Below are 54,297 nucleotides of genomic sequence, written 5' to 3'. Positions count from 1 at the left end.
CCGCTGCCAGAACGCGCTCATCCGGACGACGGCGTCGCGCACCGGTCCTTCGCGGCCGTCGAACTCGGCCGCCGCGGCGGTGAAGAAGCAGCCGCCGGGCAGCAGGTCGCGTTCCAGGTAGGAGATCCAGGCCTCCCCCGCCGCCCGGAGGTAGGGCAGGCCGCGCGGGACGCCGCGGGCGCGTTCAGGCACCTCGCGGACGAACAGCTCGGCGGCGGCGTCGATCACGGCCAGCTGCAGGCTCTCTTTGGTGCCGAAATGCCCGATCACGCCCGCCTTGCTCATCCCCAGCTCGGCGGCGAGCCGCCCGATGGTCAGCCCCTCCAGGCCTTCGGCGGAGGCGAGCACCAGGCCGAGGTCGAGGATGCGCTGCCGGGTGTGGCGGGTCTCGGCGGCGGTCTTCCGGGGACTCATGAAACCACTATAGATTACGAACGATCGGTCGCTATATTGAGCCGGACCCCGTGAGGAGACCCAGATGCCCGCTTCCCGCATCACCGCGCTCGGCCACCACCAGCCCGCCCGCGTGCTGACCAACGCCGACCTCGAAGACATGGTCGACACGACCGACGAATGGATCCGCCGCCGCACCGGCATCGCCACCCGGCACATCGCGGACGGCTCGGTCGCCGACCTGGCCGCCGAAGCCGCCGCGAAGGCGCTCGCCGGGGCCGGGCTCGAACCCGGCGAGATCGGCCTGGTCGTGGTCGCCACCTGCAGCGCGATCGACCGCTGCCCGTCGATCGCCGCCCAGGTCGCGGGCCGTCTCGGCATCCCGGCCGCGGTCTGTTTCGACCTCAACAACGGCTGCGCCGGCTTCTGCACCGCGCTCGCCACCGCGGACCACGCCGTCCAAGCCGGCGCGGCCCGGCACGCGCTGGTCATCGGCGCGGAGAAGATGTCGGACATCACCGACTGGACCGACCGCAGCACCTGCGTCCTCCTCGGTGACGGAGCGGGTGCCGCAATCCTCAGCACGGCCGACGCTCCGGCGGTCGGCCCGGTCGTCTGGGGCTCCGACCCGACGCGCCGGCAGCTGGTCCGGCTCGTGGACGAATGGCAGCCCGCGTTCGCCCAGGACGGCCAGTCGGTGTTTCGCTGGGCGACCCAGGAACTGCCCGCCGTCGCGGCGGAAGCCTGCGCTCGCGCGGGCATCGCCACCACCGACCTCGCCGGAGTCGTCACCCATCAGGCGAATCTGCGGATCATCGAGGCACTGACCGCCCGGCTCGAACTGCGCGAGGACGTGGTGATCGGCCGTGACGTGGTGGATTCCGGCAACACGTCGGCGGCGTCCGTCCCACTCGCACTGTCCAAAATGGTCTCGCGCGGCGAGCTGCCGTCCGGCGGGCCGGTGCTGCTGTTCGCCTTCGGCGGCGGGCTCTCCTGGGCCGGACAGGTCGTGACGTGTCCGTGAAGGACCTGGGCCCGGCGAAAACGGTCCAGGTCAGCGTCCGGCACCGCATTCATTCGCGGGCGCCGGACCGCAGCCTGGCCGCCGTCGAGGGCTGGCTCTGATACCCGCGCTGAATCGCCACGTGATCCGCCACGAACTTCGCGTCGTGCCAGACGCCCCAGATGAAACTCGACCCGCGCCGCGCCAGCCACGGCAAGCCGATGAAGTACACGCCCGGCTCCACCGACACTCCGCGACGGTGCTTCGGCCGCCCGTTCTCGTCGAAGGCGTCCACCTGCAGCCAGCTGTAGTCGACGGCGAACCCCGTGGCCCAGACGATCGAGGTCACCCCGGCCGCGGCCAGATCCAGTTCCAGCAGCGGATCGGTGACGCACGCCGGGTCCGGGCCCAGGTCGCGGGCGGACGGTTCCTCGGGCAGGTCGAGCCCGTTGCGAGCCACGTAGGCGTCGGCTTCGTCAAGCAGGGCAAGGTAATTCTCGTCTCCCGCCGCGATGTTCTTCGCCAGGTCGGTCGCGAAGCTGAGCTTGCCGCCGACGTACGCGCCGGTCATCCCGACGAGCGTGATGCCGAGCCCGGCCAGCGCGCGGAAGTCCACGGTGTGCCCGCCGCGCGCGCCGCTCACCGCGATGGTGACGTGTTCCGCTCCGGCGGGCGGCGTCTCGGCGTCCCACTTGCCCAGAACGCCCAGCCACCAGCAGAAGTCGCGGTCGCGGTAGCTGCGCGGCGGCCGGTCGTGCGGGCCGACCGACAGGTACACCTCGCGTCCGGACCGGCGAAGTTCCTCGGCGATCTGCACGCCTGACGAACCCGCGCCGACCACCAAGACCGCGCCTTCGGGAAGCTGCCCGGGGTTCCGGTACCCGCTGGAATGCAGCTGCACCGGCCCGGCGTCGGCGGGGACGATCGGCGGGATCACCGGACGCTGGAACGGGCCCGTCGCGGCGATGACGTACCGGGCGTCGAGGGCGCCGTCCGAGGTTTCGACGCGGAATCCGGGCCTGCCCTCGTGCCGCCGCACGGACGTCACCTCGACCCCGGTGCGGACCGGAGCGGCGATTTTTTCCGCGTACGCCTCGAAATAGTTCGCGACCTGCTCCTTCGACGCGAACTCGCCGGGGGCCACGTCGGGGAATTCCAGGCCGGGGAACCGGTCGTGCCACGCCGGGCCGTTCGCGACGAGCGAGTCCCACCGTTCCGAGCGCCAGCGTTCGGCGATCCGGTTCCGTTCCAGGACGACGTGCGGCACGCCGCACTCGCTCAGGTGCTCGCTCATCGCCAGGCCGGCCTGTCCCCCGCCCACGACGAGGGCCTCCACCTGTTCGCTCGACATCCCAGACCTCCGCTCCGGCTCCGGCGCGGTTCAGCGCCGTCTCCCCGGATCCTCACGGCCCGCACTGCCCGTGTCCAACAGATGTTTCCGGCACTCAAGATCTGTTTTCCCGATGCAGAGTGCATCGATCCAACCGATGCATTGGTCCGGAAACATCTACTGGACAGAACCTCGGCGGCGCGGTCAGGCTGAGGCGTCCGACGACCGCCGCACGGAAGGCCCCGCAGTGACTGTCCACCGTCGCATCCGCCCGTTCAACACGCGGGACACCTACCCGGAGCAGAACCTCGACAACGACCTGTGCCAGGCCGTCGTCGCCAACGGCACGGTCTACGTGCGCGGCCAGATCGGGCAGGACCTCGACACGAGCGAATCGGTCGGGATCGGCGACGTCGCCGCGCAGGCCGAACAGGCGATGGCGAACATCAAGATGCTGCTCGAAGAAGCGGGCAGCCGGATGGAGCATCTGGTCAAGCTCACCATCTACCTGGTCGACCCGCGCTACCGCGAGGCGGTCTACCGCACCGTCGGCCGCTGGACCAAGGGCGTGCACCCGATCTCGACCGGCGTGGTCGTGTCCGCGCTCGCCCGGCCGGAGTGGCTGTGCGAGATCGACGCCATCGCGGTGATCCCGGAGGAGGAGAAGTGACCTTTTCGATCGTCGCCCGCGACACGTCCGGCGGCACCGTCCGGTTCGGCATCGCGGCCAGCTCGTCCAGTCCGGCGGTCGTCGCCCGGGTCGCGCACTTGCGCCCGGGCCTCGGCGCGGCGGCCTCGCAGAACATCACCGACCCGCGGCTCGGCGGACGCCTGCTGGACCGGCTCGCCGAGCACGGCGACCCGGAGAAGGCGCTGGCCGAGGTCACGACGGCGGCGGAGCACATCGAGTACCGGCAGTTGACCGTGCTCGGCCAGACCGGGCCCGGTTTCGCCTACAGCGGCTCGGAAACCCTCGGCACGCACGCGTCGGCGACAGCGGACGGCGTGGTGGTGGCGGGCAACATGCTGGCGGGCGACGACATTCCGCAGTCCATGGTGGACGCTTTCGCCGACGCCACGGGCGAGCTGGAACAGCGGCTCGTCGCCGCGATGCGGGCCGGGCTCGCGGCGGGCGGCGAGGAAGGCCCGGTTCGGTCGGCCGGGCTGGTCGTGGTGTCCGCGGCGGACTGGCCGGTCACCGATCTGCGCGTGGACTGGGCGGACGAGCCGATCGAGCAGCTCGCCGAACTCCTCGACGTCTGGCTCCCTCAGCGCGACGACTACGTCACCCGCGGCCTGAACCCCGCGGCCGCGCCGTCTTACGGCGTGCCGGGAGACGAGTGATGGCCACGCCCAAAGCGGCCGCCCGCACCGTGGTCGAGCGGCACGCCGACGAGCTGATCCAGCTGTCCGAGCGTCTGCACGCGGACCCGGAAACCGCGTGGGAAGAGCATCGCGCGGCCGCCGCGGTGCCGGAACTGCTCGACCGGGCCGGGTTCGCGGTCACGGCGAAGTACCTCGGTCTGGACACCGCGTTCCACGCCAGCTTCGGCTCCGGGCCCAAGCGGATCGCGCTGTGCGCCGAGTACGACGCCCTGCCCGGCCTGGGCCACGCGTGCGGGCACAACCTCATCGCGGCCAGCTCAATCGGGGCCGCGCTGGGGCTCGCCCAAGTCGCCGACGACCTCGGGATCACCGTCGAGGTCTACGGAACCCCGGCTGAGGAGGGCGGTGGCGGGAAGATCGAGCTGCTGGAGCGCGGCGCTTTCGCGGGGGTCGACCTCGCGATGATGGTGCACCCGGCACCGGTCGACGTCGCCGAAGCGCGGCCGTTCGCCGTCAGCCACTCGAAGATTTCCTACACCGGCAAGTCCGCGCACGCGGCCGCGTATCCCGAAGCCGGGGTCAACGCCGCCGACGCGTTCACCGTCGCCCAGGTCGCGATCGGGCTTCTGCGGCAACAACTTCCCGCCTCGGCACGCGTGCACGGGATCGTGACGCACGCCGGGGACGCCCCCAACGCGATCCCCGAGCACGCGTCCGGCCGGTGGTACGTGCGAGCCGAGACGCTGGCGGAACTGTCCGAATTGGAGCCACGCGTCATGCGGGCTTTCGAAGCCGGGGCACTCGCCACCGGTTGCGAGCTGAGCGTCGAGCCGGAAAGCAAGCCGTACGCCGAATTCCGCGCCGATGAACCGGCTTTGGCCGCCTACCGCGCCAACGCCCTCGAACTCGGCCGCGAGTTCGCGCCGGACGGCACGGCGTCGCGGATGAACCGCGCGTCCACCGACATGGGCAACGTCTCGCAGGTCGTGCCCGCGATTCATCCCTACATCGGCATCGGGTCGCTGCCCGCGATCAACCACCAGCGCGAATTCGCCGCGCACTGCGTCGGCGGCACCGCGGAGCGCGCCCTGCTCGACGGTGCTATCGCGCTGGCGTGGACCGGCGTCGACCGCACCCTCTGAACCTCCTGCACCGGGAAGGACACCGATGTCCAGCACCCGCTCCGAGCACGACATGCTCGGCGAAATCAGCGTGCCCGGCGACGTCTACTACGGCGCGCACACCGCCCGTGCGCTGGTCAACTTCCCCATCACCGGCGAAACCCTCGCCGACCGGCCGCATCTCGTCGCCGCGCTCGCCACCGTCAAGGAGGCCGCCGCGCGCGCCAACGCGGAGGTCGGCGCCCTCTCGCCGGAGCGCGCCGCGGCGATCGGGCAGGCGTGCGCGGAAATCCGGGGCGGTCGGCTGCACGACCAGTTCGTCGTCGACCTCATCCAGGGCGGCGCCGGGACGTCGACGAACATGAACGCCAACGAGGTCATCGCCAACCGCGCCCTGGAACTGCTCGGCCACGCCCGCGGCGAGTACACCGAGCTGCATCCGCTCGACCACGTCAACCTCGGCCAGAGCACCAACGACGTCTACCCCACCGCGGTCAAACTCGCCCTCGACCGGCATCTCGCCGAACTGCTCGCCGCGCTCGCCGGGCTGCGGGAAGCGTTCGCGGACAAGGCGATCGAGTTCGCCGACGTCCTCAAGATGGGCCGCACCCAGCTGCAGGACGCCGTACCGATGACGCTCGGCCAGGAGTTCGGCGCGTTCGCCGCCACGCTCGGCGAGGACGAACAGCGGCTCGCCGAAGCCCGGTTGCTGCTGCACGAGCTGAACCTCGGCGGCACCGCGATCGGCACCGGCCTCAACGCGCGTCCCGGGTACCGCGAGCGGGCTGTCGCGCATCTGCGCGAGCTGACCGGCATCGCGACGCTCGTCTCCGCGCCCGACCTGATCGAGGCGACCCAGGACGTCGGCGTGTTCGTGCAGCTGTCCGGCGTGCTGAAACGCGTGGCGGTCAAAATGTCCAAGATCTGCAACGATCTCCGGTTGCTCTCGTCCGGGCCGCAGGCCGGGTTCGGCGAGATCGCACTGCCCGCCCGGCAGGCCGGGTCCTCGATCATGCCGGGCAAGGTCAACCCCGTCGTCCCGGAGACGGTCAACCAGATCGCCTTCGAAATCATCGGCCACGACGTGACGATCACGCTCGCTGCCGAAGGCGGGCAGCTCCAGCTCAACGCCTTCGAACCGGTCATCGCGCGAGCGCTGACCGCCGGGCTCGACCACCTCACTGCCGGTGCCCGGGTGCTCGCCGAACACTGCGTACGCGGCATCACCGCGCGCCGAGAGCACCTCGCCGACCTCGTCGCCACCTCGACCGGATTGGTTACCGCGCTGAGCCCGGCGCTCGGCTACGAAACCGCGTGCGGGCTCGCCCTGGAAGCGCACCAAACCGGGCGTCCGGCTTTGGAACTGGTGCGGGAACGGCGGTTGCTGACCGACGACCAGGTGGGCGCGCTGATCACCCCGCAGGCGCTCACCGGCGGGCCGTCCCGCACGTGAACACGGTGTTTCGCCGCCGTCAGACCCTCGTATCGGCACAGCTCAGCGCTTCTGCATAACTCGAACCGATGCATTGCTTTGCTTATTACTTCTTGTTAGATGCCGTGGGCCGCTCTTAGCGTCCTCCCGGAGAACCGGTCCAAGGAGGCCATTCATGACCGCATCCGACGCCTCTCCGGCGCCCGACCTCGCCGAACAGAGCGCCGATCCCGCGACGCTGCGCCGCAGTGTCGCGGCCGGTGCCGTCGGCGTCTTCGTGCACTGGTTCGACTGGGCCGCCTACGCCTACCTCGCCGGCACCATCGCCTCGGTGTTCTTCCCGGCGGGCAACTCGACCGCGGGCCTGCTCGCGGTGTTCGGCGTCTTCGCGGTGTCGTTCGGCATCCGGCCGGTCGGCGCGCTGATCTTCGGGCCGCTGGGCGACAAGATCGGCCGCAAGCGCACGCTGTCCGTGGTCATCTTCGTGATGTCCGGGGCCACGCTCGTGATCGGCCTGCTGCCGGGCTACTCGACGATCGGCATCGCGGCCCCGATCCTGCTGGTGCTGCTGCGCCTGCTGCAGGGCCTCGCCGCGGGCGGCGAATTCGGCAGCGCGGCCAGCTTCCTGGCCGAGTACGCGCCGCGGCGGCGTCGCGGTTTCGGCGTCAGCTGGCTCGAAGTCGGTTCGCTGCTGGGCTTCCTCGCCGGTTCGTTCGTGTTCCTGCTGCTGTCGATCGGACTGACGAACGCGCAGCTGGCGTCGTGGGGCTGGCGCGTCCCGTTCCTGATCGCCGCGCCGCTGGGCATCATCGGGTTCGTCATCCGCAGCAAGATCGAGGACACGCCCGAGTACCGCGCCCTCGAAGCGACCGACAACGTGCCCCGCAGCCCGGTCCGGGAACTGTTCCGCCACAACAAGAAGCAGCTGCTCCAGGCGGCCGGGCTGATGACGATGATGCACGTGCCGTTCTACGCCGTGCTCACCTACCTGGTCACCTACGAGACCGACTACCTCGGCCATTCGTCCGGCAGCGCGGCGGCACTGTCCACGGTGATCTCGCTCGTCGGGCTGGTCCTCGTGCCGTTCTTCGGCCGCCTTTCCGACCGGGTCGGGCGACGGCCGGTCCTGATCGGCGCGGGCTCGGCGCTGTTCGTCTTCGCGATCCCCGCGTACCTGCTGATGCGCACCGGCCTCGTCGGCACCTGGATCGGCGGGCTCGCCCTCGGCGCGATCCTGGCGGCGATCCTCGGCACCTACGCGGTGTGGTCGGCGGAGATCTTCCCGACCCGCACCCGGCAAAGCGGACTGTCCATCGCGTACAACATCACCGCCGCGCTGTTCGCCGGCACCGTGCCGTACCTGATGACCGTCCTGATTTCCGCGACCGGCAGCACGCTCGTGCCCGGCCCGTACCTGATGGCCGCCGCGGCGGTCGGTCTCGTCGCCGCGTTCTCGATGCGCGAGACCGCCGGAACCCCGTTGCTGCACAAGGAAGACCTGGAGAACACCGAAGCCTGACTCCCCCTCGATTCACCAAAGGCGGTGAAGCGTGTCCGAACCCACCTTCGTCAACAGCGAATCCGGAAACCTGCGCCGGAATCTGCGCCGGATCGACTCGATCTTCCTCGCGATCGCGGCCATCATCTCGGTGGACACCATCGGCCAGATCGCGACCTCGGGGGCGGAGGCGGTCACCTGGACCGCCGTGCTCCTCGTGCTGTTCCTGTTCCCGTACGGCCTGGTCATGGCCGAACTCGGGAGCGCGTTCCCGGCGGAGGGCGGGCCGTTCGTCTGGCTGCGCCTCGCGTTCGGGAAGCTGCCCGCCGCGCTCGGCACGCTGCTGTACTGGATCACCAACCCGGTGTGGCTCGGCGGATCGATCACCTTCCTCGCGGCGGCGACCTGGCAGCAGTACCTCGTCCCGGCCTCGCCGGGCGGGTTCGCGGACTACGCGTTCAAGCTGGTTTTCATCTGGCTGGCGATCCTCGGCGCGGTGGTCAGCCTGCGGTACGGCAAGTGGTTCATCGCCGCTGGGGCCTTGCTGAAGGTCGGACTCGTGGTGCTTTTCGCCGTCACCGCGGCGATCTACGCGGCGCGCAACGGCGTCCACGGCTCGCTGGCCTTCTCCCCCACCATCGGCGGATTCCTCGCCGTGGTCCCGGTTCTGATGTTCGCCCTCGTCGGCTTCGAAGCGCCCAACGGCGCCGCGGAGGAGATGCACAACCCACGGCGCGATGTCCCGATCACGGTCGGCGTTTCCGGTCTCGTGTCGGCGTTGTGCTACCTGGTGCCGGTTTTCGGGATCGTGCTGGTGATGCCGCCGGACAAGATCAACGGGCTCGGCGGGTTCCTCGACGCGGTGCGCCAGGTGTTCTCCGTCTACGGCGGCGCTGCGGACGGGATGCTGACGCTCGCCGCCGTCGTGTTCATTTTCGTCCTGCTCAACCAGGGCTGCTCGTGGATGATCGCCTCGGACCGCATCCAGGCGATGGCCGCCGTCGACGGCGCGTTCCCGCGGTGGTTCGGGGCGTTCCATCCGAAGCTCAACACACCGTTGCGGGTCAACCTGCTCTCCGGCGTGGTCGCGACCGCGTTCACGGTGGTGGCGACGATCGTGCAGAGCAGTTCGGCCTCGGCGGTGTTCGCGGTGGTGCTCAACATCGCGGTGAGCACGCTGCTGCTGTCGTACCTGCTGATCTTCCCGACGATCCTGGTGCTGCGGCGGAAATACCCCGCGGCGGACCGCCCGTTCCGGGTTCCCGGCGGACGGATCGGGCTGTGGGTCAGCTCGGTGCTGATCTACGCGTGGATCCTGCTGGGCGCGTGGCAGACGGTGGTGCCCGGGGTGCTGGACCGCGCGCTCGGGGTCCCCTACGACTTCGAGGGCACCTGGGGCGTGTCGCGGCTGACCTTCGAGCTGTTCACCGCCGGAACGCTGGCGGTGCTGATCGGGTTCGGATTCGTCGGCTACCTCGTCGCCCGCAGGCAACCCGCGCCGGTCGCGGAAGTCCCGCAACCGGCGTAGGAGTCAGACCTTCCGGCCCACCACACCGGCCACGCACCGGGCGGCGTCGCTCAGCGGCTTCAGCCTCGGACCGTCCTGCCACCACTCGTCCGCGACGGACAAGCCGGGCCCGTCCGTCCGGCTCGGCGGGAGCAGTTCGAGACCGGGCAGCATCGCCTCGATCTCGGCGCGGGTCCGGAACCGCCCAGCGCCCAGCGGTCCGGACACGAGGATCTCCTCGATCCGCTTCGCGACCGCGGTCAGCTCCGGCACCTCGGGGTCGTAGAAGTGCGCCATGGCGACGTACGAACCGGGCGCGAGAGCGTCGATGTACTCGCGCATCACCTCGACCGCGCCGTCGCCCTCGTAGTGGTGCATGGTGCCGATGTGCAGGAGCGCGACCGGCTCGGAGAAGTCGATGTACTCGCGCACGGTTTCGTGCTGGAGGACGGCCCGCGGCTCGAAGATGTCGGCCTCGACCATGTGCGTGAAGTCGTTGTCTTCCAGCAGCGCGCGGCCGTGCGCGAGCACCACCGGGTCGTTGTCGACGTACACCACGTGCGCGTCGCGGTGGTAGCGCTGGACGATCTGGTGGGTGTTCTCGGCGGTCGGCAGGCCGGAACCGCAGTCGAGGAACTGGCGGATGTCGGTCTGGCTCGCCAGCATGCGCAGCACGCGGTTGTGGAAACCGCGGTTGCCGCGGGCGATGTGCACCGCCTCCGGAACCGCCGTGCTGATCTTCTCCATCACCGCGCGGTCCACCTCGTAGTGGTGGCTCCCGCCGAGGAACCCGTCGTAGATCCGCGCGATGCTCGGGCGGTTCGGGTCCACCCCCACCGGCACCTGGCTGGGCGACAACGGGGACGACGAGCCGGTCATGGACACCTCGCGGAGCGGTCGGTCGGCAGTGACCTACTCAGAGTAGTACTGCCGCTCAGCCGTGCCAGCGGCGCGGCCCGTCGCCGTTGCCCCACTGCTCCATGTACGAGCTGACCGCCGAGCGGAACGCGTCCTCCATCGAGTCGTGGGACTGGTCCCGGCTGTCCTGCTGCGGGTTCTGCGTCGGCTGGACGCGCGGCGGCGCGGTCGTCGCGGGACGGCTGCTGGCCCGGATCACCGTGTCGCGCACCTGGTCGCTCGCCGGCGCCGGGGACGCGCTGAGCGTGCTCACCGCGGGCGGCGCGGACGACGTGGTTCGGACCGGAGCGGGCGGCGGCTGCACCGGAGCCGGGCCCGTCCCGCCGGACGCCGACGGCCACAACGCCCACGAGCCCAGCCCCGCGCACACCACCACCGCGGCACCGGCGAAGAGGCCGTAGCGCGGCTTTCGCTGGGCGGGCGGCGCGGTCTCGGCGGCCGGCGCGGGCGGATCGGCGGCGGGCGCCGGGCCGCGTTTGGCGAGCTGTTCGGCCGGGGAGCCGGTCGAAACGTCGAGGACCCCGCCGAACGCCGAGGTCGGTTCGTCGGCGCTGTCCGCCCGGCGGCGCACCAGCGGCGGGGGTTCGCTGCCGTCGATCCGGGGCATCGGCGCCGTCTCGGACAGCCGCACGAGATTCGCGACCGACTCGAGGTCGCTGCCGGACTCCGGGTTCCCCATCCAGACCTCCACCCCTCCGGGGCCGCGCGTCCGCGGCGCTTCCGGCGCGCCAGATCCTAGGGACCCCCGGTCCGCGCTGTAAACCCGGCTCGGGCGTGATCCAGTACGCTCGACGGGTTTCCGGCCCGGGGAGGAGGCCCGCGATGCGGCCGTTTTCGGTCGAACCCGACGCGACCGGCATGCTCGACGCCGGCGACGGACAGCAGATCTACTGGGACGCCAGCGGCTCCGGCAAGCCGGTGCTGTGCGTGCACGGCGGCCCCGGCGGAGGCGGCGGCAGCTTCGGCCGCAGCGGCTTCGACCCGGAGAAGTTCCGCGTCGTGGTGTTCGACCAGCGCGGCTGCGGACGGAGCACGCCGAGCGTCGCGGACCCGGCGGTGAGCCTGGAGCACCAGACCCTCGACCGCCTGATCGCCGACATGGAGCGGCTGCGCGTCCACCTCGGCTTCGAGAACTGGCTGCTCTACGCCGGTTCCTGGGGCGCGACGCTCGCGCTGGCCTACGCGCAGCGGCATCCGGAACGCGTCAGCGGCATCGTGCTGGTCGCCGCGTTCACCTCGTCGCCGGACGAGATCGACTGGCTCTACCGCGGCGTCCGGCGGCTGCTGCCCGCGCAATGGGAAGCGTTCCGGGCAGGCGCGCCCGACCCGGACGGAGACCTCCTCGCCGGGTACTCGCAGCTCCTCGCCAGCCCGGACCGCGCGGTGCAGCTCCGCGCCGCCCGCGATTGGTGCGCCTGGGAAGACGCGGTGATCTCGCACGAATGGGTCGGCGGACGAACCGGCCAGTTCAGCGCGGGCCCGGACGACGAACTGATCACCCTCGCCCGCCTCTGCGCGCACTACTACCGCCACCACGCCTGGCTCGAGGACGATCAGCTGCTGCGCGACATCCACCTGCTGCACGGCATTCCGGCGGTGCTGATCCACGGACGCGCCGACCTGAGCGCACCGCTGCGGAAGGCGTGGCAGCTCGCCCAGGCCTGGCCAGACGCCGAACTCGTCGTCATCGACGACGCCGGGCACACCGGAAGCCCCTCGATGGGGACGGCGGTGCTGAAGGCGATCGCCCGGTTCGAGGACCGCTAAGCCAGCACGCGATACCGCAGCCTCGTCCCCCGCTGCGCCAGCAACTCCAACCGCACCGGCGGGCCCGGCCGTTCGAACAGCCGCAGCCCGCCGCCGAGCAGCACTGGCATCACCACCACCACGACCTCGTCCAGCAGGCCAGCCTCCAGGCAAGCCCGCCCGACCGAAGCGCCCAGCACGTTCACCGTCTTCTCCCCCGCCGCCGCCCGCGCCGTCGCGACGCTTTCCTCCAGCGAGGAGCAGAACGTCACCCCGGGCACCGCGGGCGGGTCACCCCGGGTCAAGACCACCTGCGGCCCTTCCCATCCGCCGCCGAAAGCCTTGCCCTCGCCCTCGGTGCCGCGATACGGGTCGTCGCCGGAGAAAGTCCGGCGGCCGACCAGCAGCGCGCCGACCTCCGCGGCCAGGTCGTCGGCGGCCTCCCCGGTGTACGGCGCGAGCCATCCCATGTCCCCGCCGGGCCCGGCGATGAACCCGTCCAGCGACATCGCGGCGGAGTACAGCAGCTTTCCCATCTCAGCCCCTTCCGTTTTCCGTACCGACTCCCGGAAGGGCCGAAACTCATCGGTCAGCCGGACAGCGCGCGCCAAGCCTCCCGGCGTTCCCGCTGCCGTTCCGGATCCGCCACCGGGGCCGCGGCGACCAGGCGGCGCGTGTAGTCCTCCTGCGGCGAGCCCAGCACCGACGCCACCGGGCCCTCCTCGACCACCTTGCCGTGGTGCAGCACGACGACCCGGTCCGCGACCCGCTCCACCACCGCCAGGTCGTGGCTGATGAACAGGCACGCGAAGGCGAGTTCCCGCTGCAAGTCCGCCAGCAGGTCCAGCACCGAGGCCTGCACCGAGACGTCCAGCGCGCTCGTCGGCTCGTCCGCGATCAGCAGCCGCGGCCGCAGCGCCAGCGCCCGCGCGATCCCGACCCGCTGCCGCTGCCCGCCGGACAGTTCGTGCGGGTACCGGTTGCTCCAGCCCGGGTCCAGGCGCACGGCGGCGAGCAGTTCCGCGACCCGCTCCCGGTGCTCGCCGCGTTCGCCGTGCACCACCAGGGGTTCGGCGATGCTCGCGCCGATCGTCGCACGCGGGTTGAGCGCGGAGGCCGGGTTCTGGAACACGATCCCGATCTGCCGCCGGATCTCCCGCCGCTGCCGGGCCGACGCCCGCGCGACGTCCACGCCGTCGATCCGCACGGAGCCCGCCGAAGGAGCGACCAAACCGGTCAGCACGGACGAGATCGTGCTCTTGCCGGAACCGGATTCGCCGACGAGACCGAGCACCTCGTCGGTCCCGATGGTCAGCGACACGCCGTCGACCGCGCGCACCGGCGGGGCGCCGCCGCCGACCCGGTAGGTCACCGCGAGATCCTCCACCGACACCAGCGGAGCCGACGCCGGCCGCACCGCGCCGCCGGGCGCGGAACCCAGCGACAGCACCGAATCCAGCAGTTCCCGCGTGTAGTCGGCTTGCGGCGAGGCGAACAGCCCGGCCGCGGTGTTCTGCTCGACGACCCGGCCCTCGCGCAGCACCACGACCCGGTCCGCGACGTCCGCGACCACGCCCATGTCGTGCGTCACCAGCAGGATCGCCGTGCCGAGCCGGTCCCGCAGCGACCGCAGCAGCTGCAGGATCCCGGCTTGCACGGTGACGTCCAGCGCGGTCGTCGGCTCGTCCGCGACCAGCAGTTTCGGGTCGTGGATCAGCGCGATCGCGATGACCACCCGCTGCAGCTGCCCGCCGGACAGCTCGTGCGGGTACGCCCGCAGCACGCGCCGCGCGTCCAGTTCCACGAGCTCCAGCAGTTCCCGGGCCCGCTCGCGCGCCGCGGCCCGCGACACCTTCCGGTGCGCCCGGACCGCGTCCACGAGCTGCGTGCCGATCCGGAACACCGGGTTCAGCGCGCTCATCGGCTCCTGGAACACCATGCCGATCTCGCCGCCGCGCACCGCGCGCAGCGCCGGACCGTCCACTGTGTACAGATCGCGGCCGTCGAGCACCGCGGAGCCGGTCACCGTCGCGGTGTCCGGCAGCAGGCCGAGCAGCGACAGCGCGGTGACCGACTTGCCGGAACCGGATTCCCCGACGAGGGCGACGACCTCGCCGGGGCGCACGTCGAACGTCACCTCCCGCACCGCTTCGGCGGAACCGAACCGGACGGAGACGTCGCGCAGGGAAAGCAGCTGCTCGGACACGGGATTACTTCGCCAGGCCCATCTGGAGGTAGTTCGGGTACGCGGGGAACGCGCCGATCGCGAAATTGCCGACCTTCGCGCCGTGCAGGAACGAGTTGCGCGTGTAGATCAGCGGGACCACCGGCGAGTCCTGCATGATCCGCTTGTCGGCCTTGGCCCACAGCTTCCCGGCCGCGGCCGGGTCCACCGTGCCCTGCGCCTGCGTGATCAGCGCGTCCACCTCGGGCACCGAATAGCGCGACTCGTTGTACCCGCCGTTGCCGATCTCCGACGTGCCGAACAGCGGCTCGATGTTCGCGTTGGCGCTCGGGAAGTCCGGCTGCCACGAACCCAGCGTCAGGTCGTAGTTGCCGTCGTTGCCGGTGACCAGCGTGGTCCACGCCTCGTCGTCGAGCGGGCGCAGCTTCGCGCGGATGCCCGCCCGTTGCAGCGCGGCCTGGATCGCCTGCGCCTTGTCCGCCTCGTTGTTGGCCGTCGACACCGGGAAGTCCAGGTTGTCGATGCCGTTCGGGAAACCCGCTTCGGCCAGCAGCTGCTTCGCCTTCGCCACATCGCCGTTCGGCGGGGCCGGGTAGAGGTCGTACACCTCGCGCCCGGCGATGCCCTCGGTGATCAGCGTCGTCGCGATCGGACCGGCCAGGTCCGCGCTGCCCGCGGCGGCGACCTGGTAGGCGGTCTTGTCCACGGCGTACTGGAACGCCTGGCGCACCTTGGGATTCGCCAGCGGGCCGCGCTTGGTGTTCAGCGCGAGATAGGCCAGCGCGCCGGACTTCGACGTGACCAGCTGGTTCTTCGCCGCCGGGTTCGTGCGGATCTGCGCCAGCTGCGCCGGGTTCACGAACGACGAGCCGAACGCGAACGCGTCGTTGCCCTGGCTGGCCAGCAGCCGCTTCGCGACGACGCCGGTGTCCTGGCCCATCTGGATCACGACCGAGTCCGGCAGGCCGGTGCGCGCGAGGTCGGTCTTGGCGTCCCAGTTCGGGTTCCGGACGAACTTGACCTGCACGCCCTTCTGGTACGTCTCGACCTGGTACGGGCCGGACGCGACCGGCTTCGTGTCGTAGGTCGCGTCGGTGCCCTTGCCCTTCGGCACCGGCGCGAACGCGGGCATGCTCGCGATCCACGGCCAGTCGCCGTACGGGCGGGCCAGGCGGAACACGATCGTCTTCGGGTCCGGCGTCTCGATCGACGCCAGTTCGCCGCCCTTGAACGGGCCCTTGTAGCCGGGGCCGCCGGCGAGCAGGTTCTTGTGGTAGCCCAGTCCGCCGGAGAACGCCGAGTCGAACGACCGCTCGATGCCGTACTTGATCTCGGCGCTGGTGATCGGCGTGCCGTCGGCCATCTTCAGGCCGTCCTTGAGCGTGTAGGTCCAGGTCTTGCCGTCCGCGCTCGCCCGGCCGGTGTCGGTGGCGAGGTCCGGGACCACGGTCGCCGGGCCGTCCCCGGCGGTCTTCCACGCGGTGAGCCTGCGGTGCACCAGGCTGATGGTGGTGATCGCCAGGTTCTGGCTCTTCGCCGGGTCGAGGTGCTGCGAGGTGGTGTCGCTGAGGATGTACAGCGTGCCGCCGGACGAAACCGCGACCGCTCCCCCGCCGCCGGACTGCTCGTTCGCGTTGCACGCGGCGAGGAACGCCCCTGCCCCGGTGACCGTGGCGGTGATGCCGAGCGCCTTCAGGAAGTCCCTGCGATCCATGGTTTTTCCGTTCCCTTTCTCACGAACCGAGCCGAGCGCGGGGGTCGAGGACCCCGTAGAGCACGTCCACCGCGAAGTTCGCGAGGACGACGAAGAAGGCGGCGAACAGGCTGACGCCCATCAGCACCGGCAGGTCCACCTGGTGCACGGCGTCGACGAGCAGCCCGCCGAGACCGGGCAGCGCGAACACCCGCTCGGTGATCACCGCGCCGCCGAGCAGCGCGCCGAGGTCGACCGCGAACACCGTCACCACCGGCAGCAACACGTTGCGCAGCGCGTATTTCCCGACGACCGTCCGCTCCGGCAGGCCGACCGCCCGCGCGGTGCGGATGAAGTCCTCGCCCATGATTTCGAGCATCTGCCCGCGCGAGAGCCGGGCGTACACCGCGGCGTTGATGAACGCCAGCACCAGCCACGGCAGCACCAGGTGCCACGCCCAGTCGACCGGGCTCTGCGCGAACGTCACGTAGCCGCTCACCGGCACCACGTCGAGCGTGAAACCGAACAGCAGAATTCCCAGCAGCCCCACCAGGTACGCGGGCGCGGACACCCCGGCGAGCGTCACCGTCATCGCGGCCCGGTCGGCGAACTTCCCGCGCCGCAGTGCGGAGAACACTCCGGTCGCGACCCCGGCGATCAGCCAGATCACCGATGCGCCGATGGCCAGCGAGACGGTGATCGGCAGCCGGTCGCCGATCAGCGTCAGCACCGGTTCGCTCTGCTGGAACGAGTAACCGAAGCAGGGCGCGGAGCAGACGATCGCCGTCACGCCGGCGCCGAAGGTGCGGCCGGTGAAGATGCCGCCGAGGAAGTCGAAGTACTGCTGGATCCACGGCTTGTCGAAGCCCATGAACTCCCGCGCCAGCGCCAGGTTCTCCGGCGTGCACGGCTTGCCGCAGGACATGTACGCCGGGTCGGTGGGCAGCAGGTAGAACACCGCGAAGGTGCCGAAGCTGACCACGAGCAGCACGCCGAGCATGCCCAGCAGGCGGATGCCCACGAAACGCAGGGTGCGGTTCACCGGCGCACCGCCGTCTTCGGGTCGAGGGCGTCGCGCAGCCCGTCGCCGAGCATGTTGAACGCGAGCGTCGCGACGAACAGCGCGGCGCCGGGGAAAATGAGGAACATCGGATCGGTCTGCACCCAGTTGATCGCGTCGCTGATGGAACGGCCCCAGCTCGGCGTGGGCGGCGGGATGCCGACGCCGAGGAACGACAGCGCGGCTTCCAGCCCGATGTTGGCCGGGATGCTCACCGTCGCCAGCACGATGATCGGCGCCCACAGGTTCGGCAGCAGTTCGCGGCGGAAGACGTGCACGCCGCCCGCGCCGAGCGCCCGGGCCGCCTTGACGAAGTCGCGGTTGCGCAGGCTCAGCGTCTGCGCGCGGACCACCCGGGCCACCCGCGGCCAGCCGAACAGGCCGATCACCGCGATCAGCAGCAGCGGCCGCGGGATCGACTGCGGGGCGACCGCGCCGAGCGCGATCATGAAGATCAGCTGCGGGAACCCGAGCAGCACGTCGGTCACCCGGCTCACCGCGGTGTCCCACCAGCCGCCGAGGTACCCGGCGCTCGCCCCGAGCAGCACGCCCAGCAGCATCGACACCGCGGTCGCGGCGAGCCCGATCAGGAACGACGTGCGCGCGCCGTACGCGACGACCGCGAAGAGGTCCCGTCCGGTCAGCGGTTCGACGCCGAACCAGTGGCTGCCGCTGATGCCGCCGAGGAATCCCGCGCCGGTGCCGTCGGCCGGATTGAGCAGGTCGGTGTGGTACGTGTACGGATCCTGGCCCTCGATCAGGGCGAGCAGAGGAGCCGCGAGAGCGGTGACGATCACCAGCACGATGACGACCGCGCTGGCTTGCGCCCATCGGTCGTGCCGCAACGCGCGCCACAGGTTCCGGGAGGCCGGAGCGGCCGCCGGGACCCCAGCGCCGCCCGGCGACAGGATGTCGGACAACGGTTCCCTATGCAGATCAGCGTTACTTGACGACGTGACAGTAAAGAACCCGAAGGAAATTCACCACGGCGGCGGTGCCCTTCCCGGATCGTGAGACGCCGACAAGGTCTCGCCTCCCCCGGGAATACGCGGTGTTCGCGCAGGTCACCGGCGGTCGCGCGGCCCGGTCCAGTGGGCCGTGCGGACAGCTGTCCGGCCAGCCTTGTTGTCACTCGTTCGGACGCAGTCCCGGGACGGTCGGCTGACGCCGTTTGTGCCGCCGCCCGCCCGGCACTGGACTGGGCGCACGTAACCAGTCTCCTGTGGACGGAAGGACCCGCCGATGTTTCGCTGCTCGCGCAAGCTGGCCGGAGTGCTCGTTTTCACGGCCGTCTCGCTGGTCAGCCCGCCCGCTTCGGCGGCCAGTGCGGCGGTGAATGGCGGCGACGCGATGTACACCGTCTCGCCGGGCCCTGGGCGCGAGCCCTACTACTGCTCGGCCGGGTTCGCGATCCTGGTCAAGGACGTCCGGTACCTCCTGACCGCGGGGCACTGCACCGAGCACGGGCTCGACTGGAAAGACATCGGGCGCAATGTGGACAGCCACTTCCCGGTGACCGACTACGGCCGCGTCGAGGACCGCTCCGGTTCCGGGCACAGCCAGGTCGATCTGTACGACGGCAGCACCCAGCGGATCCTGCGCGCGGGCACCCCGCAGGTGGGGCAACTGGTCTGCAAGAGCGGCATGACGACCAAGAAGACCTGCGGAAAGGTCCTGGGCCTCAACCAGACCGTGAACTTCGGCGACGGCAAGCAGGTCGTCGGCACGATCGCCACGGACATCCCGGTCGGAGCCGGCGACAGCGGCGGCCCGTTGTTCTACGCCGGGGTCGGGTACGGGGTGCTGTCCGGCGGGAACAACCAGGTCAGCTTCTTCCAGCCGTTGCCGCCGGTGCTCGCCGCCTACGGAGCGACGCTCGCCTGAGCGCGCTGTGCGTCACGCGCTCGGAGCCTCCCCTGGGATCCCCGCGCGGACCTGCCGGTACAGCCGCGGGACCGTCGGCGCGGGCAGTGCCGACAGCCTCCGCGGGCTGGCGGATCCGGTCGCGGCCAGATCGCACAAGACGTGGTAAAGGTGGCTCAGCGCGCGCAAAGCCGGGTCTTTCGCCCGCTCTCCGGCGGCAGCCGGGGTATACGCGAACAGGGCGACGTCGGCGCGCGCCAGCGGGCCCTCCGCGGCCGGTCGACCCGTGCCCGGCGGAGCGGCGGTCAATTCCTCGACCGCCTCGGCGAGTGCGGCGCACGCCGCCACCGGGCCTTCGGGATGCCGGGTGCACGAACCGGGCGACCGCATCGCGACCGCGAGCGCCCTGCCGTGCGTGGTCAGCGCGGCGTAGAGCGACAACCGGTGCCGCAACCGGGGCGAGGTCGTGCCGCCGAGGACCGGGCGGGTGAGCGGGCGCGCGACCAGTGCGAGCTGGTACAGCCGGTGGTCGAGATCGCGGGCGAGGGCGTCGAAGTCCGCCTCTGCGCCGGGTTTCCGCTCGAGCCGGGCCGCGGCGGCGGTCAGCACCTCGTGCAGTGCGCCGAGGAGGTTGTTCCGTACCGTGCGCACAGTGTCCCGAGTGGACAATGGGGTGACGAGCAGCGCGACCAGCAGGCCGACCGCCGCGCCGATCGCGGTTTCCTCCAGCCGCAGCAGGAGCAGGCCGGGCGAGAACTCGTGCAGCACGCTGTAGAGCTGGCCGACCATGATGGTCACGAAGAAGATCATGTACGCGTACGACAGCCGGATCAGGTAGAAGCCGAAGAACATGCTCGCGCAGATGGTCGCCAGCACGGCCGCGGCGTTGCCCGCGGTCAGCGCCGCCAGGCCGATCGACGCGGCGAGTCCCACGAACGTGCCGAGCACCCGGTTGAAGCCCTTGAGGAAGGTTTCGGTGCGGGTGGCGGTGCCGGTGAACATGACGAACGCGGCCAGCACCGCCCAGTAGTAGCGGGCGTCGGACAACTGCTTGCCGGCCAGGATCGCCAGCGCGCCGGCGATCGCGCCCTGCACCGCCTGCCTGCTCACGAAATCCAGGCGGGACAACGGGTTCCACCCGGCGTGCCGCGCCGGGACCTCGCCCGCGGCCGCCGCCGAACCCGGCAGCGCGCCGAAGACCAGGCCCACCGCCGGCTGGAAATCGTCGACGGGTTCGGCCCCGGCCGCACCGGGCCGCCGCGCCCGTTCGAGCACCGGGGCCAGTTCGAGCGCGGCCGCCGCGAAGTGCCGGGCGGGCCACCACCCGCCCGCCGTGCCGCCCGTCCTCTCCGCCAGCGCGGCCAGCCGGTACGCGACCTGCGCCGCGCCCCGGTCGTCGTGCCGGGCCAGCCGGTCGGACACCTCCGCGGCCAGCACGGTCAGCCCGGAACCGCTGTCGACGAGCGCGCACGCGGAGGTCGCCAGCTGGTCGAGCAGATGGTGCGCGTCGACCATCGCGCGCCGCAGCGCGGCCGCCGAGAATCCATCCGGCACCGCACCGGGTTGTGCCGACCACGCCTCGATCATCAGCGCCGCTTCGGCGATCCGCGCCTGCCGCCGCTGCACTCGCCGCCGCAGCCGCGCGTCCTGATGTGGGTCGGGGCTGCTCAGCAGATCCGCGCAGGACCGGGCGAGCGCCCGGCCCCGTGCGTCGAACGCGCGCACCACCTGGCCGAGCGTGCGTTTCGGGCTGGTGCGCAACACCGTCAGCGACAACAGCAGCACCCACGCCGACGCCACCACCACGGCGAGCAGCAGGGAAGGCAGCGTCGCGACGCTCGCGTGCAGGAACGACGCGAAGAAATACCCCATCCAGGCCATGAAGCCGTAAAAGAAGAAAACCGGCCCGAACCGGCGGACGAACACCGCCAGGAACATCACCACGACGAACACGACGAGCATCAGGTCCGGATGCGCGCCGACCGCGGCTCCCGGCGCCATCCCGGCCCCGAACGCGACCGGGAAGAACACCGCGGTCTTCACCTTGGTCCACGCGGGCGAGTCGCCGAGGGCCATCGACCCCATCATCGCGACCACCGCACCGAGCAGCATCCCGACCAGCGCGCCCTTGGGATCCGCGCCGGTGAAATGCGCCAGCAGGTACTCCACCCCCAGCGCGGTGCCCATCGACACGGTCGCCGCGAGCGCCGAGCGCAACCGGCTCAGCCCCGGATCCGAGGCGGCCACCCGGTCCCGGATCTCCGTTGCCCTGGGCAGCATCCACCCCGCCTTCCCGTCCTCGTGCGCGATCACCGGTATGATACCGATATTTCCGCGACGCCTCTTCGGCTCATCGGAGGACCCGGGCCATGGACCAGCCCCCCGAACCGCTCGACGTGCTGGAACGCGCCACCGCGGTGCTGGTGCGCAATTTCGAGATGCTGCGCCGCCGCACCGACGTCTACGCCGAGCTGGACCAGGCCGAGTACCTGATCCTGCGCACGCTCGACGACCTGGGCCCCGCCGACATCGGCACCCTGGCCGGCGCGCTGGGCCTCGACCCGTCCACCGCCGGACGGCAGGTCTCGGCCCTGCTCCGGAAGGAACTGGCCGAACGCAACCCCGCCAGCGACGACCGCAGACGCTGCGTCATCACCCCGACCGACCACGGCCGCGACCTCATGCACCGCACCCGGGCCCGGCGACGATCCACCGTCGGGGAACTGTTGGGCGACTGGACCCCTGGCGAACTCGACACCTTCGCCGAACTGCTGACCCGCTACAACAACGCCGTCACCCGCCGCTACCTCAGCGACTGACCTCGTCGGACGGCTGCGCGACACCGAGATCGATCCAGAACCGGTCCTCGCCCCGCTTGCGACCGTCCGGCACGCCGCCGTTCGAGAGGATCACCCGTCGCGAGGGTTCGTTGTCCTCGGCGCAGGTCAGCAGGACGCGGTCCAGACCGAGGCCGCGGCATTCCGCGAGCCCGGCGGCCAGCATCCGCGTGGCATGGCCCTGCCGCCGCCACGGGGGCACTACGTGATACCCGATGTGCCCGCCCGCTTCGGCGAGTTCGGCGGTGAGTTCGTGCCGGACCACCAAGGTGCCCAGGTAGTACTCGCCGGAGACGTACCAGAAGATCGTGGACGGCACTCCCCACCGCTGCCGCACTCCGCGCCGGGCGGCGACGAACCCGGCGAAGTCGTCGCTCGCCTCGTCCAGCCATTCGGTCGGGCGGCCTTCGAGCAAGCAGTCAGCCTGCTCGCCGACGAGGTACGACGTCCGCACCGCAGTCGTGGGCAAGACGAGACGGGGCGGTTCGACGAGACGGATCATCGGGCCAGTCTTCCTGCCGAAAGCCCGCCGCACAGCTCATTTTCGCGTCCGGGCGTCACGCCTGCGCGAGGTCCGCGTGCCCCTCCCGCAGCGCGCGTTTCACGATCTTCCCGCTCGGGTTCTTCGGCAGCGCGTCCACGAACACCACGTACTTCGGGCACTTGTACCCGGCGAGGTGCTGCCGGGCGTGCGCGAGCACCTCGTCCTCGGTGAGCGTGACGCCCTCGCGCGGCACAATCGCCGCGGTGACCGCTTCGATCCAGTGCGGGTGCGCGACGCCGAACACCGCGACCTCGGCGATCCCGTCGAGCAGGTACAGGGCTTCCTCGACCTCGCGGCTCGCAACGTTCTCGCCGCCGGTCTTGATCATGTCCTTCTTCCGGTCCACCACCGAGAGATAGCCCTCCTCGTCCAGCACGCCGAGGTCGCCCGAGTGGAACCAGCCGCCCTCGAAGGCCGCCGCGGTTTTCTCCTCGTCCTCGTAGTAGCCGAGCGTCGCGTGCGGGCTGCGGTGCACGATCTCGCCGACCTCGCCGGGCGGCAGTTCGCGGCCGTCCTCGCCGACGATCCGGGTTTCGACGTTGATGGACGCCCGGCCCGCCGAACCGGCCTTCGCGAGTTGTTCGTGCGGGCGCAGGATCGTGGCGAGCGGGGCCATTTCGGTCTGGCCGTAGAAGTTCCACAGCTGCACGTCCGGCAGGCGGCGCGCGAGTTCGCGCAGCACCTCGGCGGGCATCGGCGACGCGCCGTAATAGCCCTTCCGCAGGCTCGACAGGTCGGTCGTGTCGAACGCCGGGTGGCGCAGCAGCGAGATCCACACCGTCGGCGGCGCGAACAGCTTCGTCGCGCGCTCCCGTTCCACCGCGGCCAGCAGCGCCGCCGGGTCCGGGCCGGGCAGGATCACGCTCGTCGCGCCGAGGTAGACGTCGACCGACAGGAAACAGTCCAGCTGCGCGCAGTGGTAGAGCGGCAGCGAATGCACCTCGATGTCGTCGCCGGTCATGCTGCCGTCGATCGCGCACGAGACATATTGGGCGATCAGCGAACGGCTCGACAGCAGCACGCCCTTCGGCCGCGATTCGGTGCCCGAGGTGTACATCAGCCGCAGCGGGTCGTCGTCCGCCACCAGCACCGCGGGCGCCGTTTCGTCGCCGGGCTCGTCGATCCAGTCCGCGACGCTCTCCCATTCGCCGCCGCTGCCGCCGATCCGGGCCCGCAGCGCGTCGGTGCGGCCGGAGCGCTTCAACGCCTCCGCGGCGGTGTCGAGCAAGGCGTCCTCGGCGATCAGCCCGGACACTCCGGCGTGGCCGAGGATGAACGCGACCTCCTCCGCGCCGAGCATGAAGTTCACCGGCACCAGCACCACGCCCAGTTTGGCCGTGGAGAACACGAGCACCGCGTACTCCCAGCAGTTGCGGCTGAGCAGCGCGAGCCGGTCGCCCTTCGCGAGGCCGCGCTCGGCGAGCCGGTGCGCGCAGCGGTTGACCGCCGCGTCGAACTCGCGGTAGGTCGCACGGCGCTCGCCGGAGACGATCGCGAGCTTGTCCGGCAGGCGCAACGCGGTGCGCCGCAGGAGATCCCCGACGGAATGCTGGCGGGCGTGCTGGATCGCTTCCGCCGTTTCGGCGCTGAACGGGCTCGGCATAGCGGGAGTCTCATCCACCGGCGCGGCGCGCGCAAGCAGGACCGGCGGCGACGCTCGGCGGACTTTCCTGTCCGTGCGAGGAAACCTGAGCGAGCCGGCTTCCTATTCCAGGGACTCAAGGCGACACTGCGGGGGCAGCCGGGGCGCGGGCGCCCGCATCGACGGGCTGGCCGCGGGACGCTCGCGAAAGCCTCTGACGGAACGCTGAATCCCCATGCCCGACAGCGTCAGCCGCGTCGGGTTCTTAAGGCACGTGAGGGCCGCCCTGAGGGAATCTGATTCCCTCAGGGTGGCCCTCACTGACTGCAAGCCAGCGGTATGGGCGCTTGCCGGGATTGGCTGCCGCTCGGGAAATCCGCTCAGCCGTCTTTCGCCCATACCCGCACGGCCACCGCGACCGCAATCCCGGCGACGCCGAGCACGATCCCCGCGACCAGCAGTCCGGACGCGATCAGCCCGAGCGCCGCGGCCGCGAACAGCGCGACCTCCAGGAAGAACCGGGTCGGCTCCGGGCTGCGCCGCTTCGCCTTCGGCGCGATCACGAGCCCCCAGATCGCCGCCGCCAGCGCGGGCCACAGCACCGCGGACAGGATGTTCAGGAACACGTTCCCGCCCAGCCGTGCGCCGGCGACCGCGAGACCGGCGAGCAGCGCCAGTTCGGTCAGGAAGCGGATAGCGAGCACCGCGCCGGGGAAACCGCGCAATGCGGGTCGAGTGGTGGTCACGCCGGGAAGCCTAACGGCCGGGCCCGCGTTCCGTGCGCGGAGTGCGGACCCGGCCGGGATCAGCGCCGGGCCACCATCCGGGACAACGTCATCAGGATCGCCCCGAACACCAGCAACGCCGCACCGAACACCGCGAGCCGCGGCGTGCTCACCCCGGTCTTCGCGAGCGCCTGCTGCTTGGGCTGGCTGGCTTCCGGCGCGGAGGTCTGCGTCGGCTGGCTGCTCGTGACCTTCTGCGGAGCCGAAGCCTTCGGCGTCACCTTGGCGACCTCGTGGACGCGGGCGGTGAGCGAGTCGGCGTGCTTGGCGTCCGACAGCGACCCCGGCGGGTTCGCCTGCTTGCCGCCCGCCCAGACGAGACCGCTGATGTCCTTCTTCGCCGCGGTCGACGAGGTGGACGCGGGCGGCTTCGTCGCCGAGGACGTCGGGCTGCTGGACGTCGTCGGGCTCGCCTTCGTCGTGGTGCTCGGCGAAGGCGACGCGGTGGCCGAACTGGTCGGCGTCTTCGTCGGAGTCTTGGTCGCCGAGGACGTCGGCGGCGCGCTCGTCGTCGGCTTGGCCGACGTCGGCGGCTTCGTCGAGGTGCTCGGCTTCGGCGGCACCGGGGCCTCGCTCTTCGGGGCTTCGCCGCCGGCGAGCTTGATCAGCTGCTCCATCGAGCCGTTGAACGAGTCCTGGTCGCCGGGCTTGTTGCCGGAGTCGGAGTACTGCCAGATCGTGTAGTAGCGCCAGCCCGAGGGCAGCGGGCCCGCGCTTTGCGCGTACCGGGCGATGAACAGCGGATGCGTGTCGCCGAACGCCGCCGAGTTCCCGGTGCAGGTCTTCCACCAGTCGGTCGTGGTGTAGAGCATCGGCCAGCGCGACGTTTTCGCGTGGAGCCGCTCGGAGAACGACTTCACCCACGACACCATCGCCGGCTTGGACAGGCCGAAGCAGGTCGAGCCGTAGGGGTTGTATTCGATGTCCAGCATCGGCGGCATGGTGCGGCCGTCCGCGGACCAGCCGCCGCCGTGCGCGACGAAATAGTCCGCCTGGGTCGCGCCGTCGGACACGTCCGGACGCGCGAAGTGGTACGCGCCGCGGATCATCCCGACGTCGTAAGAACCGTTGTACTGCTGCGCGAAGTACGGGTTGCGATACCCGGTGCCCTCGGTCGCCTTGACGTACGCGAAACGCGCGCCCGCGTTCCAGGCCGCTTTCCAGTCCACATTGCCCTGGTGCCCGGACACGTCCATGCCCGGCACCTCGGCAGGCGCTGCCACCGCCTGGGGCGCGTGCAGCAGCCCCAGCGCACCGACGGCAGCCACCGCTGCCGCCGCGACGACCGCACCCGCCCGAGCCGCTATCCGCCCGGAGCCCGTCATCCTCTACTCCCTCTTCTTTTCCCGCCCTGGGAGCGCTCCGGCCGTCCGCCTCTCTTCCCCAAGAGCGGCACCGGATCACCTGGGCGAGCCCCAGTGTGTGTGACACGCGGGACGCCTGTAAACCACTGGGAGTGATGTGACGCGTGGTACACAAGAGGTTTTCCGAGGTCACCAGGGGTGCGCCCGGTCCGCGCCGGAATGAAACTCACCCACCCCGGGTCACTGTCGGCGGCGATTCCGCCACTCGTAGCAGCGGGTGATCACGCTCGCCCGCGCCGGAGCGGCCGGACCGCCCGGACCGGACAGCAGCTGTCCCGGATCCGAAGTCTTGTCGTCGCGCAAGGGCCGAAGGTCGCTCGCCCGGAACTGTTCGAGACCCGCCCGCGGCGCGCGACACGCCCGGCCCGGCGAGCCGTTCACGAACAACTCCCCCGCGCCGGAAACCCTTGCCCGCACTGCGGAAATCGCGTTCTACCAGCACTTTTCGCGCCAGCGCCGGTAATCGACCGGACACGCAGCGTCAACCAGGCGGACGTCTTCGCAACATCTTGGCAACCGGCTTGACACCGGCTGTGGTCCGGACCACCCTGCAGGACATTGGTCTACACCATTTGTCATACCGCCCCGGTCGCCGACGACCGGGCACCGAAAGGACGAGACACGTGAAGCGCTGGCTCATGCTGGCGGCGGGAGCCGCCGCCATCACGCTCGCCACGGCCGGCTGTGCCGGTTCGGGCGGGAGTGAGAACGCCTCGAGCGCTGGGGGCGCGCAGGACGGCAAGCTGACGGTCTGGCTCATGACCGGCTCCGCGCCGGACAGCCTGACCGCCGCCCTGAACAAGGAATTCGAAGCCGCCCACCCCGGCGTCAAGGTCGACTACCAGATCCAGCAGTGGAACGGCATCCAGCAGAAGCTGACCACCGCGCTGGCGAGCGACACCCCGCCGGACGTCATCGAGGTCGGCAACACCCAGACGCCCGCGTTCGCCGCGCAGGGCGTGCTGGCCGACCTCTCCGGCGACGTCAACAACCTCAACGGCGGGCAGTGGCTCGCCGGGCTCAAGGCGTCCGGCCAGTACGACGGCAAAACCGTCGGCGTGCCGTTCTACGCCGCCAACCGCGTCGTCATGTACCGCAAGGACATGTTCGAGCAGGCCGGCATCACCCAGCCGCCCGCCTCGAACGACGAATGGCTCGCGGACATCGCGAAGCTGAAGACGAAGTTCGGCAGCGACCCGCAGTTCCAGCCGCTCTACATGCCGGGCCAGAACTGGTACGCGCTGTCGTCGTTCATCTGGGACAACGGCGGCGACATCGCCAAGGCCGAGGGCAAGTCGTTCAAGTCGTCGCTCAACACGCCGGAAGCCAAGGCGGGCCTCGAGTTCTACAAGAAGCTCGTGGACTCCTCGGGCACCACCGCGCCCAAGGACAACGACGAGGCCACGCCGCAGCAGGCGGGCATCTACGGCGCGGGCAAGGTCGCCATGTTCATCGGCACCCCGAACGAGGTGGCGACCGCCGCCAAGACCGACCCGGGCATCACCGCCAAGACCGGCGCGTTCCCCATCCCGTCGAAGACCGCGGGCCAGACCGCCCCGGTGTTCCTCGGCGGCTCGAACCTGGTCGTCCCGCTCAACAGCAAGCACCAGGACCTCGCCAAGGACTACCTGAAGCTGCTGACCAGCACCAAGTACATGACGCAGCTCGCCGCCGGCGGCTACGTGCCGGGCACCTCCACCGACGTCAGCGCCCTGGACAAGGACCCGCTGGGCGCGGTGATGGCGAAGGCGTCGAAGAACGGCCGCGCGATGCCGGCCAGCCCGAAGTGGGGCGAGGTCGAATCCGGCCAGAACCCGCTGAAGGACATGCTGACCGCGTACCTGACCGGGAAGAAGACTCTCGACCAGGCGGCGGCCGACGCGAACACGGCCCTCGACAAGATCATCGGCGGATGACCGCGACGAAGGACAAGCCGATGCCGGCGGGGGCGACCCCGCCGGCATCGGCGCACGTCGGGGCGGCGCGGAAGCGGGGAAGCGGCTGGTTCAGCGAACGGCTCATGCCGTACCTGTTGATCCTTCCCGCGCTCGCGGCCGTGCTGGTGCTGCTCGGCTGGCCCACCGTCCAGATGCTCGGCATCAGCCTGCGCCAGCTCGACCTGCGCGAGCTGGTGACCGGCAAGATGGTGTGGATCGGCTTCAAGAACTACACCGACGTGCTGTCCGACCCCGAGTTCTGGGCAGTCGCGCTCCGCACGATCCTCTTCACCGGCGCGCTCGTCGCCGGGACCCTGCTCGTGGCGCTGCTGATCGCGGTGCTGATGCGGCACCTCAACCCGGTGCTGCGGATCTTCGTGCAGGTTTCGCTGGTGCTCGCGTGGGCGGTGCCGGTCATCGCCACCACCACGGTGTTCCAGTGGATCTTCGACCAGCAGTACGGCATCCTCAACAAGACGCTGGACCGGCTGGGCTTCCATTCGTTCATCGGGTACTCGTGGTTCTCTACCGGCACGAGCACGCTCGTGGTGATCGGGCTGCTGGTGCTGTGGCAGGCCGTGCCGTTCGTCGCGTTCACGCTCTACGCGGGCCTCATCGGCGTGCCGCGCGAGCAGTACGAGGCGGCGGGCATCGACGGGGCCGGGCCGTGGCAGACGTTCCGCGCGGTCAGCTGGCCCGCGATCCGGCCGATCCTGACGATGGTCACGTTCCTGTCGATGCTGTGGGACTTCAACATGTTCGCCCAGGTGTGGGCCATCCGCCAGGGCGGCCCGGACGGCGCGAGCACGACGCTGGCGATCCTGCAGTACCTCAAGGGCATCGCGGGCAGCCACTTCGGCTCCGCCGCGGCCATCGCCACCATCATGCTGGTGCTGCTCCTGCTGGTCACCGGCCGGTACGTGCAGCTGCTGGTCCGGACCAAGGACGGGGAGATCGCATGAAGAAGTCCCTGCCCGCCCGGGTGCTGGTGTCGGCCGCCGGCATCCTCGTGGCGCTGCTGTTCCTCTTCCCGACGTACTGGATGTTCACGACGTCGCTGAAGACGCCGGGCGACGTGCTGTCGCCGAAGTACGACCTGATCCCGACTTCGGCGACGCTGTCGAACTTCGCGTCGGCGCTGACCAAGCCCGGGTTCGTCACATACCTGGCCAACAGCCTGATCGTGACGCTCGGCGCGGTGCTGGCCGCGCTGGTGGTGGGCGTGCTCGCGGCGATCCCGCTGGCGCGCTTCCGCTTCCGCGGCCGCAAGGGGTTCCTGCTGCTGATCCTGGTGGCGCAGCTGGCCCCGCTCTCGGCGCTGTTCATCCCGATGTACCTGCTGATGCGCGACATCGGGCTGCTGAACACGCTGCCGTCGCTGCTGCTGGTGTACTTCGCGACGTCGCTGCCGTTCACCGTGTGGATGCTGTACGGGTTCGTCAACGGCATCCCGTACGACCTCGAAGAGGCCGCGATGATCGACGGCTGCAGCCGGGTCGGCGCGTTCCGCCGGGTCACGCTGCCGCTGCTCGGGCCGGGACTGGTCACCACGTCGGTGTTCAGCTTCATCACCGCGTGGAACGAATTCCTGTTCGCCCTGGTGTTCATGCGCGACCAGTCGAAGCAGACGCTGCCGGTATGGCTGTCGTCGTTCAAGACGGCGTTCTCGATCGACTGGGGCGGCGTCATGGCGGCCTCGGTGATCTACGCGATCCCCGCGGTGATCTTCTTCCTGATCGTGCAACGGAAACTCGTGTCCGGCATGACCGCCGGCGCGGTGAAGGGATGACGGTGGCTGACCTGTCCGAAACCCGCCGGCTGGCCGAAGCCGTTCTGCTGCCCGGATTCGCCGGGACCACGGCGCCGGACTGGGTGCGCCGCCGGCTCGCCGAGGGGCTCGGCGGCGTGATCCTGTTCGGCCGCAACGTGGTCGACGACGAACAGGTCGCCGCGCTCGCCTCGGCGCTGCGGTCCGAGCGGGACGGCGTGGTCGTCGGGATCGACGAAGAGGGCGGCGACGTCACCCGCCTCGACGTCGGCAAGGGCTCGTTCGTGCCCGGCCCGCTCGCGCTGGGCGCGGCCGGGGATCCGGATCTGACCGCGTCCGTCGCGGCCGCCCTCGGCGAGCGACTCGCGGCGTGCGGGGTCACGGTCAACCTCGCGCCGTGCGCGGATCTCACGCTCGCGGCGGAGGATCCGGGCATCGGCGTGCGAGCGTTCGGCTCGGACCCGGCGGTCGCGTCGCCGCACGTCGCGGCGTTCGTGACCGGCATGCAGAAGTACGGGGTCGCCGCCTGCGCGAAGCACTTCCCCGGACACGGTGCGGCGACCGAGGATTCGCACCTCTCGCTGCCGGTGCTGCCGCGGACCGCCGCCGAGCTTCGGGAGGTGGAACTGGTTCCGTTCGCCGCGGCGATCGAGGCGGGCGTCCGGACGGTCATGTCCGGGCACCTCGTCGTGCGGGAATGGGGCGAGGAACCGGCGACGTTCAACCGGACCGCGCTCGTCGACGTGCTGCGCGGCGAATTGGGGTTCACCGGCGCGGTCATCACCGACGCGTTGGAGATGGGCGCCATCTCCGGGGCGTACGGGCGGCACGACGGGATCGGCGAGGCTTCGGTCCGGGCCCTCCTGGGCGGCGCGGACGCGCTGTGCCTCGGCGGGGCCGCGTTCGACGCGGAGACGCTGGACCGGACCGCGGAAGCGATCGTCGCGGCGGTGACCGAGGGGCGGCTTTCCTTGGCGCGCTTGGCCGACGCCGCGGCCCGGACCGCTTCGCTGGGCTCCTCCCCCGCTCCCGCCGCGGTGCAGCCGGTGGACTACTCGCTCGGCCTGTCCGCCGCCCGGGCCGCCTTGCGGATCACCGGCACGCCGCGGTTGGCTGGCCGGTCGCTTGTGGTGGACGTGCAGACCGAACCGGGCATCGCCGCCGGGCCGATGCCGTGGGGGCTGGGCGCGCATCTGGCGGAACTGGTGCCGGGCACCCGGACGCTTTCGGTGTCCCCGGACGACGTCGCGACGGTCGTGGCCGAGGCGTCGTCAGTGGAGAGCGTCGTGGTGGTGACCCGGGAAGCGCACCGGCACCCGGCGGTGCGGGAGTTCCTGGCCGGTCTGTCCACTGTGGACTACATCCGGGTCGAGACCGGGGTGCCGGGGCCGGAAGCCGGTGCCGCGCCGCGGATCGACACGTTCAGCGGCTCCTACGTGAGCCTGCGGGCAGCGGCGGAGTATCTCGCCCGCGCCTGACGCGGTACGTGAGGGGAACCCTCAGGGAATCACCGTCCCTGAGGGTTCCCCTCACGAACTTTCGCGCGGTTAACCCCTGCCGCGCCAAGGGGATCCGGCGTCCGCGCGGAACGCGCTGCTCCCGGGTTCCAGGTCGAGGACGTCGAGCAGGCTCTGGTCTTCGTCGATGGCGTGGTGCAGATGGCCGACCTTCGCCGTGCCGCGGTCGGGCTCGGAAGCGCCGGAGAGAAGCCAGACCCCGTCGGCCGCGTCGTGCCGGACGTGCAGAATCGGCTCCTGGCGCTCGAAAACCTCGGCGGTCTGGACGCAGGGCGTTCCGCGCAGCCAGTGCAGCAGCCACCACGCCCGCCGGTCGCGCTCCACGACCAGATCGGCGACCGCCCAGACGAACGGCAGGTCCGGGTGAGCGCGCGCCTGGTCCGCCGTCAGGTCCGGACCGCCTTCCGGAACGCGTTCGAACGGGTCGTCGGTCAAAGAGAAGGCGTGCCCGTCTTCGTTGTCGAAGATGACCGCGTGAAAGGTCCCGCCGCCGGGGTTGCCCGCGCCGATCCCGACCGACAACCGCGCCACGTGCGGGTCCGCGCCGGTCGTCCAGCCGAGCGCGTACGAAGCCAATTCTCCCCGCGGTCCCACGAACTCCCCGAACGCCCGCCGGTCCATTCCCGTGACCGCACGGGTCGGCGCCTCGAGCAGCGCCCCCCTCCACCACTTGGATGTCCACTGCCGCAACATAGCGGATCAGAGGGCCAGTTCGGCCCAGACGGTTTTCCCGCCTTCCCGGGGCGTCTGGCCCCAGCGCACGGCGATCGCGTTGATCAAGGCCAATCCGCGTCCGCCGCCCTTGTACCCCTCCCGGTAGCGGGCCAGGGCCGGGAGGGAATCGGACACCTCGATCAGGAGCCGGTCTCCGAGCAAAGACAGGGCCAGGGTGCACGGCGGGCGGGCGTGCCGCATCGCGTTGCAGGCCATCTCGTCGAGCACGAGACGCACGTCCGCCACCGCGTCCGCGTCAGTGTGCGGGCGGCGGCCGTACACGAACGCCGCCGCCTGGTCCCGGATCCCGCGCAACGTCGTGGAATCCCGCGTCAGCATCAGGTTCAGTCGCGGGATCGCGCCCTCCCGCGACGCGCCGCGCGCGGGCAAGCGGCTGGGCTGGAATTCGTCCACACTCATCGCTTGACCTCCTCTCGGCCGTACTGCGCCCGTCCGGGAACAGGTACCCACGAGACGCCTTGCCAATCTTTCGGCGCTGCCCGCGAATTCCGCGGCGATTTCCCGGCAGTTCTCCGGAACTGGATACCCGCGGACCGAAGGCGGCAAACCGGAAGCCCGGTAATGGTGCGCGAAGTCGCCCGCCGCGTAGTTTTCCCGGCCCGGTTTCGCGCTTGCCGTGCGAGGTTTCGTGTGCTGTGCCACCGTTTTTTTCATGACTGACATGCCTGCTTACCCGTCCCCTTCCGCCGGAGTTCCCGCCGAAGCCCCGCCGCGCCCCGCGGTGATCACGGGTGCTTTCTGGGCGTTCGTCGCCGCGACGCTCGTCGGCTTGGCCGGAGCCGTGTTCCTGTTTTTCGCGCATGACGCGCTGGCCGACGCGATGCGAAGAGCGAACGGGCAGAACGCCGCGCGTCTCACCGACGCCCAGATCGACCAGGCGGTCACGATCGGGATCGCCGTCGGGGTCGTGATCGCCGTCGTGATCGCGTTGCTGCGCCTGCTGTTCGCGTTCAAACTCCGCGCGGGCCGCAACTGGGCTCGGATCGTGCTCACCGTGCTCACCGCGCTCCAGGTGATCTCCCTGCTGGCCGGGCAGAGCACGGTCATCGGCTACGTCAGCACCGGCCTGGCCGTGCTCGGCGTGGTCCTTTCCTTTCTGCCGGAAGCCAATCAGTACATCGCCGCCGCGAAGGCGCCTCGCTGACCGCGCGGCCGGTTTGCGCACCGCCTTCAGCGGGTAGCCGGGGAACCCCCGGACACGAAGAGAGGCATCGACGATGAGCGACACCGCCGGACACAAGGCCGAGGAGCTCAAGGGCAAGGCCAAGGAAGCGCTCGGCAACGCCACCGGGAACGAGCAGTGGCAGGCCGAGGGGAAGGCCGAACAGGCCAAGGGCGCGCTCAAGCAAGCGGGAGAAAAGGTCAGGGACGCCGTCAAAGACGTGAAAGACTGACCTGCGGCGCCGAGCGGCGGCCGGGACTGCGGTTCCGGCCGCCGCTTCGCGTCCGCCCGTCCTCCAGTCCGCCGGTCCGGTTTCGCGGCCCGGTAAAGTCCGTCGGTGCGGCCCGGTGGCGGGCAGCGACAAAGGAGGCCGGGGTGACGGACGCCGACACGCAAACCGATCAGGGCTGGGAAGCCGACCGGGTCGCGTTCTGCGCGGAACCGGCCGTCGACGGCTGGGCCCGCAGCGGCGTGGCCCTCGAAGGCCCGCTCTCCCGGCAATTCGGCACGCTCGCGCTGCTCCTGCTCGACGCGGACTCCCTGCACGAGGCGATGGAGCGCGTGGTGTCCGCCGCGCTGCAGATCGTGCCGCAGGCCGATCTGGCCAGCATCACCCTGCGGTCGTCCGACGGCGGGTTCCACACCCCGGTCCGCACCGACCCGACCGCCGAGGAGCTGGACCGGATCCAGTACCAGACCGGCGAGGGCCCGTGCCTCGAAGCCGCCCGGCACGAACGGCCGGGACACGCCTTGACCAACAACCTTCCGGAGTCCGACGCCTTCCCCGAATTCGGCGTGCGCGCCGGACGGCTCGGGTTCGGCTCGCTGCTGGCCACGACACTGCTTCCGGACGCCAAGTCCGACCTGCCGCCCGGCGCGATCAACCTCTACAGCCGCGAGCCGGGGGCGTTCGACGACGACGCCGTCGACAGCGCGCTGATCCTGGCTTCGCACGCCTCGCTCGCCCTCTCCGGATCGTCCGCGCACACCGCGGCCGCGCTCAAGGAGGTCCACCTCAAGCGCGCCGTCGACAGCCGCGACCTCATCGGGCAGGCCAAGGGCATCCTGATGAACCGGCGCGGGGTCACCGCCGACGCGGCGTTCGACATCCTGCGCCGCACGTCCCAGGACCTCAACGTCAAGCTCGTCGAACTCGCCCGCACGGTGACCGAACGGCACCGGGAACTCGACCTCTGACTCCCGCCGGTTTCCGTCCCGGTCCGTCCGGCTTGTGTGAATTCCCGGCGAACGGGTAGCCGAGGACCAGGGTCGGACTCCGGCGCGCAGGAGACCGGGACCTAGGTTCCGCCGGTCGAGACCCGAGGCCGGCGGAACCGCCCGGAAACGGTCACTCCCGCTCGAGTTCGCCGTGGCGGGCGGTCAGAGTGCGGGCCACCTCGACGAGTTTCACGTTCAGGTCCTGCGAAGTCCGCCGCAGCAGGTCGAACGCTTCCTCCGCGGTGAGGCCCTCCCGGTTCATCAGGATGCCCTTGGCCTGCCCGATGACGTCCCGCGTGTCGACGGCTCGCCGGAACTCGGCGCGGCGCAGTTCGGCGGTCTTCCGCAGGTGCGTGTTCGCCAGCGCCAGCGACGCGTGCGTAGCCAGCAGCAGGGCGATGCGGCGGTCGGTCTCGGCCGGGCTGTCCGGGCGGCGCGAGTAGACGGTCAGCGAGCCCGCCGTCCGGTCGAGGCCCGGAGCTGCCGGGAGTTCGGTGGAAAACGCCGCGCGGCAGCCGAGGGCGCGCGCGGCGGCGGTGAACCGGGGCCATCGAGATTCGGCTGCCAGGTCCGCGCTCGCGACATAGCTCGGGCCGTCCGCGCGGGCCGCCTCCACGCAGGGGCCTTCCCCGTCGCGGTACTGGAGCCGGTCCAGCTCGGCGGCGATCTTCCCGGTCCGGGCAGCGGTGGAAAAGCGGCCGTCGGAACCCAGCACCGTGACGCTGACCCAGTCCGCTCCGGCGACCGCCGCCGCGGTCGCTTCCACGACCTGGCGCAGCACGTCCGCGACCGAGTTCGCGGACAGCAGCATCCTGCTCAGCGACTCGAACCGGGCCGCGGCGTCCGGCCTGGCGCGATCAGCCGCATCGGATTCGCTTTTCACCGCGATCGCCGTCCGAACGAAGCTCCGGCTGCCAGGAAAACGAACTTGCTCGGCCGTGTCCCGGTGCAGCGTCGACGACGGCGACTCGCCGTACGCGGCCCGGTAGTGCGCGGCGAACACACTGGGCGCGTAGCCCCATCGGGCCGCGATCCGGGCGACGGTGTCCTGCTCCGGCACGGCGGCGCGCAGTTCCGCCCGGGCGCGGTCGAGACGGGCCCGGCGCAGGTAGGCCATCGGAGTCGTGCCGAGATGTCTGCGAAAGGCCAATTGCACCGCGCGGGCCGAGACCCGGGCATCCGCGGCGATCTCCGCGATGTCGATCGGCCGGTCGAGATTGGCTTCGATGAAGGAAATCGCGCGGCGGAGCGTCTGCGAATGGGCGTCGAGCCCGTCCCCGGTGCGCTCTGCGGAGGCCGTGTGGGGGAACGCGTTCAGCACGGCTATGGCGAGGTAGCGCGCCGCCGTCGCCACAGCCAGCGGATTCTCCCCGACGCCCGGCACGCCGAGGACGTCGTCCCGCAGATGCGCGACGGTGGACCGCAGGTGCTGGGCGGCGCTGGCGTCGACCGGCCGGTGGCCGAGCAGCCGCACCGGCCGGTCGACGCCCGCGGCCTGGCTCAGCAGGGCCGGATCCAGCATGGTGATGCTGTATTTGGCGCGCGCGATCCGCCCGGTGCAGGGCCGGTCCGGGGAGTAGGACACCAGATCCCCCGGGCCGAAGGTCTCCGCTTCCGGCAAGCCGTCCACGCGGTGGTCCTCGATCGTGCCCGATTCGACGTCGCAGAGGCAGATCGTGCCCAGCGGCTCGACGGAGTAGCTCATCTCGAAGGACAGGTCGAGCCGGTCGGCGCTCAGCCCGTCCACCGCGTGCCTGCGGATGTGCGTACCCGCGTGTCCGGTGTCGCTGCCGATCCGCATCGGCGCGTACGCGCTGCTCAGGAACGCTTCGGTGCGGCTGAGATCGTCGCTGTCGAAGGCGAGCGACCGCACTGCGCCGCTCGCCGCGAACGGCTGCCGGCCGTCGCCGGGTTCGGCCAGCGCCTCCGTCAGCGACGCGGCCCGCCCGACGGCCGCGTCCGGATCAGCGCTGTCCAGCGTCGTGGCCTGGTCCGGCGCCGCCACCAGCACGCAGTCGCGATCGCGGGCGAACGAGACCAGCGCCCGGGCCAGCAGCGCGGTCAGCGGCCTGATCCCGCGCAGGTCCACCACCAGGCGCGAGCCCGGTGCGACAGCGTGGCCCGCGGCGTGCAGCGCCTCGACGATTTCGGCCGAGTGAGTCTTCGCGAGCCGGTCCGGCAAGGTCAGCACCACGGCATCCCCGAGCTGCCGAGGGGCGATCTTCAGCTCCGTCACGGCAGCCGCACGACCACGTTTCGCCCGAAAACGCCCGGATCGGGCTTGGCCGCGCATCTCTGCGCCGGACGGGATGCTCGGCTCTCGGCGGTCGCCACACGCACTCCTAGGAGCGGGCCGGACCGGGCGCAGGGCGCGCCTCAGCCAGGGAGTTGTGGACGCTGCCTGCTTAACGCACCGAGAAAAAAGCCTACCCGGCACGATCTTCCGCCGGAGCGGGGCACGCCGGAACCGGCGGCGGGCGCTCCCGGCCGGACTGTCTACTGTGGACTACCGACGGAGCGGCCCGTTCAGCCGCGCGGCCCCGCGGCGCGGCGAAGCCGGTTCGCGATCGCGAGCCCCAGCCCCTTCTCCTCCGGCAGCGACGCGACAATCAGGTCGCAGCCCTTCCGGTCCAGCTCGCGCAGAAAGCCGTAAAGACCGCGCGCGTACTCGGCCAGCGAAGCCGGAACCGCCACCACCGCGTGCGCCCCCGGCGCTGCGACGTCTTGGGAAGGCGGCAGGAAGACGCCCACCTGGTGCCCGAGTTTCCGCGCGCGCTCCGCCTCCGCGGCCACCTCGTCGGGCTCGACGAGAATCACCCGGGCCCGCGGCGCGTAGTGCGACGGATGCTGGCCCGGAACCCGGATCGGGCTCACGGACGGCACCTCGAGGGAACTCCCGAGCACCGCTTCGAGGTCTTCCCGGGGCACGCCGCCGGGCCGCAGCACGCTGAGGGTGTCGCTGGTGGCATCGACGATGGTGGACTCGACACCGACCTGGCAGGGACCGCCGTCCAGAATGAAATCGACGGCCTCGCCCAGCTCCGCGCGGACGTGCTCGGCGGTGGTCGGGCTGACCGAGCCGAACCGGTTGGCCGACGGAGCCGCCGCGCCGCCGCCGAACGCCGACAGCAGCGCGAGCGCCACGGGATGGTCCGGGACGCGCACCCCCACCGTCTCCAGCCCGCCGGTCGCCGCCGACGACACGCGCGGGCCGCGCCGCAGCACCAAGGTGAGCGGTCCCGGCCAGAACTGCTCGGCCAGCAGCCGCGCGGGCTCGGGCACCTTCTCGACCCAGCCGTCCAGGTGCCCGGCTCCGGCGAGGTGGACGATCAGCGGGTGTGTGGGCGGGCGGCCCTTCGCCTGGTAGATGCGGGACACCGCGGCCGGGTCCGAGGCGTCGGCGCCCAGGCCGTAGACCGTCTCGGTCGGGAAGGCCACCAAGCCCCCGGCGCGCAGCACCCCGGCTGCCTTCTCGATGTCGCCAGCTGCCGCGGTCACGCTCGCACTCTCCTGCCAGACGGGTAGCTTTCCTCGCCCCGTCAGCCTAAGCCGCGCGCGCCAGGCGGTTTCACCCGGCGGCGAACCGCGCCTCCACCGGGTCCGAATGCATCCGCACCAGGTCCGCGAGGTGGTTCACCGGCAGCAGACCCCGGCCACCCTCTCGACATCGCCAGCTGCCGCAGATAGCTTCCCTCGCCCGTCAGCCAAAGCCACCCGCGCCAAGCGGCTTCACCCGGCGGCGAACCGCGCCTCCACCGGGTCCGAATGTATCCGCACCAGATCCGCCAGATGGTTCACCAGCAGCAGACCCCAGCCGCCCTCTCGACATCGCCAGCTGCCGCAGATAGCTTCCCTCGCCCGTCAGCCCAAGCCGCCCCCGCCAAGCAGCCTCACCCGGCAGCGAACCGCGCCTCCACCGTCGACCCCGCCGGGTCCGAATGCATCCGCACCAGATCCGCGAGATGGTTCACCAGCAGCAGGCCCCGGCCGCGGACCTGGTCCGGGGCAGCCGGGACGCGCCCGGCCATCGGATCCGCCAGCCATCCCTCGTCCCGGACCTGGCAGACCAGCTCGCCGTCGGCGAACCCCAGCCGCACCACCGCGGCCCCGCTGCCGTGCTCGACGCTGTTCACCGCCAGCTCCGACACCGCCATCACCGCGTCCTCCACCCGGTCCTCGGGCAGGCCGTGCCGCCACGCGGTCTCGGCGGTCACCGCCCGGAGGTCGACGAGGTCGGGTTCGGCGACGACGAAGGACCGGGCGCCGGGCGGGGGCGGCAGCTCGCGGTTGTAGTCGGCGACCACCGCGTCGGGCGCGTAGTCGCCGCTCGAGCGCCACTCCCCCGTGCCGTCGATCAGCCAGGGATGCGTGCGGAGCGCGTCGGCCAGCTCGGTCGCGCCCAGCGCTTCGGCGTCGTACGGGCACAGGATGGTGGCCCAGCGGCCCTCGAACGCCAGGTTGATCAACGCCTCGTGCTGCGCGCACGCCGGGTACTCCGTCGGCGACCGGCCGGCCCAGATCGGCTCCCCGACGATCCGCACGTGCCGGTCCGGATGCCCGTCGGCGAACGCGCGCAGCACGCCCGGGATGATCCGGCCCGGATTGCGGCCCGCCTCGGTCATGTCGACCAGCAGCACCCGCTCGGCGTCCGCGCCCAGTTCGGCCCGGACCAGGCTCACGTGCTCCGGCGGCGCGGCGACCGCGACCGGCTCGCCCGCCGCCAGCCCCTCGCGGACGAACGCGACCACCCCGGCGGTGAACTCCTCGGCGCTTCGGTAGAAAAGCGCCGGATGCAGGAACGCCCGCTCCGAGTACTTCATGGACGCCCCGAAGGAAACACCGACATCTTCGCGGCCACCACGATCACTACCTCACCTCTGCCGTCCGCCGGACAGCTCGGTTCACCTTGCCCCTCAAGGCTAACCCAGCCGTCCGACAGTTCCGCACGCCCGACCGGACGCCGCGGCGCGACAGGCCCGGAGACCTGCCCTTCTGTCGCCGGTCAGGCCAGGTCGAGCACTGTCTTTCCCCGCCCGTGCCCGGAATCGAGCCGCTCGTGGGCCTGGCGCACCCGGTCGAGCGGCAGGACCTGGTCGACGACGGGACGGGCCTGGCCGCGCTCGAACAGCGGCGTCAGCTCCTCCAGCCGGCGGCGCTCCCGGGTGAGCAGGATCCCGTGCAGCTGCTGATTCCGCTGGTAGAGGGAGCGCAGCTCGCCCTTCGGCGGCAGCACTGTCGCGATCCGGCCGAACGCCCGGGCCGCGGCGGAGCTCTTCGCGACGTTCTCCCCGCCGACGAGGTCCAGCACCGCGTCGGCGCCCTGGCCGCCGGTGTGCTCGAACGCCGCTTCGACCGGGTCGGCCCCGTGGTAGTCGATCGGGACGGCACCCGGGTCACGCAGCAAATCCTGGTTGTCCGGCCCCGCCGTCGCCAGCACCCGGGCGCCCGCCGCGACCGCGAACTGCACGGCGAACGAGCCGACCCCGCCCGCGCCGGCGTGCACCAGCACCGTCTCCCCCGGCCGGACCGCCAGTCGACGGACGATCGCCTCCCACGCAGTCCCGCCGGCGAGCGGGATCGCCGCCGCCTCGACGTGACTGAGCCCCCGGGGTTTGGGCGCCGCGATGGCCGCCGAGACGACGTTCAGCTCGGCGTAGCTGCCCAGGCGGGACGCCATTTCCGGGGTGTAGAACACCTCGTCGCCCTCGGCGAAGTCAGTCACGCCGGGACCGACTGCCGCCACGACGCCCGAGACGTCGCCGCCCAGCACCGCGGGCAGTTCCAGATCCGGGATCGCCACCCCCTGCCGGATCTTCGCCTCGACCGGGTTCGTGCCGGACGCGAACACGCGCACCAGGATCTCGCCCGGCCCCGGCTCGGGACGCTCGACCTCGCGCAGCGTCAAGACGTCCGGGCCGCCGAACTCGTCCATCACCACAGCTCGCACAGACATTCCGCCCTGATACCCGGCACCGGCGCGGCGAAACGTCCTGTTCCGCGCCGAAGCCGATCGGTCCACTGTGGACCGCTGCGCGGCCGCCGGTTACCCGCGCCCGGGCCGGGTATCCCCGCCCGCATGGACACGTTGCTCGGGATCTACCTCAACGACCAGCTGGCCATGGGCCTCGCCTGGCGCGAGCTGGCGCGCCGGGCCGCCCGCACCAACCCGGGCACCGAATTCGAGACGCCGCTGCGCGAGGTGGCGTCGGCGATCGCGGAGGACGTCGACACTTTCCGCGGCATCATGCAGGCAGTTCCGGTGCGGGCGAATCCGGTCAAAGCCGGGCTCGCGATCGTGGCCGAGCGGCTGGGACGGTTCAAGCTGAACGGCAGGATCACGTCGCACTCGCCGCTGAGCCGGTTCTGGGAACTCGAGGCGCTGGCCATGGGGATCGAGGGCAAGAAGATCCTGTGGACCACGCTGCGCGACTCGGCGAACCTGAGAAAGCGGCTGGCCGACGTGGATTTCGACGCCCTCCTGCTGCGCGCGGACCGGCAGCGCTCGCTGCTGGAACCGGCGCGCGTCCGGGCGGGCGAGGACGCGTTCGCCCGGCACTCCTGACCAGGGGGCGAAACCGAGGATCCCCCGGGCGCCCGGCGCCTGGTTGTCGGAATTCCGCGGCGCAGCTACCGTGGCAGCATCGGTTCAGCAAGGAGCCGGCCGCCCAGCACAAGCGAGGCAGTCCAGCGCCGGTCCGCCTCCGCCGGTCCGCAGGAGGCCCCCGATGACTCACCCCGTTCGCCCGGCGAGGCTGCCCACCGGCGCAGCGCCCCTCGCGGACATCACCGTCAGCACCGCCGACGACAGCACGGTCGTCGAGGTCTCCGGAGACCTCGATTCTTCAAGCGCTGACACGTTTTTCGAGCACACCGTCACGGCGATCGCCCAGTCGCCCGGCGGAGTGATCGCCGATCTGGGCGCCGTCACGTTCTGCAGTTGCCGCGGGCTGTCCGTCCTGCTGGCGGCCGACCACACGGCTCGTCTCGCGGAGGTGTCCTTCACGGTGCTGGCGCGCCACCGCGCCGTGCTTCGTCCCCTCCGGCTGCTCGGCCTCGACCGGACCCTCGACGTCCGTCTCGTTCCGTTGCCCCGCAAGGAACTCTCGTAACCGCGGGCGGTTTGCGCCTCCGATCAGCCGGGTAGCCGGGGAGTTCGGCAAGACTTCGCTGAACTCCGAGGAAAGGTGCCCATGGCTGCTGCAGCGCATTACGTCGAGGTCAACGCTCCCGCGCAGGCGTGCTACGACTGGTGGCGTCCGCTGACCCGGCTGCCGGAGCTCTTCTCCGACGTCCAGTCGGTCGAAGCCCTGGACGGCGACGGGACGCGCACCCGGTGGAAGGTCGACGGACCGGCGGGGTCCACAGTGGAATGGCAGGCCCGGATCGTCGAGGACGCGCCGCCGCGCAAGATCGCCTGGACCACGGTGGACGACGCCGATCCGGACGTGCGCAACTCCGGGGTGGTCCGGTTCGACGACAAGGGCCACGGCCGCACCGGCGTGGAGATCTCCCTCGAATACGAGCCCCCGGCAGGCAAACTCGGAGAGGCGGTCGCTTCGCTGCTGGCCGATCCGCAGAAGAAGGTGGAGCGGGCTGCCGAACAGTTTCGGACTGTCATCGAAGCCCGGTGACCACGGTCTCGCGCACCCTCGCGGTGTGCCCGAGATCGGACGGTCCGCGTCGGCTCCTCGTGGCACAACACCTCGAAAATCGCGGGAATCACCACGGAGCTGACGTACACCCTGGGCCGCGCGGACGACCTCGAGAACGTGGTTCGCCTCATCGCCGACGAACAGCGCCAGCGGGGCGATCAGCGCCCCGCTGGCGCGATGCCCGGTGAGTTCGCGCTTCTGGCTTCACGGGATCCACCAGGTCGAACCCCAGCCCCGGCGGCTCCGAGCACGAAAAGTTCTGCCGGGAGTCAGGCCGCGATGCTGCGAGTGAACGCGACCCGGTCCAGACCCGGCCCGTCGTAATCCGGGAGTACGTCGGACACCTCGAACCCGAGCCGGGCGTGGTATGCGCGCGACGCGGTGTTCTGCGGGCTGGTGATGCACTTCACCTTGCGCACCCCCGATTCCCGCACCTGTCCGAAGAACCACTCGTACAGCGAACGGCCGATCCCCTGCCCGTGCAGAGCCGGGTCGACGCCGACGAAGTGGATGTAGGCGGTGTCGGGGTCGGCCTGCGAGACGAAGCCGATCAGGAAGGCCGCCAGCGTCCCGTCCGGACGCTCCACCAGGCGGCTCGTCGTGGTGAAGTGCTGGAAGTACAGCCGCGGCACCAGCAGCGCCCGCTCCTGCGCACCGGCTTCGCCCTTCAGACCGCCCCACCACGGTCCCAGCGCGGCGAGCACGCGCGCGTGGTCGTTTTCGGTCGGCTGGCGGAAAGTCAGGTCGGCACTCATGCCTCGACCCTCTCGTTTTCGCGCCCGCCGGGCAACCTGGTTACCGGCGCGGGTCGACGTGGATCTTCGGCGCCCCCGCGGGCCGCTCCCCGCCGAGCACCGCCGCGACCTCGCCCAGCCCGACCGTCGCCGCCACCAGCGGCCGCGGATCCACCTCGCCGGACGCGTACGCGTCGATCGCCTGTGCCAACCCCGGCGAACCGCTCAGCACGCCGATCGCGGTGACGTCCTTCAACGCCAGCATCCTCGTGTCCAGCAGGCTCGGCCGCCCGGACAGCCCGATGCAGACGATCCGGCCCGCGGGTTCGACCACCTCGGCAGCGAGCGCGGGAGCGGAGGGATCGCCGGTCGCGTCGACCACCGCGTCGAACGGCGGCTCCGGAACGCTCGTCCCGGCGGAAAAACCCAAGCCGCGCGCGAATTCCACCGACCACGGCGTCGCGCCGACGAGATGGACCTCGCTGCCCGCGGCCCGGAGGAACAGCGCGGTGAGCAACCCGATCGTCCCCGGGCCGAGGACCAGCACCCGTTCGCCCGCGGCCGCCCGCGCCGCCCGGCAGGCGTTGCCGCCCGGTTCGGCCAGCGCGCCCGCGACGGGATCCACCGCGTCCGGCAGTTCGTGCAGCGAGCGCACCGGCACGGCGAGGCGTTCGGCGAGCGCACCCGCCCGGTCGCCGCGGATGCCGACCTCCTGCCGGTCCGCGCAGACGTGCTGACGCCCGCCCCGGCACCGCCGGCAGTCCCCGCATCCGAGCATCGTGTCGCCGGTGACGCGGCGGCCCACCCACGCCGGATGCACGCCCCGGCCGACCGCCGACACCGTGCCGCACCATTCGTGGCCGAGCCGCATCGGGTACCGGGCGTGCCCGTCGGCGAGGTACTGCATTTCGCCGGTGAAGAATTCGACGTCGGTGCCGCACACCCCGGCCCGCTCCACGTCGACCACGACCTCGCCGACCCCGGCCTCCGGCTCCGGCACCTCGGCAGGCCCGGCCTCCCCCGGTCCGGTCACCACGAACGCCCGCATGGCCCCGATCGTAGCGGCGCTCAGCCGGTCACGCGCTCGCGCAGGAACGCCGCCGTCGCCGGGTCGGCCGGATAGAACGACTCGATCACCAGCTCGGCGACCGTCACGTCCAGCGGCGTCCCGAAGGTCGCGACCGTGCTGAAGAACGTCAGCTCCAGATCCCCGTGCCGGTAGCGCAAGGGCACGAAAATGTCGCCCGGGCCGGGGATCTCCACCTCGGGGACCTCGTCGTCGCACGGATACCCGCGCAGTTCCTCCAGCAGTTCGGCGAGTCCCGCGTCCGCGGTCTGCTCGACCTGACGGCGCAGCCTGCCCAGCAGATGCGCGCGCCATTCCCCCAGGTTCAGCACCCGCGGCGCCATCCCGTCCGGGTGCAGCGTCGCGCGCAGCACGTTCACCGGACCGGTCAGCAGCGACGGCGCGATGCCCTCGGTGAGCACGCCGAGGCTGAGGTTGGCGTCGACGAGGTTCCAGCCGCGGTCGACCACCGCCGCCGGATACGGGTCGTGCCCGGCGAGCAGCCGCCGGACGGCCTCGCGGATCACGGTCATTTCCGGCGCTCCGATGTCGGACTCGCCGTAGGCGGGCGCGTAGCCCGCGGCGAGCAGCAGGCGGTTGCGTTCGCGCAGCGGGATGTCGAGGTGCTCGCCCAGCCGCAGGACCATGTCCCGGCTCGGCTTGGACCGGCCGGTCTCCACGAAGCTCAGGTGGCGCGTCGAGATGTCCGCCGAGATCGCGAGATCGAGCTGGCTGATGCGGCGGCGGTCGCGCCATTCCCGGAGCAGTTCGCCGATCGGGGCCTTCACCGTGGTCGTCACGCGTCCGAAGCTACGGGGTCGCGCGCTGGGAGACCATTACCCCTGAGGTAACGGCGCGTGCACCACCAACGCCTCCGCCAGCGGCTTGCGGTCGAGATCCGGCACCTCACAGTCCGGCGCGGGATAACCCACCGGGAACAAGATGTACGGCCGCTCAGTCACCGGCCGCCCGAAAACCTCGTTGAGGAAACCCATCGGATTCGGCGTGTGCGTCAACGTCGCCAGCCCCATCGTGTGCAACGCCGTGATGAACATGCCGCACGCGATGCCGACGCTCTCGTTGACGTAGTAGTTCTTCCGCAGCGAACCGTCCGGCAGCGGGGTGCTCTTCTGCGCGAACGCGACCACCAGCCACGGCGCGACCTCGAGGAACTCCTTGTGCTCGTCGGTTTCGAGCCGGGCGAGCGCCGCGTGCCAGTCCGGCGCGTTGCGTTCGCGGTAGAACTTCCGCTCCTCGACCTCCGCTGCCTCGCGCACCGCGCGTTTGACGTCCGGGTCGGCCGTCGCGACGAACGTCCACGGCTGGTGGTGCGCCCCGCTCGGCGCGGTGTTCGCGATCCGCACCGCGGTCTCGATCGCTTCGAGCGGCACCGGGTCCGGGGAGAACCAGCGGACCGACCGGCGCTGGTCGAGCAGCCGGTACAGCTCCTGCCCGCGCGCGAGGCTCTCCTCCGGGGACAGCCGCGGCGGCGCGTACGGGACGAACGGGTGCTGGTGCCGGGTCATGCCCCGACCCTGCCGCGTCGGCGGTCATCGGTCCAGTTCACATTTCTGGTGAAGGACATAAGCTGAACTGATGTCTCCCTCGTTGCGCCAGCTCGAGTACCTGGTCGCGGTCGCGGACACCGGCGGACTCACCGCGGCCGCGGACAGCTGCCACGTGTCGCAGTCCGCGGTGTCGCTGGCGATCGCTTCGCTGGAACGGACTTTGGGCGTCCAGCTCATCCTCCGCGGCCCCGGCCGCACGACCGCGCTGACCGACGCCGGACGCCAGGTCGTCGGCGAGGCCCGCGCGGTGCTCACCTCGGTGGCGGAACTCGGCACCACCGCCCGCGACTACGGCCAAGACCTCGCCGGACGCCTGAATTTCGGCTGCTACACCCCTCTCGCGCCACTCCACGTCCCCGCCGCGCTGGCGACTTTCCGCACCCAGCACCCGGAAGTCGACGTCTCCTTCGTCGAAGGCACCCTGCCGGACCTGCAGCACCTCCTGCTGGAAGGCCGCTGCGACCTCGCCGTGCTGTACCGGCAGGACCTCGTGCCCGGGATCGCAGTGGACCAGCTGTACGACCAGCCGCCGAGCGTGCTCCTCCCGTCGGCGCATCCCTTGGCGCGCCGGAAGACGGTTTCGTTGCGCGCCTTGGCCGACGAGCCGTTCATCCTGCTGGACGTACCGCCGTCGGAACGCTATTTCCGGGACGTCTTCGCCGCGGTCGGCCTGCCGATGCCGGTCGCGCACCGCACGACGAGCTTCGAACTCGCTCGCGCGTTGGTCGCCCGGGGCCTCGGCTACACGCTCTCCGTCCAGCGACCGCCGCTGGAACTTTCCGTCGAGGGCACGCCATTCGCGGTACGTCCGCTGCGGGAGCGAGTCCCGACGACGCCGGTCGTGCTGGCTCGCGCGGAGGGTGCGCGGCTGACTCGGCGGGCGGAGACGTTTCGCGCTTTCTGCCGGGAGTTTTTCGGCGCTAGAGCGTGATTCCACGTGGTTCGCGGCCGAGAAGCTCGGCCAGTACTGGGCTCGTCTCGGCAAAGTGGCCTTGCCGGGAGGCCTCGAACATCGACAGCTTCATCCGCGCCACCTCCTCCGGCTCGCCCGCGACCCACTCCTCGTCCGCTACTACCACGCGCCGAACCGCACGCCCGCTGACCCGCGACGCGAGCTCGGCCACGTCGTCGAACGTCACCGCCTGCCGCGCGGTCAGCGCAACCGGCCCGTCGAACGCCCTGTCCCCGGCCAGAATCACCGCCGCCGCCTCCGCGACATCAGCCCGATCGGTCCACGAAACCGGGCCGTCCTCCGGGGCCGCGATCACCCCGTCCTCCCGCCAGTTCCCGAGCAGCCAGCCGATGCTGTGCGCGTAAAAACCGTTGCGCAGCGCGGTCCACGCGACCCCGGACCCGGCGAGGATCCGCTCGGTCGCCGCGTGCTCCGGACCCGGCGGAAAAGGCGTGTCCATCCGGGAATTCTGATGGCTGGTGTACAGAATCCGTTGCGCCCCAGCCGCTACCGCCGCCTCAACGCCCGCCCGATGCAGGCTGACCCCGTCCGCGTGCGGATCGTTCGAGGAAACCAGCAGGACTTTTTCCGCCCCTTCAAACGATTTCCGCAGTGCCTCGGGATCCTCGTAGGACCCCTGCCGCACCCGTACGCCCCGGTCCGCTAAGTGTCGCGCCTTGGCGACATCCCGGACACTGACGCCGATCTCCTCCGCCGGGACACGCTTGAGCAGATGCTCCACAGTCGCCCCGTTGAGCGCGCCGGTCGCCCCCGTGATCACGATCATCTCCGGACTCCCTTCAGCAATGGCAGCAGGATGTCGTCCACGAGATGCCGCAGGAACCGGTCGTCGCACGGTTCGCCGGCGAAGACGATCCGGTGCACGATCACTCCCGGCGCGACCTCGGCGAACAGCTCGGCCGCACCAGGCGCCGACGCGGTGTGCCGCACCCGATCCGCCATCGCCGCCTGGTCTCGGTGCAGGATCCGGCGCATCTCGTCCGCGAGCCGCGGATCGCTGCGCATCCCCGCGAACAGCGCGCCCAGCACCCCGATCTCCTGCTCGGCGATCTCGCGCGCCAGCCACCGCACGACGGCCAGCAAGTTTTCCCGCAGTCCGCCGGAGACGGCCTCAGGCGGAGCCGAGGTTTGCCGCTGCTCCGCCGCCGCCGCGACGACGGCCGCCTTGTCGCGGTACCGCCGGTAAACCGTCGTCTTGGCAACACCGGCGCGGGCCGCGATCGCCTCGATGGACAACTGGTCGTAGCCGACTTCGGGCAGCAGCGCCAAGGCCGCCTCGTGGATCGCGGCATCCCTTCGGGCATCACGCGGCCTGCCCACCGAGAACTCCTCCGACACGATGCCTCTTTTCGATACGCTCCCGTTGCGTATCGAAAGTACGCCCGCGCCGGCACCCCCGTCAACCGGGCCAAGGCAGGACGGTCAGCTCCGGCCATTGTTCCTGCCAGCGCCGGGCTTTCGCCTCGTAACTGCTCCGCGGCGCGTGTCCGGGATTGGGCCGGACGACGAGATTGAACAGGTCCGCGAACCCGTGCGGCGCGTAGACCTGCCACTCCCCTCCTTCGGCCAACCGGATCCCCAGGCAGGGCGTCGTGGACGGGAACGAGTCGATGGCCGCCTCGGTGGACGGGTACGGCGCGCACGGGACGCCGAAGCGGTCCTCGTACCAGAGATGCACCCGTGCCTCGTTGCGGATTTCCACCGTGATCGGGAGATCCCCGAACGTCCGGGCGCCCTCCTCGATGACCACGTTTTCCGCGTCCCAGCTGAGATCCGAGTTGTCGAAGTAGAACAGGTCGTAATCCTTGATGCCCTCAGCTGGCGGGCGTCCGGTCACCACGTTCCACACGGTCTGGCACAGGCAGCCCGCGGTCAGGTACCAGCCGGGAAGAGCCAGTTTCGCCGCCCGCGCCAGCACTTCCGGCACCAGCTCGTTGCGCGTCACGAGCTCGCGGAATGTCCCGAGCTGTCTGTCGATCGCCATCCGGCCGTAGTCCATGCCCCGGTTTAGCACGGCCAGCCGATTACCTCCCGCGTAATCGACCAGCCGCCGATCGTCGGCCAGGCTTGGCCTTACCGAAAACGGGACAACGCAAGGAGAACCCCGACATGACCACCATCGCACCGACCGCCGCCGACCTCGCCCGCCGTTACGTCGACGTCTGGAACGAGACCGACCCGCAGCGGCGCCGCCAGCTCGTCTCGGAGGTCTTCGCGCCGGGGGCGACCTACACCGATCCGCTCGGCGCGGTCGCCGGCCAGGACGAGATCGACGGGTTCATCGGCGGCGCGCAGGCGCAGTTCGCCGGGCTCGTCTTCAGCCTGCCCGCGGAGCCCGACGCGCACCACGATCTCGCCCGGTTCCAGTGGCACCTGTCGGCTCCCGGCGCCGCTGAGCCGATCGCGATCGGGTTCGACGTCGTGGAGATCGCCGACGGCCGGATCGCCAAGGTGCACGGCTTCCTGGACAAGATTCCGGGCTGAGCCGCCGGAAACGCCGGGGATGTGGTCTTGACCACAGGCACGAGGTTCAGACCACCCGGGAGGTCTGAACCTCACCCGGCCAAGCCGCCACGCCGGACAACAGGCGTGGCCCTCCCCACTCTGTCCGTACCCCGCGGGGCGCCTGAGAGTTTCACCCGCGTGGATAGCCGGGTTTGCACCGTCGGCGGCACCGGCTGGTGGTCTCCTGCCGATGCGCTTTCCAGAGGCGTCTCGTCCGCGCGGTCCAGGGTGCCTGAGAGGTTCCGGGGAGGACTTGCTCCTTCGGCGCCGGACCGGGGATGCCGGTTCGGTCTCTCCCGCGCGGGTTCGTCGATCGCGCGCCCAGTCTAGCGCGGGCGAAGATCAGCCCGTGCGGCGGGCGTTGCGGCGCTGGGTCAGCTCGTCCGGCACGACGGCCTCGACCAGTCCGCCGTCGGCGCGCTCGGCCGGGAACTCGTGGATGGTGCCGCTGATCTCCTGCATCGCCCCGCTGACCGCGATGCCGAACACGCCCTGGCCGCCCTGGAGCAGATCCACGATCTCCTCCGGCGACGTGCATTCGTACACCGTGGTGCCGTCGGAGAACAGCGTGACCTTCGCCAGGTCGCGCACCCCGCGCACGCGCAGATGGTCGACCGCGACGCGGATGTTCTGCAGCGAGACCCCGGTGTCCAGCAGGCGCTTCACGACCTTCAGGACCAGGATGTCCTTGAACGAGTACAGCCGCTGCGACCCCGAACCGTGCGCCGTCCGGATGCTGGGCGCGACCAGCTTCGTGCGCGCCCAGTAGTCCAGCTGGCGGTAGGTGATCCCGGCGATCTGGCAGGCCGCGGGACCGCGGTAGCCGACCAGCTCGTCGGGCAGCGAGGCGTCGGGGAACAGCTCGCCCTGCTCGCCGTCGGCGACAGGTCCGGCAGGTATCTCCGGACGACCAGCCTCGACCACCGCAAGCCTCCCCTCGCCCGGCCTCGCAGCGGGGCGTTCGACAGGCCGGTCGAGCCCAGGATCGGGATCGGCCGGGGAAAACTGCCACGAGCGCGCCGGGTCGGCGAATCACATCGTGGCGATTTACCGCCTTTGACGGTAAGGCTGCGCCGCGAGCCGGTCAACGCGACGCGCGGCGGACCTCGAGGCCGTGTCGAGGCTTTGGCCCGTTCGCCGTACGGGATTGACCTTTCTTACTCGGCTGAGTAACTTATTACTCATGCAAGTAAACATCGACACGCAAGCCGAACTCGGCCTGAGCGTCACCGAGGCCACCACCCGGGCCCAGATCATCGGCGCGACCATCGCCACGATCGCCGACCACGGGTACGCGCGCACCACCTTCGCGCGCATCAAGGAACGGGCCGGGCTCAGCAGCACGCGGCTGATCTCGTACCACTTCACGAACAAGGCCGGCCTCATGCAGGCGGTGCTGAGCACGGTGTCCGAGACCAAATCGGAATACCTGCGCGAGCGCAGCGAAGGCGTCGACCCGGCGGACCGGCCGGGGAACCTGCGCGCGTACATCGAGACTTCGGTCGCGTTCCTGCGCGACTACCCGCAATGCGAACGGGTGCTGGTCGAGATGGCCGCGCACGCCGACGACCGCGACGGCTGGGCGATGACCGGCGTCATGGTCGGGCAGCTGCGCACCGGCGCGCTGCAGCGGCAGCTGGAACAGGGCCGCAAGGAGGGGGCGTTCGGCGACATCTCGCCGGAGATCGTGGCGCTGTCGATCGCGCAGGCCGTCGACGGGGTGGCGGCCGCCTACGCCGCCGATCCGTCCGTGGACCTGGACCGGTACGGCCGGGAACTGGCGGACCTGTTCGCCCGCGCGACCGCGCGGTGAGCTCGTGCCCGGCGGGAAACCGCCGGGCAGGGGCGATCAGGTGTCGGCGCCGCGGAAGTCTTCCGGGGACACGGAGTCGAGGAACTCGCGGAACTTCTCGACCTCGTCCTCCTGCTCGTCCGGGATGATCAGGCCGGCTTCCTCGAGCACCGCGTCGACCGCGTGGATCGGGACGCCGATCCGCAGCGCCAGCGCGACCGAATCGCTCGGGCGGGCCGAGACCCGGATGTCGCCGTCGAAGACCAGCTCGGCGAAGAACGTGCCTTCTTTGAGGTCGGTGATGACGACCTGCTCGAGCTCGCGGCCGAGCGCGCCGATGACCTCTTTGAGCAGATCGTGGGTGAGCGGCCGGGCGGGCCGCACGCCTTGCTGTTCCAGGGCGATCGCGGTGGCTTCGACCGAGCCGATCCAGATCGGCAGGTACCGCTCGCCCTCGGTCTCCCGCAGCAACAAGATCGGCTGATTCGCGGGCAGTTCGACCCGCACTCCGACGACGCGCATCTCGCTCATCGGGCTTCGCCTCCCTCTCGTGCACACGGGCCGCAGCGCTGGCGACGGCTGACGACCGTTGTCTCCGACGCTACCCGTCATCCGGGCGCTGTGCTCGCTCGCAGCGGACATTCTCGGTTCGTGGTCTCGCGAACCGTCTCTCACGGTACGGCATCCCGGCGCTGAGGTTCAGTCATTGACAAGTGACCGACAACGCGTCTCGGGCATAAGGGTCAATCGCCGGCGACGCCGCGGATGCCGGCTTTGACGAGCAGCGTGTGCAGCGTGACCGACAACGCGGCCAGTTCGCGCACGACCTCGTCGGCGCGCGCCTTCGCGTCCGCGTCACGATGCCGGTACGCCGGGGTCACGATCTGCTCCAGCAGGCCGACCTCGCGGTCGGCCGCGGCGCGGAACGCGCGCAGATGCCGCGGTTCGAGCCCGAATTCGGTCATCGCCTTGACGGTGCGGGCGATCAGGACCGATTCCGGGCCGAAAAAACCCGCCGCGCCGGGGCGCAGCAGGCCGTACTGGCACAGCTCGGCGAGCATCGCGTCGTCGATGCCCGCCTGCTCCAGCAGGTCTTCCTGGGTGAGCCGGGTGTCCGGCCCGGTCTCGAAGTCCGCCGCCGCGGGCAGTCCCGCCGGATCGCTCCCGTCGCCGAGCGGCACGAGCCGCCGCGGCAGCTGGGGAGCCGACGGGACCGGCGCGGGCGGTTGCGCGCCCGCGTCGGCCGCGTCGAGCTGCTCCTTGATGACCTTGAGCGGGAGGTAGTGGTCGCGCTGCGCGGACAGCACGTACCGCAGGCGTTCCACGTCCGCCGGCGAGAACTGCCGGTACCCCGAGGGCGTGCGACCCGGGCGGACCAGGCCTTCCGCCTCGAGGAAGCGGATCTTGGAAATCGTGACATCGGGGAAGTCCCCGCGCAGCTGCGCGAGCACCGCCCCGATGCTCAACCCGTCCCGCCGGGCCTCCTGACGACCGGGCTGCCCGGCCGCCGTCACTGCGCCCCCTGGCCCCCGTGCCCCGGGCCGGTCAGGAAGACCAGGCGGAACTTGCCGATCTGCACCTCGTCGCCGCCGGCGAGGACGGCCTGGTCGACCGGCTCGCGGTTGACGTAGGTGCCGTTCAGGCTGCCGACGTCGATCACGACGAACTCCCCGCCCTCGCGCCGGAATTCCGCGTGGCGGCGGGAAACCGTGACGTCGTCGAGGAAGATGTCGCTGTCGGGGTGCCGTCCCGCGCTGGTGGTGTCGCGGTCGAGCAGGAAGCGGGAGCCCGCGTTGGGCCCGCGCTTCACGACCAGGAGGGCGGAACCCGGCGGAAGGGCGTCGACACCCTGCACCGGTGCCTCGGCGGCCGGCGCGGACTCCTGCTGGCCTTCCATGTCGGCCAGGAAATCGGCCCGGAAGACAGAGGTCCGCTCCGGAGACTGCTCCGGGGGAACGCCGGGCCCGTCGTTCGTGCTCACCTGAGCTCTCCTCTACGCATGAAGTGTTGTCATCGACCAAGAACGTGCAGCTGTCAACGTACCGTGCCCGACCGGCCCGGAACCCTCGGGCTCCCCTTGAGGCTCCGGGGCCCGGCCGAACGGCTCAGCCCTTGATGAGGGCCTGGTACGCCTCGGCCTCGAGCAGCGCCTCGAGACCGGCCGGGTCGTCGAGCCGGATCTCCACGAGCCAGCCCTCGCCGTAGGGGTCGGAGTTGACGAGCTCCGGCGAATCGGCGACCGCCGAGTTGACCGCCACGATCTCGCCGTCGACCGGCGCGAACAGCTCCGAGACGCTCTTCGTGGACTCGACCTCGCCGAACGCGTCGCCCGCCCCGACCTGCTTGCCGACCTCGGGCAGGTCGACGAACACGACGTCGCCGAGCTGGTCCTGCGCGTACTCGGTGATGCCCACCCGCACGAGCGAACCCTCGCGGGTCGCGACCCACTCGTGCTCCTCGGTGTAGCGCAGTTCTTCCGGAGTGGTCAACGCCGCTCCCCTTCCTGGTGCTGGCTTTCGTGCCGACAATCTTCCATCACCGGGTGCGCAGCGCGCGAGCCGCCTGCACGACGTAGAGCGCCCCGGACCAGACATACAGGACGCCGCCCCACACCATGAACGCGTAGGCGATCGGCCGCGCGACCGCCGCGACGTCCGAGCCGCCCTGCGTGAGCAGGAGGAATGGGAAGGCGTACATGAGGACGAAGGTCGCGCCCTTGCCGATGTAGGTGACCTCGGGCGGCGCGAACCCGCCGCGCCGCAGCAGCACCACGCACACCCCGAGCACCAGCTCGCGCAGCACCAGCGGCACGACGACCCACCACGGGATGATGTCGCGGATCAGGAACGCGACGAGCGTGGCGAGGATGTAGAGCCGGTCCGCGGCGGGGTCGAGCAGCTGCCCGAGCCGCGACATCTGGTCGAGCCAGCGGGCGAGCTTGCCGTCGAGCCAGTCGGTGAGGGCGGAGAAGATCAGCAGGGCGAGCGCCCAGCCGTCCTCCTTCGGGCCGAGCAGCAGCCACAGGAACACCGGGACGCCCGCCAGGCGCAGCAGCGACAGCAGATTGGGGACGTTGAGCGCCTGCCGCCACAGGGAGGGCTCGGTCTGGGGCTCGTCGGGGACCGTGGTCACGCCGGTCAGCCTAGAGCGGACGGGATCGCGAGGTTTGTCCTGGCGGGGTGAAAGGCGGGGGTTCGGTTGTGCTGGGGGCGGCTTCGGGTGCCGGGGTCGTGGCGGGCGCTGTGGCCCCGTGGTGTTGTGTCCGCAGCCGGGTTCGCGGCAGTGGTGCTTGCCAAGGCGCTGCGGAGACCGGCCTGCGAGACGCGCCGGGCGGCTTCTCTTCCGCTGTTCCGCCGGAGGTCCGTGAAGACATCCCTGGGTTTTGTTTGTCAAGCGGCTGTGGGTTGTTGTCTGTTTTGGCTGGTTGTGGTGGCTTGTGGCCAGGCGGTTGCTTCGTTGTAGTGGGTGCTGGTTGTGAGGCAT

At 70.9% G+C, this 54,297-nt stretch carries 57 protein-coding genes and 1 riboswitch (1 of these 58 only partly in view); of the genes, 23 read left to right on the top strand and 34 right to left on the bottom strand.

All coding sequences use genetic code 11. The annotated features are described in order from the left end of the window. Window positions 1-414 carry the 5' portion of a TetR/AcrR family transcriptional regulator gene (locus PUT80_RS20265; protein ID WP_037805789.1) on the bottom strand. The gene continues 180 nt to the left of window position 1, outside the view, so only the first 414 of its 594 coding nucleotides appear in the window; the start codon lies at window positions 412-414; the stop codon falls past the left edge of the window. Window positions 415-478: 64 nt separating this feature from the next. Here PUT80_RS20265 and PUT80_RS20260 point away from each other — a divergent pair, with 64 nt between their 5' ends. Beyond that, window positions 479-1,417 carry a beta-ketoacyl-ACP synthase III gene (locus PUT80_RS20260; RefSeq protein ID WP_275293125.1) on the top strand — a complete coding sequence of 313 codons (939 nt, stop codon included), beginning with the start codon at window positions 479-481 and terminating at the stop codon, window positions 1,415-1,417. 49 nt (window positions 1,418-1,466) lie between these two features. Here the strand turns inward: PUT80_RS20260 and PUT80_RS20255 are convergent, their stop codons facing one another. Next, entirely contained in the window at window positions 1,467-2,747 is a 1,281-nt protein-coding gene (locus PUT80_RS20255; RefSeq protein ID WP_275293124.1) for an NAD(P)/FAD-dependent oxidoreductase, read from the bottom strand. Window positions 2,748-2,973: 226 nt separating this feature from the next. Between PUT80_RS20255 and PUT80_RS20250 the strand changes: the two genes are divergently transcribed. From PUT80_RS20250 to PUT80_RS20225, 6 genes are all read left to right on the top strand, one after another. Further along, on the top strand, window positions 2,974-3,396 hold the full coding sequence (locus PUT80_RS20250; RefSeq protein ID WP_037805786.1) for a RidA family protein: 423 nt from the start codon (window positions 2,974-2,976) through the stop codon (window positions 3,394-3,396). Next, window positions 3,393-4,070 carry a DUF1028 domain-containing protein gene (locus PUT80_RS20245; protein WP_275293123.1) on the top strand — a complete coding sequence of 226 codons (678 nt, stop codon included), beginning with the start codon at window positions 3,393-3,395 and terminating at the stop codon, window positions 4,068-4,070. Before PUT80_RS20250 ends, PUT80_RS20245 begins: the two co-directional genes overlap by 4 nt. Further along, window positions 4,070-5,194, top strand: coding sequence for a M20 family metallopeptidase (locus tag PUT80_RS20240; RefSeq protein ID WP_275293122.1), 1,125 nt, complete (start codon window positions 4,070-4,072; stop codon window positions 5,192-5,194). The genes PUT80_RS20245 and PUT80_RS20240 overlap by 1 nt, the downstream gene beginning before the upstream one ends. 25 nt (window positions 5,195-5,219) lie before the next feature. Next, a complete protein-coding gene (locus PUT80_RS20235) occupies window positions 5,220-6,626 on the top strand; it encodes an aspartate ammonia-lyase (protein ID WP_275293121.1) in 1,407 nt (468 codons plus the stop codon). A gap of 154 nt (window positions 6,627-6,780) precedes the next feature. Then, window positions 6,781-8,124 (top strand): MFS transporter, encoded by a 1,344-nt coding sequence (locus tag PUT80_RS20230; RefSeq protein WP_275293120.1) that lies wholly within the window; start codon window positions 6,781-6,783, stop codon window positions 8,122-8,124. Window positions 8,125-8,155: 31 nt separating this feature from the next. Further along, window positions 8,156-9,631, top strand: coding sequence for an APC family permease (locus tag PUT80_RS20225; RefSeq protein ID WP_275293119.1), 1,476 nt, complete (start codon window positions 8,156-8,158; stop codon window positions 9,629-9,631). 3 nt (window positions 9,632-9,634) lie between these two features. Here PUT80_RS20225 and PUT80_RS20220 read toward each other — a convergent pair whose 3' ends face one another. Then, a complete protein-coding gene (locus PUT80_RS20220) occupies window positions 9,635-10,489 on the bottom strand; it encodes an SAM-dependent methyltransferase (protein ID WP_043834396.1) in 855 nt (284 codons plus the stop codon). 55 nt (window positions 10,490-10,544) lie between these two features. Then, window positions 10,545-11,207: a hypothetical protein gene (locus PUT80_RS20215; protein ID WP_275293118.1), complete on the bottom strand. Its 663-nt coding sequence runs from the start codon at window positions 11,205-11,207 to the stop codon at window positions 10,545-10,547. Window positions 11,208-11,350: 143 nt separating this feature from the next. Here PUT80_RS20215 and pip point away from each other — a divergent pair, with 143 nt between their 5' ends. Continuing rightward, the gene (gene pip, locus PUT80_RS20210; RefSeq protein ID WP_275293117.1) at window positions 11,351-12,295 is read left to right on the top strand and encodes a prolyl aminopeptidase; all 945 of its coding nucleotides are present in this window, start codon (window positions 11,351-11,353) and stop codon (window positions 12,293-12,295) included. Here pip and PUT80_RS20205 read toward each other — a convergent pair. From PUT80_RS20205 to PUT80_RS20185, 5 genes are read right to left on the bottom strand one after another with little or no spacing between them, the layout of a single operon-like run. Next, on the bottom strand, window positions 12,292-12,810 hold the full coding sequence (locus tag PUT80_RS20205; protein ID WP_275293116.1) for a dihydrofolate reductase family protein: 519 nt from the start codon (window positions 12,808-12,810) through the stop codon (window positions 12,292-12,294). The genes pip and PUT80_RS20205 overlap by 4 nt on opposite strands. Before the next feature lie 53 nt (window positions 12,811-12,863). Next, window positions 12,864-14,480 (bottom strand): ABC transporter ATP-binding protein, encoded by a 1,617-nt coding sequence (locus PUT80_RS20200; protein WP_134661597.1) that lies wholly within the window; start codon window positions 14,478-14,480, stop codon window positions 12,864-12,866. 4 nt (window positions 14,481-14,484) lie between these two features. Beyond that, entirely contained in the window at window positions 14,485-16,173 is a 1,689-nt protein-coding gene (locus PUT80_RS20195; RefSeq protein ID WP_037805771.1) for an ABC transporter substrate-binding protein, read from the bottom strand. A gap of 19 nt (window positions 16,174-16,192) precedes the next feature. Beyond that, a complete protein-coding gene (locus PUT80_RS20190) occupies window positions 16,193-17,194 on the bottom strand; it encodes an ABC transporter permease (RefSeq protein ID WP_238605930.1) in 1,002 nt (333 codons plus the stop codon). After that, window positions 17,191-18,132 carry an ABC transporter permease gene (locus tag PUT80_RS20185; RefSeq protein WP_037805769.1) on the bottom strand — a complete coding sequence of 314 codons (942 nt, stop codon included), beginning with the start codon at window positions 18,130-18,132 and terminating at the stop codon, window positions 17,191-17,193. Before PUT80_RS20185 ends, PUT80_RS20190 begins: the two co-directional genes overlap by 4 nt. Window positions 18,133-18,454: 322 nt before the next feature. Between PUT80_RS20185 and PUT80_RS20180 the strand changes: the two genes are divergently transcribed. Then, window positions 18,455-19,096 (top strand): S1 family peptidase, encoded by a 642-nt coding sequence (locus PUT80_RS20180; RefSeq protein ID WP_275293115.1) that lies wholly within the window; start codon window positions 18,455-18,457, stop codon window positions 19,094-19,096. A gap of 12 nt (window positions 19,097-19,108) precedes the next feature. Here the strand turns inward: PUT80_RS20180 and PUT80_RS20175 are convergent, their stop codons facing one another. Continuing rightward, window positions 19,109-21,388, bottom strand: a complete 2,280-nt coding sequence (locus tag PUT80_RS20175; protein ID WP_275293114.1) for an FUSC family protein — start codon at window positions 21,386-21,388, stop codon at window positions 19,109-19,111. Window positions 21,389-21,444: 56 nt separating this feature from the next. Between PUT80_RS20175 and PUT80_RS20170 the strand changes: the two genes are divergently transcribed. After that, window positions 21,445-21,894, top strand: a complete 450-nt coding sequence (locus PUT80_RS20170) for a MarR family transcriptional regulator (protein WP_275293113.1) — start codon at window positions 21,445-21,447, stop codon at window positions 21,892-21,894. On the opposite strand, the gene PUT80_RS20165 is transcribed toward PUT80_RS20170, so the two are convergent. The 5 genes from PUT80_RS20165 to PUT80_RS20145 all read right to left on the bottom strand — a co-directional run bounded on the left by PUT80_RS20165 (window position 21,884) and on the right by PUT80_RS20145 (window position 26,568). Further along, on the bottom strand, window positions 21,884-22,414 hold the full coding sequence (locus PUT80_RS20165; protein WP_275293112.1) for a GNAT family N-acetyltransferase: 531 nt from the start codon (window positions 22,412-22,414) through the stop codon (window positions 21,884-21,886). The two genes, PUT80_RS20170 and PUT80_RS20165, sit on opposite strands and share 11 nt — an antisense overlap. 55 nt (window positions 22,415-22,469) lie before the next feature. Further along, window positions 22,470-24,059, bottom strand: a complete 1,590-nt coding sequence (locus PUT80_RS20160; RefSeq protein WP_275293111.1) for an acyl-CoA synthetase — start codon at window positions 24,057-24,059, stop codon at window positions 22,470-22,472. A gap of 359 nt (window positions 24,060-24,418) precedes the next feature. Next, window positions 24,419-24,784, bottom strand: a complete 366-nt coding sequence (locus PUT80_RS20155) for a DUF2568 domain-containing protein (protein ID WP_134661605.1) — start codon at window positions 24,782-24,784, stop codon at window positions 24,419-24,421. A 59-nt stretch (window positions 24,785-24,843) separates the two neighbouring features. Continuing rightward, complete coding sequence (locus tag PUT80_RS46300; RefSeq protein WP_343076891.1) at window positions 24,844-26,148, bottom strand: lysozyme; 1,305 nt, start codon at window positions 26,146-26,148, stop codon at window positions 24,844-24,846. A gap of 219 nt (window positions 26,149-26,367) precedes the next feature. Next, window positions 26,368-26,568, bottom strand: a complete 201-nt coding sequence (locus tag PUT80_RS20145; protein WP_275293110.1) for a hypothetical protein — start codon at window positions 26,566-26,568, stop codon at window positions 26,368-26,370. Window positions 26,569-26,810: 242 nt separating this feature from the next. Here PUT80_RS20145 and PUT80_RS20140 point away from each other — a divergent pair, with 242 nt between their 5' ends. Genes PUT80_RS20140 through PUT80_RS20125 form a run of 4 tightly spaced genes read left to right on the top strand, consistent with a single transcriptional unit; the run spans window position 26,811 to window position 31,370 of the window. After that, on the top strand, window positions 26,811-28,103 hold the full coding sequence (locus PUT80_RS20140; protein ID WP_134727490.1) for a sugar ABC transporter substrate-binding protein: 1,293 nt from the start codon (window positions 26,811-26,813) through the stop codon (window positions 28,101-28,103). Then, entirely contained in the window at window positions 28,100-29,086 is a 987-nt protein-coding gene (locus PUT80_RS20135; protein WP_037805758.1) for a sugar ABC transporter permease, read from the top strand. The genes PUT80_RS20140 and PUT80_RS20135 overlap by 4 nt, the downstream gene beginning before the upstream one ends. Further along, window positions 29,083-29,913, top strand: coding sequence for a carbohydrate ABC transporter permease (locus tag PUT80_RS20130; protein WP_275293109.1), 831 nt, complete (start codon window positions 29,083-29,085; stop codon window positions 29,911-29,913). The genes PUT80_RS20135 and PUT80_RS20130 overlap by 4 nt, the downstream gene beginning before the upstream one ends. Next, complete coding sequence (locus PUT80_RS20125) at window positions 29,910-31,370, top strand: glycoside hydrolase family 3 N-terminal domain-containing protein (protein ID WP_275293108.1); 1,461 nt, start codon at window positions 29,910-29,912, stop codon at window positions 31,368-31,370. Before PUT80_RS20130 ends, PUT80_RS20125 begins: the two co-directional genes overlap by 4 nt. Before the next feature lie 69 nt (window positions 31,371-31,439). Here the strand turns inward: PUT80_RS20125 and PUT80_RS20120 are convergent, their stop codons facing one another. Then, window positions 31,440-32,030 (bottom strand): hypothetical protein, encoded by a 591-nt coding sequence (locus PUT80_RS20120; protein WP_275293107.1) that lies wholly within the window; start codon window positions 32,028-32,030, stop codon window positions 31,440-31,442. A gap of 78 nt (window positions 32,031-32,108) precedes the next feature. Beyond that, window positions 32,109-32,543, bottom strand: coding sequence for an ATP-binding protein (locus tag PUT80_RS20115; RefSeq protein WP_037805754.1), 435 nt, complete (start codon window positions 32,541-32,543; stop codon window positions 32,109-32,111). A gap of 253 nt (window positions 32,544-32,796) precedes the next feature. On the opposite strand from PUT80_RS20115, the gene PUT80_RS20110 reads away from it, so the two are divergent. The 3 genes from PUT80_RS20110 to PUT80_RS20100 all read left to right on the top strand — a co-directional run bounded on the left by PUT80_RS20110 (window position 32,797) and on the right by PUT80_RS20100 (window position 34,503). Continuing rightward, a complete protein-coding gene (locus tag PUT80_RS20110; protein WP_037805753.1) occupies window positions 32,797-33,288 on the top strand; it encodes a hypothetical protein in 492 nt (163 codons plus the stop codon). A gap of 73 nt (window positions 33,289-33,361) precedes the next feature. After that, window positions 33,362-33,538: a CsbD family protein gene (locus tag PUT80_RS20105; protein WP_275293106.1), complete on the top strand. Its 177-nt coding sequence runs from the start codon at window positions 33,362-33,364 to the stop codon at window positions 33,536-33,538. A gap of 143 nt (window positions 33,539-33,681) precedes the next feature. Next, window positions 33,682-34,503 (top strand): GAF and ANTAR domain-containing protein, encoded by an 822-nt coding sequence (locus PUT80_RS20100; protein WP_037805751.1) that lies wholly within the window; start codon window positions 33,682-33,684, stop codon window positions 34,501-34,503. Between the two features lie 151 nt (window positions 34,504-34,654). On the opposite strand, the gene PUT80_RS20095 is transcribed toward PUT80_RS20100, so the two are convergent. The 4 genes from PUT80_RS20095 to PUT80_RS20080 form a co-directional block, all read right to left on the bottom strand. Continuing rightward, complete coding sequence (locus tag PUT80_RS20095) at window positions 34,655-36,760, bottom strand: ANTAR domain-containing protein (RefSeq protein ID WP_275293105.1); 2,106 nt, start codon at window positions 36,758-36,760, stop codon at window positions 34,655-34,657. Window positions 36,761-37,050: 290 nt separating this feature from the next. Next, the gene (locus PUT80_RS20090) at window positions 37,051-38,022 is read right to left on the bottom strand and encodes an L-threonylcarbamoyladenylate synthase (RefSeq protein ID WP_275293104.1); all 972 of its coding nucleotides are present in this window, start codon (window positions 38,020-38,022) and stop codon (window positions 37,051-37,053) included. Window positions 38,023-38,414: 392 nt separating this feature from the next. Further along, window positions 38,415-39,344 carry an anti-sigma factor RsbA family regulatory protein gene (locus PUT80_RS20085; RefSeq protein ID WP_275293103.1) on the bottom strand — a complete coding sequence of 310 codons (930 nt, stop codon included), beginning with the start codon at window positions 39,342-39,344 and terminating at the stop codon, window positions 38,415-38,417. A gap of 182 nt (window positions 39,345-39,526) precedes the next feature. Beyond that, window positions 39,527-40,477, bottom strand: a complete 951-nt coding sequence (locus PUT80_RS20080) for a zinc-binding dehydrogenase (protein WP_275293102.1) — start codon at window positions 40,475-40,477, stop codon at window positions 39,527-39,529. Between the two features lie 123 nt (window positions 40,478-40,600). On the opposite strand from PUT80_RS20080, the gene PUT80_RS20075 reads away from it, so the two are divergent. The 3 genes from PUT80_RS20075 (at window position 40,601) to PUT80_RS20065 (ending at window position 42,155) form a co-directional block, all read left to right on the top strand. Beyond that, window positions 40,601-41,086, top strand: a complete 486-nt coding sequence (locus PUT80_RS20075; RefSeq protein WP_275293101.1) for a hypothetical protein — start codon at window positions 40,601-40,603, stop codon at window positions 41,084-41,086. A gap of 163 nt (window positions 41,087-41,249) precedes the next feature. After that, window positions 41,250-41,633, top strand: a complete 384-nt coding sequence (locus PUT80_RS20070) for an STAS domain-containing protein (RefSeq protein WP_275293100.1) — start codon at window positions 41,250-41,252, stop codon at window positions 41,631-41,633. Between the two features lie 81 nt (window positions 41,634-41,714). Then, the gene (locus PUT80_RS20065; RefSeq protein ID WP_037805741.1) at window positions 41,715-42,155 is read left to right on the top strand and encodes an SRPBCC family protein; all 441 of its coding nucleotides are present in this window, start codon (window positions 41,715-41,717) and stop codon (window positions 42,153-42,155) included. 290 nt (window positions 42,156-42,445) lie between these two features. On the opposite strand, the gene PUT80_RS20060 is transcribed toward PUT80_RS20065, so the two are convergent. Genes PUT80_RS20060 through PUT80_RS20045 form a run of 4 tightly spaced genes read right to left on the bottom strand, consistent with a single transcriptional unit; the run spans window position 42,446 to window position 45,502 of the window. Further along, complete coding sequence (locus tag PUT80_RS20060; RefSeq protein ID WP_275293099.1) at window positions 42,446-42,931, bottom strand: GNAT family N-acetyltransferase; 486 nt, start codon at window positions 42,929-42,931, stop codon at window positions 42,446-42,448. Between the two features lie 40 nt (window positions 42,932-42,971). Further along, window positions 42,972-43,958 (bottom strand): alcohol dehydrogenase catalytic domain-containing protein, encoded by a 987-nt coding sequence (locus tag PUT80_RS20055; RefSeq protein WP_275293098.1) that lies wholly within the window; start codon window positions 43,956-43,958, stop codon window positions 42,972-42,974. Between the two features lie 20 nt (window positions 43,959-43,978). Then, the gene (locus PUT80_RS20050; RefSeq protein ID WP_043834352.1) at window positions 43,979-44,776 is read right to left on the bottom strand and encodes a helix-turn-helix transcriptional regulator; all 798 of its coding nucleotides are present in this window, start codon (window positions 44,774-44,776) and stop codon (window positions 43,979-43,981) included. 36 nt (window positions 44,777-44,812) lie between these two features. Beyond that, a complete protein-coding gene (locus PUT80_RS20045) occupies window positions 44,813-45,502 on the bottom strand; it encodes a nitroreductase family protein (RefSeq protein ID WP_275293097.1) in 690 nt (229 codons plus the stop codon). A gap of 70 nt (window positions 45,503-45,572) precedes the next feature. On the opposite strand from PUT80_RS20045, the gene PUT80_RS20040 reads away from it, so the two are divergent. Beyond that, window positions 45,573-46,475 (top strand): LysR family transcriptional regulator, encoded by a 903-nt coding sequence (locus tag PUT80_RS20040; protein WP_275293096.1) that lies wholly within the window; start codon window positions 45,573-45,575, stop codon window positions 46,473-46,475. Here the strand turns inward: PUT80_RS20040 and PUT80_RS20035 are convergent. The 3 genes from PUT80_RS20035 to PUT80_RS20025 form a co-directional block, all read right to left on the bottom strand. After that, on the bottom strand, window positions 46,465-47,283 hold the full coding sequence (locus tag PUT80_RS20035) for an NmrA family NAD(P)-binding protein (RefSeq protein WP_275293095.1): 819 nt from the start codon (window positions 47,281-47,283) through the stop codon (window positions 46,465-46,467). The genes PUT80_RS20040 and PUT80_RS20035 overlap by 11 nt on opposite strands. Next, entirely contained in the window at window positions 47,280-47,855 is a 576-nt protein-coding gene (locus PUT80_RS20030) for a TetR/AcrR family transcriptional regulator (protein ID WP_275293094.1), read from the bottom strand. Before PUT80_RS20030 ends, PUT80_RS20035 begins: the two co-directional genes overlap by 4 nt. 61 nt (window positions 47,856-47,916) lie before the next feature. Next, window positions 47,917-48,501, bottom strand: a complete 585-nt coding sequence (locus PUT80_RS20025) for a nucleotidyltransferase family protein (protein ID WP_275293093.1) — start codon at window positions 48,499-48,501, stop codon at window positions 47,917-47,919. A 125-nt stretch (window positions 48,502-48,626) separates the two neighbouring features. Here PUT80_RS20025 and PUT80_RS20020 point away from each other — a divergent pair, with 125 nt between their 5' ends. Beyond that, complete coding sequence (locus tag PUT80_RS20020; RefSeq protein ID WP_134661620.1) at window positions 48,627-49,001, top strand: nuclear transport factor 2 family protein; 375 nt, start codon at window positions 48,627-48,629, stop codon at window positions 48,999-49,001. A gap of 230 nt (window positions 49,002-49,231) precedes the next feature. Continuing rightward, window positions 49,232-49,331, bottom strand: a riboswitch (glycine riboswitch). Between the two features lie 33 nt (window positions 49,332-49,364). On the opposite strand, the gene PUT80_RS20015 is transcribed toward PUT80_RS20020, so the two are convergent. Then, window positions 49,365-49,946, bottom strand: a complete 582-nt coding sequence (locus PUT80_RS20015) for a MerR family transcriptional regulator (RefSeq protein WP_009078853.1) — start codon at window positions 49,944-49,946, stop codon at window positions 49,365-49,367. A 259-nt stretch (window positions 49,947-50,205) separates the two neighbouring features. On the opposite strand from PUT80_RS20015, the gene PUT80_RS20010 reads away from it, so the two are divergent. Then, the gene (locus tag PUT80_RS20010) at window positions 50,206-50,835 is read left to right on the top strand and encodes a TetR/AcrR family transcriptional regulator (protein ID WP_037805720.1); all 630 of its coding nucleotides are present in this window, start codon (window positions 50,206-50,208) and stop codon (window positions 50,833-50,835) included. A gap of 36 nt (window positions 50,836-50,871) precedes the next feature. Here PUT80_RS20010 and PUT80_RS20005 read toward each other — a convergent pair whose 3' ends face one another. The 5 genes from PUT80_RS20005 to PUT80_RS19985 form a co-directional block, all read right to left on the bottom strand. Beyond that, entirely contained in the window at window positions 50,872-51,345 is a 474-nt protein-coding gene (locus tag PUT80_RS20005; RefSeq protein WP_009078856.1) for a bifunctional nuclease family protein, read from the bottom strand. Window positions 51,346-51,557: 212 nt separating this feature from the next. After that, the gene (locus PUT80_RS20000; RefSeq protein ID WP_063697699.1) at window positions 51,558-52,328 is read right to left on the bottom strand and encodes a MerR family transcriptional regulator; all 771 of its coding nucleotides are present in this window, start codon (window positions 52,326-52,328) and stop codon (window positions 51,558-51,560) included. Next, on the bottom strand, window positions 52,325-52,795 hold the full coding sequence (gene garA, locus PUT80_RS19995) for a glycogen accumulation regulator GarA (RefSeq protein ID WP_009078859.1): 471 nt from the start codon (window positions 52,793-52,795) through the stop codon (window positions 52,325-52,327). The genes PUT80_RS20000 and garA overlap by 4 nt, the downstream gene beginning before the upstream one ends. Before the next feature lie 124 nt (window positions 52,796-52,919). Continuing rightward, window positions 52,920-53,303 (bottom strand): glycine cleavage system protein GcvH, encoded by a 384-nt coding sequence (gcvH, locus tag PUT80_RS19990; protein WP_037805718.1) that lies wholly within the window; start codon window positions 53,301-53,303, stop codon window positions 52,920-52,922. Between the two features lie 46 nt (window positions 53,304-53,349). Beyond that, window positions 53,350-53,946, bottom strand: coding sequence for a CDP-alcohol phosphatidyltransferase family protein (locus PUT80_RS19985; protein ID WP_043834337.1), 597 nt, complete (start codon window positions 53,944-53,946; stop codon window positions 53,350-53,352). Between the last annotated feature and the right edge of the window lie 351 nt (window positions 53,947-54,297).

It is taken from the genome of Amycolatopsis sp. La24, assembly GCF_029087445.1.
Taxonomy (GTDB): Bacteria; Actinomycetota; Actinomycetes; order Mycobacteriales; family Pseudonocardiaceae; genus Amycolatopsis; species Amycolatopsis nivea.
This window is presented reverse-complemented; position numbering and strand designations above follow the sequence as displayed.

Excerpts from the sequence above, each read along its gene's own strand:
- PUT80_RS20260 (WP_275293125.1), top strand. The coding sequence starts at position 479 with ATGCCCGCTTCCCGCATCACCGCGCTCGGCCACCACCAGCCCGCCCGC.
- PUT80_RS20255 (WP_275293124.1), bottom strand. The coding sequence starts at position 2,747 with ATGTCGAGCGAACAGGTGGAGGCCCTCGTCGTGGGCGGGGGACAGGCC.
- PUT80_RS20240 (WP_275293122.1), top strand. The coding sequence starts at position 4,070 with ATGGCCACGCCCAAAGCGGCCGCCCGCACCGTGGTCGAGCGGCACGCC.
- PUT80_RS20235 (WP_275293121.1), top strand. The coding sequence starts at position 5,220 with ATGTCCAGCACCCGCTCCGAGCACGACATGCTCGGCGAAATCAGCGTG.
- PUT80_RS20230 (WP_275293120.1), top strand. The coding sequence starts at position 6,781 with ATGACCGCATCCGACGCCTCTCCGGCGCCCGACCTCGCCGAACAGAGC.
- PUT80_RS20220 (WP_043834396.1), bottom strand. The coding sequence starts at position 10,489 with ATGACCGGCTCGTCGTCCCCGTTGTCGCCCAGCCAGGTGCCGGTGGGG.
- PUT80_RS20215 (WP_275293118.1), bottom strand. The coding sequence starts at position 11,207 with ATGGGGAACCCGGAGTCCGGCAGCGACCTCGAGTCGGTCGCGAATCTC.
- pip (WP_275293117.1), top strand. The coding sequence starts at position 11,351 with ATGCGGCCGTTTTCGGTCGAACCCGACGCGACCGGCATGCTCGACGCC.
- PUT80_RS20205 (WP_275293116.1), bottom strand. The coding sequence starts at position 12,810 with ATGGGAAAGCTGCTGTACTCCGCCGCGATGTCGCTGGACGGGTTCATC.
- PUT80_RS20195 (WP_037805771.1), bottom strand. The coding sequence starts at position 16,173 with ATGGATCGCAGGGACTTCCTGAAGGCGCTCGGCATCACCGCCACGGTC.
- PUT80_RS20180 (WP_275293115.1), top strand. The coding sequence starts at position 18,455 with ATGTTTCGCTGCTCGCGCAAGCTGGCCGGAGTGCTCGTTTTCACGGCC.
- PUT80_RS20170 (WP_275293113.1), top strand. The coding sequence starts at position 21,445 with ATGGACCAGCCCCCCGAACCGCTCGACGTGCTGGAACGCGCCACCGCG.
- PUT80_RS20165 (WP_275293112.1), bottom strand. The coding sequence starts at position 22,414 with ATGATCCGTCTCGTCGAACCGCCCCGTCTCGTCTTGCCCACGACTGCG.
- PUT80_RS20160 (WP_275293111.1), bottom strand. The coding sequence starts at position 24,059 with ATGCCGAGCCCGTTCAGCGCCGAAACGGCGGAAGCGATCCAGCACGCC.
- PUT80_RS46300 (WP_343076891.1), bottom strand. The coding sequence starts at position 26,148 with ATGACGGGCTCCGGGCGGATAGCGGCTCGGGCGGGTGCGGTCGTCGCG.
- PUT80_RS20135 (WP_037805758.1), top strand. The coding sequence starts at position 28,100 with ATGACCGCGACGAAGGACAAGCCGATGCCGGCGGGGGCGACCCCGCCG.
- PUT80_RS20130 (WP_275293109.1), top strand. The coding sequence starts at position 29,083 with ATGAAGAAGTCCCTGCCCGCCCGGGTGCTGGTGTCGGCCGCCGGCATC.
- PUT80_RS20125 (WP_275293108.1), top strand. The coding sequence starts at position 29,910 with ATGACGGTGGCTGACCTGTCCGAAACCCGCCGGCTGGCCGAAGCCGTT.
- PUT80_RS20120 (WP_275293107.1), bottom strand. The coding sequence starts at position 32,030 with ATGGACCGGCGGGCGTTCGGGGAGTTCGTGGGACCGCGGGGAGAATTG.
- PUT80_RS20115 (WP_037805754.1), bottom strand. The coding sequence starts at position 32,543 with ATGAGTGTGGACGAATTCCAGCCCAGCCGCTTGCCCGCGCGCGGCGCG.
- PUT80_RS20110 (WP_037805753.1), top strand. The coding sequence starts at position 32,797 with ATGACTGACATGCCTGCTTACCCGTCCCCTTCCGCCGGAGTTCCCGCC.
- PUT80_RS20105 (WP_275293106.1), top strand. The coding sequence starts at position 33,362 with ATGAGCGACACCGCCGGACACAAGGCCGAGGAGCTCAAGGGCAAGGCC.
- PUT80_RS20085 (WP_275293103.1), bottom strand. The coding sequence starts at position 39,344 with ATGAAGTACTCGGAGCGGGCGTTCCTGCATCCGGCGCTTTTCTACCGA.
- PUT80_RS20080 (WP_275293102.1), bottom strand. The coding sequence starts at position 40,477 with ATGTCTGTGCGAGCTGTGGTGATGGACGAGTTCGGCGGCCCGGACGTC.
- PUT80_RS20075 (WP_275293101.1), top strand. The coding sequence starts at position 40,601 with ATGGACACGTTGCTCGGGATCTACCTCAACGACCAGCTGGCCATGGGC.
- PUT80_RS20070 (WP_275293100.1), top strand. The coding sequence starts at position 41,250 with ATGACTCACCCCGTTCGCCCGGCGAGGCTGCCCACCGGCGCAGCGCCC.
- PUT80_RS20065 (WP_037805741.1), top strand. The coding sequence starts at position 41,715 with ATGGCTGCTGCAGCGCATTACGTCGAGGTCAACGCTCCCGCGCAGGCG.
- PUT80_RS20060 (WP_275293099.1), bottom strand. The coding sequence starts at position 42,931 with ATGAGTGCCGACCTGACTTTCCGCCAGCCGACCGAAAACGACCACGCG.
- PUT80_RS20055 (WP_275293098.1), bottom strand. The coding sequence starts at position 43,958 with ATGCGGGCGTTCGTGGTGACCGGACCGGGGGAGGCCGGGCCTGCCGAG.
- PUT80_RS20045 (WP_275293097.1), bottom strand. The coding sequence starts at position 45,502 with ATGACCCGGCACCAGCACCCGTTCGTCCCGTACGCGCCGCCGCGGCTG.
- PUT80_RS20040 (WP_275293096.1), top strand. The coding sequence starts at position 45,573 with ATGTCTCCCTCGTTGCGCCAGCTCGAGTACCTGGTCGCGGTCGCGGAC.
- PUT80_RS20035 (WP_275293095.1), bottom strand. The coding sequence starts at position 47,283 with ATGATCGTGATCACGGGGGCGACCGGCGCGCTCAACGGGGCGACTGTG.
- PUT80_RS20025 (WP_275293093.1), bottom strand. The coding sequence starts at position 48,501 with ATGGCGATCGACAGACAGCTCGGGACATTCCGCGAGCTCGTGACGCGC.
- PUT80_RS20020 (WP_134661620.1), top strand. The coding sequence starts at position 48,627 with ATGACCACCATCGCACCGACCGCCGCCGACCTCGCCCGCCGTTACGTC.
- PUT80_RS20010 (WP_037805720.1), top strand. The coding sequence starts at position 50,206 with ATGCAAGTAAACATCGACACGCAAGCCGAACTCGGCCTGAGCGTCACC.
- PUT80_RS20005 (WP_009078856.1), bottom strand. The coding sequence starts at position 51,345 with ATGAGCGAGATGCGCGTCGTCGGAGTGCGGGTCGAACTGCCCGCGAAT.